Below are 57,671 nucleotides of genomic sequence, written 5' to 3' on the forward strand. Positions count from 1 at the left end.
CAAATCCTGCCCCCGCAACCAAACACAACAAGCCCGCAAGACAGAAATGTCCGCGGACTTTTTGGCGTTTTGGGGAAGAGAGGTTGGTGGCATCGAGAGCCCTGGTATCGCCGGCGCGGCTGTCGACGACGGCCGGGTGCTTGCGGGGCTGACCATTCGCGGCATTCATGTCGATCCCGGTATGATCAGGTCGCTCTGTTAGCAAAAGCTTCTCCTAGTCAGATATTCTTCGTCACCGACGCCATGCAGACGATTTGAACGTAGCTCGCCGGCTTCGAACTCACCGGCCGCACTATCCATCGACCCGGGCCGGATATCTGAGCCAGATTACGCGGCGGATTTCATTGTCCTGACGGACACTTTTAATCATGTCGAAACATGGATCGACGGTGTGCGGGGAGGGCGATCATAGATTTTGACCACCTCCTGAAATAACCCGCTGACTTTGCACTCGACATCGCGCAAAAATCCGCATAAAAATTGTCGTCACATGTCCTTTACTTTTGGCGATAATTTTCAAGGTGAGCTATGAACGTGCGCGAAGCTGTGGAGACTGACATCGACTTCATTGTGAAAGCCTACGCCTCCGCGTTCGCGTTCACCCGCAACCGAACTGTGCAATATATCGAAGACATAGGGATCTCGAGCTTCCATATAATCAAGCAAGGATTAGAACCGGCGGCAGTCTTCGCCCTGATCGAGACAGGGCACTGGTTTGGTGGCAAGGTGATCCCCGCGTGCAACATCGCCCATGTCGCGATCAGTCCAGAACATCGAGGGTCTGGCCTAGCCGCCTCAATCCTGGACTTTGCTGGCGAGGAAGCGCTGCGACGGGGTGCCGACGTCGTGAGTCTCTTTGCATCGACCCGGCCGGTCTACCGCAAGTCAGGCTTCGAGCTGGCAGGTTCGGAAATGATCTACGAGGCGGAGACGTCGGAGCTCTACAAGATAAAAGCGAGCTTCAAGTGCCGCAGTGTTTCCGGAGAAAGCCTGCGGCCGACGATAGGCAAGATCTACGAGGAACACTGCCGCGATCAGAACGGCGTTCTGAAGCGGCATCGGGGGCATTGGAACGTGCTCTTGCGGGCTGCGGATGAAGAGCTTTCCACATTTGTATTCGAGGCAGATGGACAGGATGTCGGGTACATCGTGCTCGATACGGGCGATCCGGAGTGTCTGTTGCTTCGCGATTGGGTCGCACTCACAGGTCAGGCTGCCCGCGAAATACTGAAGTTCTTGGGGACGTTTTCGACGGTCTATCCCCGCGTCCGTTGGCATGGTGGTCCGGCCGACCCGCTCGTCTTCGCTTTGCCAGACAAGGGATGGCGGCTCGTGCATCAGGAGGAGTTCCTGATGCGTGTTCTGTCTCCGGCGAAGGCGCTTGCCGCCAGAGGTTACGGGCACGCCTCCGGGAGCCTCAAAATCCGGATAGCTAGCAAAACCGAAAAGCAGACGCTGCTCCTGACCGTCATAGACGGCAATGCTGCTTGCGAGGAGGATTTTGCGGGAGACGCCGACATCACCGTCGGTCTGGCACAGCTGACCACACTAATCACAGCTTTCCGTTCGGCACACTTTCTTCATAAGGCGGGCTGGATTATAGGCGACGGGGAGGCAATAAAACGCTGTAATGATATCTTCAGCGGCCCAGCCCCCTGGGTCGGCGAGCATTTTTAAGGATACTGCCTTGGTTCCGGCACCCCAGATGGCGCTCATCGCGAGCATTCGATCACGCGCACCTAACATGACGCGCGCCTTGGAGCGCGTCGCGAACCACGCTCTCGAAGATCCCCAGGCAGTGCTTTACAAAAGCATCACCGAGCTTGCGGAAGACTCCCAGTCATCCGAGGCCAGCGTCATGCGGTTCTGTCGAGAGCTGGGATTCGCGGGCTTTCAGAACTTCAAGCTCGCACTTGCCCAGGAACTGGCAACGCAACAGCAGCCCAACGCCAGTAGCGGCCAGGGCGACACCGTCCTCGATCTGATCGAGACGGCGAGAATGGCCTTGAACGAGACGGAACGACTTTTAGATCGCCGGACGATCGAAGCGGTGGCGAATGAACTTTTGAAGGCCGCTCATATCGAGATATTCGGCGTCGCCGCTTCGGCAATCACTGCGCAGTATTTGGAATACAAGCTTGCCCGTCTTGGTCTTCATTCCCACATCGCCCGTGACGCTCATCTTGCGACCATGACCGCAGCCACTTCCGGCCCGGCAGACGTCTACTTCCTGGTGTCGAACTCGGGCTCGACGATCGACACCGTGAAGATTGCCGAGCGAGCGCATGCCCGCGGCGCAACGGTCGTCGGCATAACAAGTCGGGTGAAGAGTCCCCTTGCGGCGGTCTGCGACTACCTTCTCCTCGCCTCATGGCCTGAGACGCCTCTTACCGGGGGTGCCTATCCCTCAAAGATCAGCGAACTGCTCATCGTCGATGCGATCGCCTCATACATTACGAAGGCCGCGCCGGAACGGATCGACATCGTGCGCGAGACAGCACAGAGCGTTACCGACCGCAGTATCTAAAACTTTTTAAAACTCCCGTTGCACAGCCGGATAAAACAGTTTTTAGTTTTGACGGAAATTTTCATCAAAAAAAATATATTGACGGATAGCGTCATTGCGCTTAGCTTCCTGTTAACAAATAAAGCGGGAACCACCAATGATCGACATCCTCGAAGACTTGCGGGGCGGCCTTGCCGTGTCTTGTCAGGCGGCGGAAGACAGTCCTTTGCATCGGACACGTCACATCGTTGCGCTTGCACGGGCTGCGGTCATGGGTGGCGCGAAAGCTCTCCGTATCGAAAGCGCCGCCAATGTCGCTGCGGTCCGGGAAGCTGTGTCGGTTCCGATCATCGGCATCACGAAAATCGCCCAGCCTAATAGCGAAATCTACGTCACTTCGAGTCTGAGCGACGTCAGGGAGCTTTGCGACGCAGGCGCCGACATCCTCGCATTCGATGAGACAAAGCGCCCGAGGCCCTCTAGCGTTCCCAAGCGGATCGCCGTGATCGATCGTACCGGCAGGATCGCTATAGCGCATCAGCACGTTCCAGGAGGCTACCGAGGCGATGGATGCCGGTGCGGCCTACGTTGGAACAACCCTTTCCGGATACACGCCCAACTCGCCGCAAGGCGAGATACCCGACTTCGTTCTAATGCGCGGACTTTGATCGGCGCGGATCCCATTCGTGTCCGAAGGGCGGATCTGGGGCCTTCGGAAGCTCGCCTGGCAGTAGAATACGGCGCGATGTTTGTCGTCGTCGGTTCTGCCATAAACCACCATTCTGACGTGATCACACGTCGATTTGCAGATGCCGTGGCCGGCGTCGCAGCTTGAGCCACGCCAAAAGGGAGAAATGAAATGAGCAGCAAATTTCGCGTCGCAGTCATCGGAGCCGGTTTCATGGGCTCGATGCATGCGCAGATCTTCGCTAACGAGCCGCGTGCCGATCTTGTGGCTGTGGTCGACCAGAACATCGACAGGGCAAAGGAACTTGCCGGCCAGCTTGGCAAAGATATCAAGGCATACGCCTCCCACCAGGACCTACTCGCGTGGGAGCAGCTCGATCTCGTCAGCATCTGCACGCCGGACCATCTCCACCTTGAGCCCGCTCTGGCCATCGCCGCCAAGGGCGTCAACCTGTTCGTAGAGAAGCCGATCGCTTCTACCATCGAGGACGCCCAGAAGATCGTCGATGCCTGCAAGGCCGCGAACGTGAAGCTCGGCATTGGCTATCTGCTGCGCTTCGACCCCCGCTACTACAAGGCCCGCGAACTCATCACATCGGGCCAGATCGGTACGCCGATCCACATTTACGCACGCCGCAACAGCGCACGCACGGAAGGGCCGAAGCGCTATGCCGGCACCCTGCCGCTCGCTTTGCACGTGACCGTGCACGATGTCGATATGGTCCTTTGGATGCTTGAAGGACAGAAGCCAGTCAGCGTCTATGCCCAGCAGACAGATATCCTTCTCGGCTCAATTGGGACCCAGGACACGATCGCAGGGATTGTTCGGTTCTCCGGAGGCACGGTTGTCAACTTTGAGAGTGCGTGGTCGCTGCCCGGCGGCGCTCGCCACATGATCGACGCCCGCATGGAGATGATCGGCACCGAAGGCTCATTCGAGGTCCAGTGCGGAGACAGCGGCCTCTACTTTGCCGACAACCAGACTTCCCGCGAGATAGACACCCAGCATTGGCCGATCATCGAAGGCCGCGTCGGCGGCGACCTCAGGCTTCAGCTCGCCAGTGTTCTCGAGTGGCTCGACGGCGGCCCTTCGCAGGTCGCGAGCGGCGAAGAAGCCATCCAGTCGCTCGAACTGACACGCGCCCTCATTCGCTCGGCGGAGACCGGCGAAGTCGTCAAACTCTAACCTAGTCCGATCAACTCAAACGCAGCTCACGGTAACTGAAAAAGGGGAATGACATGAAAAGAAGACAGCTACTTGCCTTGACGATCGCACTCTCGGCCTCTGCGGCTCTGCCTGCCTTCGCGCAGGATGCGGCCAAGCCATACGCTGGAACGACGCTCGCAGTCCTGATGGAAGGTCACCCGACCACGGACGGGATCCAGGCGCTGCTTCCGGAATTCACCAAGGAAACCGGCATCGAGGTGAACCTCGAAGTGGTGCCGGAATCCGACATCACTGCCAAGGAACTTCTGGAGTTTTCGTCGGGCTCCGGCCGCTACGACGTCGTCCAGAACAATATCATATTCATTCCGGGTTTCGTGAAAGCGGGTTACATCGATCCACTCGACGACTTCGCAACGAAATTCCCAAAGGACTATGATAAAACCGACTTCGTTCCAGGCTACCTGGACACGAATATCATCGACGGCAAACTCTACGGTCTACCAGTTTATGGTGAGAGCACCTTCCTTATGTACCGGAAGGACTTGTTCGAGCAGTATGGGATCACCCCGCCGAAGACGTTCGACGAAGTCGCCGCCGCGGCAAAGACCGTCAAGGAAAAGTCTGACGGCAAGACCGTCGGGATCACGATGCGAGGCGCTCAGGGCATCCAGAACGTGTACGTATGGGCCGGCTGGCTGTGGGGCTACGGTGGCGAGTTCATCTCGAAGGACGGCAAGTCCGCTCTCGGTTCCGACGAAGCCGCCAAGTCGCTCGACGCATTCGGCGATGTCCTTCGCAACTACGGCCCGGTCGGCGTCGCGAACTTCGGTTGGGAAGAGAATCACACCCTGTTCCAGCAAGGCAAGGCTGGAATGACCATGGATGCTACGGTCAACGGAGCCTTCAACGAAGACCCGTCCGTTTCCTCCGTCGTCGGCAAGGTCGGCTATGTGCCAGTTCCGGCGCAAAGCGACAAACTCAAGGGCGGATCTTCTTCCCTGGCAGTTCACAGCTTGTATGTGACTTCGGCATCCAAGCAGAAGGAGGCCGCCTGGTTGTTCTCAGCTTGGGCAACCGCCAAGGAGCAACAGATCAAGTCCTTCGGTATCGCACCGAATTCCGGCGTCACCTCTCAGGGCGCTATGAACTCCGACGAGTTCAACAAGCGCTACGGTGCGTTCAAGGAAGCGATGCTCGCGTCGATCGCCAAGGGCAACCCGCAATACCTTCCCACCGTGCAGGCAGCCAACGAGATCATCAACAACGCCGGCATCGCCGTGTCGAAGGTGCTCGCCGGAACGGCAACTGCCAAGGACGCGCTTGCGGAAGCGAACATGGCTAACGACGAAGCCCTCGCACGCTAAGAGGCACGCGATACCACGTCCGGGGCAAACCCGGACGTGGTCAATATCGGGGATCATGATGGCCAGAGACGCGACAAAACTATTCTATCAACCGGTGATCGTGTTCTTCAGCGCGGTCTCGGTGGTGATCACGATCTACGTGTTGTGGCTCACCTTGCACAATATCAACCTGATGCGGCCCGGAGGTGAGAAATTCGTCGGGCTCTCGAACTATGCACGCCTGCTGTTCGACTCGCGCGGATTGAACGCGCTCTGGCGCACCGTGCTTTTCACGACCGTCGCGACCGGGATCGAGCTCGCGCTGGGCCTGGTGATCGCCCTCCTCCTAGATAAAGAATTCCACGGCAAGAAGATCGCACGAGCCATCATGCTGGTGCCGATCGTCATGACCCCGATCGTGGTAGGCCTGACCTGGCGTTTCATGTTCGATCCTTCGAGCGGCATGGCGAACTATCTCCTGTCCCTGCTCGGCCTCGGACCGGTGGACTGGCTCGGCAATCCGAGCGTCGCGATATTTTCGGTCATGATCGCCGACGTCTGGCAATGGACGCCCTTTGTCGTGCTCCTGACCATGGCCTCCCTTGAGTCCTTGCCCGGAGAACCTCAGAATGCCGCCCGCGTCGATGGGGCCCGCGAATGGCAGGTGCTCTGGCACATAACGCTCCCGGCGCTACAAAGGGCACTGCTCGTTGTCGCACTGATCCGGGCGATCGATAGCGTGAAGACGTTCGACATCTTCTACATCATGACCCGCGGCGGTCCAGCTCTCTCGACAGAGACGCTCAATCTCTACGGCTATATCTCTGCCTTCACGAATTTCGACATTTCCTACTCGCTGACCATCGCGATGGTCCTGACGATCTTCACGAACGTAGCCCTGCTTCTGCTTTACAATCTTGCCTTCAAGGCACAGGCGAGAGGAGCCGCATAATGCGCAAACTGTTCTTCTACCTCGCGGTCGCACTACTGCTCATCGTCGTCCTGTTCCCGCTCTACTGGGTCTTCGTGACGTCGATCAAATCGACCAAGGACGCGTTCGCCATCCCACCAGTGTGGTTCTTCGAGCTGACATGGGAGAACTATCAACGGGTCCTCAACAACGGCAGCTTCATCCGCGCCTTCGTTAACAGCATCGTAATCTCTTTCAGCGCCAGCCTCATCTCGGTTGCCGTGGGTGCATTGGCAGCATATGGCCTGGTCGCGCAGGAAGAGCCTGTCCGTCGCAAGAACGAGAAGTTCATTCTGAGCCTACGGATCGCACCACCTCTGATCTTCATCATCCCGACCTATTTCCTGGCCGCGCAGTTGAAGCTCTTGAACAACCATTGGGTCATCATCGGCGTCTATGCGTTCATCAACGTGCCGTTTGCCATCTCCCTTTTGATAACATTCTTCGAGGATATCCCGCGCGAGCTGCGCGACGCCGCGAAGGTCGATGGCGCTCGCGAATTGACCATCTTCTGGAACGTCTTCCTGCCCGTCGCCAAGGGCGGGATCGTAGCAACCCTTATCTTGTGCGTGCTCTTTACCTGGAATGAATTCTTCGTCGCCCTCGTTCTGACCGGGCGGGACACCCAGACCCTCCCGGTGAGCATAACGTCGTTCCTGACGTTCCAGGGCGTCCAATGGGGACCGCTCACGGCGGCCGCAACACTCGTCATGCTGCCGATGCTCGTGCTTGGCATGCTGGTTCAAGGACAGGTCGTGCGCGGCATGTCTCTCGGGAGTATCAAAGGATGATCGGCATGAACACAGCCATCAAGCAATCGCTTTCCCTGAGCAAGATCACCAAATCCTATGGCCCGGTATCGGTCCTGAAGGGCATCGACGTCGAGGTCTCCGAAGGCGAGTTCATCGTATTGCTCGGCCCTTCCGGCTGCGGCAAGTCCACGCTCCTCCATGCGATCGCCGGATTGCACCCGATTGACTCAGGCGACATTGTGATCCAGGGCAAGACGGTCACTGACACGCCAACGCGCGAGCGGGACGTCGCGATGGTGTTCCAGAGCTATGCGCTCTACCCCAACATGTCCGTGGCGCAGAATATCGGATTTCCTCTCCGGATGCGGAAGCTATCCAAGGAGGAAATTGCGATGAAAGTCGCAGAGGTTGCCCGCCTCCTGCAGATCGAGCCACTCCTCGAGCGCAAGCCCCGCGAGCTGTCGGGTGGGCAGCGCCAGCGCGTGGCCATCGGCCGTGCACTCGTCCGCGACCCGAAGGTCTTCCTCTTTGATGAACCGCTGTCCAACCTCGACGCGACGCTGCGTGTCGAGACGCGCGCCGAGATCAAGAGATTGCACGAGCGCATCGGCAAGACCATGGTCTATGTCACCCATGACCAGATCGAGGCCATGACGCTGGCGACCCGGATCGTCGTGATGAATAAGGGCGACATCCAGCAGATCGGAACGCCGTTCGAGATCTACCATAAGCCTGAGAACACGTTTGTCGCCCGGTTCGTCGGATCTCCCTCCATGCAGTTCATCAACGGACGCCTTCTGAAGGATGGTTCGGGTGTGCGCTTCACGGACGGGAAGGACTGGACGCTTCCGATGCCATTCCCAGAGCTCGGAGCCGATGGTTCAACAGAGGTCATCTTGGGCGTGAGGCCGGAGCACATCAAGCTCGTGCCTTCGGATCAGGAGGGCCATGAGGCATTGGTAGATCTGGTTGAGTCGACGGGGCCAGAGGACAACGTCACGCTGTCCGTGAACGGGCAGAAGGTCACGGCACGCCTCGAGACGGGCATCACAAAGAGCGGCCAGACGGTCAAGGTACAGATCGCCACGGACAAGGTTTCGCTCTTCGATGCCGCGAGCGGAAAACGCATAAACTGAACGGAACAGATATGAAGATCATCATCAAGGACACTGCTGCGGAGGCATCTGCGGCGGTCACGGAAATCCTGTTGCAGCAGATCGCTGAAAAGCCGGCAAGCGTCCTCGGGCTTCCGACAGGCGGCACTCCGCTCGCCGTCTATGCCAGGCTGCGTGAGGAGTTCGCAAAGGGACGCGGATCCTATGGCTCGATTACCACATTCAACGTTGACGAATACATTGGACTTTCCCTGCACGACCCGGCGTCCTACGCTCGCTACATGCGTGAAAACCTGTTCGAACACGTTAACGTAAAAGCCAGCCGGACAAACATTCCGGACGGCTCTGCTTCCGACCCCGATGCGGAGGCGAAGCGCTACGAGGGTCTGATTGCCGCCTGCGGAGGTATCGATCTGATGCTTCTCGGCTTAGGCCGAAACGCTCATATAGGGTTTAACGAGCCGGGATCCCTCCATCATTCTCGAACCCGCCGCGTCGCCCTGACAGAATCGACGCTAGAGGCCAATTCGGCCTACTTCGCGTCTGGCGCTGTCCAGCCAACGCACGCCATCACGATGGGCATCGGCACCATCCTGCAATGCCGCAGGATCGTCGTGCTGGCGACCGGTCCTGAAAAGGCGGAGGCCGTGGCCTCGAGCGTGGACGGTGTCGTGTCCGAGGCAGTGCCTGGGTCGGCCCTCAGCCATCACCCCGATACGACGATCGTTCTCGACAAGGCTGCAGCCCGAAATCTCGGCATCGCTCAGCCGATGGAGCTACGGGCATGAAATCCAAAGACGACGGTACCAATGTGCTCAAGGAAATTCTCAAGGGCGCCCTCATTGTCTCCTGCCAGCCTGTTCCAGGCGGCGCGATGGATGACAGCCAATATGTGGTCGGCTTCGGACTTGCGGCTCTTTCCGCTGGAGCTGCCGGACTGCGTATCGAGTCCGCCCGCTATGTGGCCGCCGTCCGTGCCGCCACGGACGCTCCCATCATCGGTTTGATCAAGCGTGACCTCGACGACAGTCCGGTCCGCATCACGCCATTTCTTTACGACGTCACAGCCCTGGCGGATGCCGGCGCGGATATAATTGCTTTCGACGCCACGGACCGTGTCCGTCCGGTGACGATCGAAGCGCTGGCCCAGGCTGTAAGGAATGCAGGTAAGCTCTCGATGGCCGACTGCAGTTGCGTCGAGGATGCGCGTCGGGCGTTGGCCGCTGGCGTCGATTTTGTCGGCACGACCATGTCTGGCTACACCGGCGGCCCGGAACCTGTCGATCCCGACATCAACCTCATCGGAGAGCTTCGGAAGCTCACCCCCTTCATCATCGCGGAAGGCCGTATCCGCACAACGGAACAGGCGCAGGCGGCCGCACGCGCCGGTGCGACCTGTGTCGTGGTCGGCTCCGCCATCACACGCACGGAGCATGTGACCACGTGGTTCCGCGATGCCCTAAACGAGGTCTATGCACCGGCTCCCGTCGTACTGGCAGTGGATCTGGGTGGAACCAAGACCATGGCGTCGCTCGTCCAGGCAGGTGAGGTGCTCGATACTTCTGTGTTCGCCACCGACCGTTCGGGATCTCCCGAAAGCTGGCTGGCATCCATCGTTGACGCGGTCGCCGCGTGGAAAGGCCGCTATACTGCCGTCGGCATTGCCGTTACCGGAGCTGTGCGCGGTGGCCATTGGCGCGCGATGAACACGGCCACCCTTGACATTAAAGCCGAGTTCCCACTCGAGCAGCGGGCGGCGGAGCTGCTCGGCGTGCCGGTCGTCGCAGCCAACGACGCTCAAGCTGCGGCATGGGGCGAGTTCAAGGCGTCCTCCGACCGATCTGACCTGGTTTTCATGACGGTATCTACGGGTCTCGGTGGCGGTATCGTCTCCGAAGGACGGCTGTTGCGTGGTGTCGCCGGTCATTTCGGCCAGATGTCTAACGCTACGGGCGAGAAGGTCGAAGGCCAGATCTGCGGGCCGTGGATCGCGGTCGAAGCCAAGCGCCTGGGACATGCCGTCGAGCCAAAGGAGGTCTTCGCCGCCGCAGTGTCGGGCGACGAGTGGGCTGTCGGAATCATCGACGGTGTGGCGAGGCGTTTTGCGCGACTGTGCTGCGACATCCAGTTGGCGATCGATCCATCACGGATCGTCATAGGCGGAGGCGTCGGTCTTGCCACTGGTTTCCTCGATAGAGTGAGGGCCGAGATCGCAGCCATTGGTCCTTCAGCAATACCGGAACTACATGCTGCAACTCTGGGACCAAGGGCAGGGATTGTCGGGGTCGCGGACTTGGCAATCACAAAACAAAATCGTAAATCCACAATGAAAACAATGTTTTAGCTGAATAGAGTGAGAGGGCCAATGGTTCGATTTCCTTCTAAGCGAACCATTGGAAATTAGCAAAAGACCATCCCGCTTTCCTCAGTCGTTGCTACGACGCTCGCATCTGAGGTTCTCTGGTGCGGCCCCCTCGCTGATGACATCATCGATTTGCCCCGGCCCGTCCATTTCGCTATGGGCGAATTGTTGAGGCGCCTCAAACGCCGGCAGCGACCATCGTGTAAATCTTGCGGGTCTGCTCGTGGATCGTCCATTCGCCGCGCCAGCCGAGGGGCAGCACGAACATTTCGCCAGCGCCGATCTCATTGGCCGTTCCGTCGGTGTTGTGCAGTGTCACGCGGCCGGCGAGGATGTGGCAGATCTCGGCGTTCTGGCTGCGGTCGGCAGTGAAACGGCCAGGTGTGCATTCCCAGACGCCGGTTTCCATCTTGCCGTCGGCGCTCGTCCAGAGCGCGACAGCCGCCTCCTCCTGATTGCCTTCCAGCGAGGTCTGTTTCGACGCGAAGGCGCCGAGATCGAGGGTGAGGAGGTCGCCGAAATTCTCAAAACTGATCATCATATGTCCTGTCTTAAAGTCCGTGTTTCAATGGCCGGTGATGCTGTCGGCAAGCGCCGCAAGCTTCGATGTGCGCGTTTGGCCGGCGAATTCGCGGTCGTCCGCCATGCGGTAGAGCTGGTACATGGAGTGTACGCCGAGCCAGCGGAACGGCTCCGGCTCCCACTTGCGGACCGTGCGGTTCACCCAGGGCAGGCCGGTCAGTTCCGTCTCGCGGTTGAGAACAAGATCGGCAAGCGTGCGGCCGGCAAGGTTGGAACTGGAGACGCCGAGGCCGACATAGCCGCCAGCCCAGCCGATACCCGTAGAGCGATCGAAACCGGCCGTCGTGCACCAGTCGCGCGGCACGCCGAGCACGCCACACCAGGCGTGGTCGATCTTCAGCGATTTCGTCTGCGGCAGCAACCGCGTTAGGATGCCGTGCAGCGCGTCGATGGTTGCCTGCTGCGTCTGGCCGTTGACATCAGTCTTCGAGCCGAAGCGATAGGGAACGCCACGCCCGCCCATGGTGATACGGCCCTCGCGCGTGCGCTGGGCGTAGCAATAGGCGTGCGCCGCATCCCCGAGCAACTCATGGCCTTCCCAGCCGATTTCCTTCCAGAGCGCATCCGGCACGGGTTCGGTGACGATCTGGGCGCTGTTCAGCGCAAGCCATGTCCGCTCATAGCCCGGCAGGCCTGCAGAAAAACCTTCAGTGGCACGGATGATAAATGGCGCGCGTACCATGCCTCGGTCTGTCTCGACCCGACCCTTCTCAAAAGACGTGACGCTCGTTCCCTCATAGATCGACACGCCAAGGCCTTCGACGACACGCGCGAGGCCGCGCACCAGCTTGGCCGGTTGCACGCGCGCCATGCCGCGGTAGATGATGGCGCCGCGGAGGTTGGCGATATTGATGTGCTTTGCGGCCTCGTCCGCCGACAAAAGCTGCACCCGTTCCGGCGGCATCTGCCAATCAAGGTCAAACTGATAGCCCGCGCGCACACGTTCAAGCTGGGCGGCGTTGGTCGCAGCGATGATCTTGTCGACGCGAATGAGATCGGCGTCGATTCCCTCTACCTTTGTTACGCGCTCGACCTCATCGACGGTCCCGGCCATGGCGTTCTGCATGTCGACGACGGCGCCGCGGCTGGAGGTTTTTGCATACTTTTCCCGCGACCAGCTGAAGCCACCGGAGAGCCAGCCGCCATTGCGCCCCGATGCGCCGAAGCCTGCAAATTCCCGCTCGAGCACGACGATATTGAGGGCCGGATTGGCCTTCTTCAGATAGTAGGCGGTCCATAGGCCGGTATAACCGGCGCCGATGATGCAGACATCAGCCTCGCGATCGCCGGGTAAGGGAGGGCGCTTCTGGGGAATGCCGCCGATATCGGCGTACCAGAAGGAAATGTTGCCGTTGGTCTTGACGTCCATGGGAATACTTTCGGGTTCAGGTCAGCGTCACGTCGGCGCTGGCATCGTCGGTCAGAAGAATGAGATCGGCCGGCGTGAAGGCGATGTCCACGTTGTCGCCGATGGCGAAATCCGTTGTGCCCAGCGGGCTGCGGACGACGGCGATCGTGCCGTCGTTCAGCCGGATCTCGTATTTCGAGCCGGAGCCGAGATAGATTGCCTCCGCGACCGTGCCGGACACACGGTTTTCGCCGGTGACGATATCTGTGCCGGCGCGTTTCAGCGCCACGCGCTCCGGCCGCAGCAGCATGACCGGCCGGGCATCGCCGGCAAGGCGGCCGTGCGCCACGATCCTGTCGTTGCCGATGGTCATGATCGTATCGTTGCCGGAGACTTCGCTTGCGCCCCGCAAGACGGTGGATTCGCCGATGAAGCGGCCAACGAACAGCGTCGCCGGGTTGTCGTAGAGTTCACGTCCCGTGCCGATCTGCTCGATGCGGCCGCCATTGAAGACGGCGATGCGGTCAGACAGCACCAGCGCCTCTTCCTGGTCGTGAGTGACGTAGACGAAGGTGGTTCCCAATTCGCGGTGGATGCGCTTGATCTCGAGCTGGAGCCATTCGCGCAGCTTCTTGTCGAGCGCGCCGAGCGGCTCGTCCATCAGCAGCAGCGGCGGATCGAAGACCAGCGCGCGGGCAAGCGCCACGCGCTGCTGCTGGCCGCCGGAAAGCTCGCTCGGATAACGGTGAGCGAAATCCGCCATCTTCACCATGTCGAGCGCGCGCTTGACCCGTCGCTCGCGGTCCTCGCCCTTGATGCCGCGCAGCGTCAGCGGATAGGCGACATTCTTGCCGACTGTCATGTGCGGGAAGAGCGCGTAGTGCTGGAAGACCACGCCGATGTTACGCTTGTGCGAGGGCAGGCCGGTCACGCTCTTGCCGCCGATCTCCAGCGTGCCGGAACTGATGTCGGTGAAGCCGGCGATCAGGTTCAGCGTCGTCGTCTTGCCGGAACCGGAAGGCCCGAGCAGCGTCATGAACTCGCCGGGGCGGATGTGGAGATCGATGTCGCTAAGGGCCACGAAGGCGCCGTAACGCTTCGAAGCCTTGCGGATTTCGATCGCAGCACCAGCGGATCGTTGGGGTGCTTTCATGGTCATGTCCTTCCACGGCGCATGCCGAAGAGCAGGCCTGCAATGATGATGAGCGACGTTGCGATGAAGAGCAGGGTGCCGACAGCGGCAACCGTCGGGTCGGCGTCACGGGTGATCGACGAATAGATCTGTACCGGCAGCGTTTTCAGATAGGGGCTGGTGATGAACAGCGCGACGATGATTTCGTCGAACGACGTGATGAAGGCGAAGAGCGCGCCGGAGAGGATGCCCGGCAGAATCAGCGGCAACGTCACCGTGCGAAACACCGTCAGCCGGCCGGCGCCCAAGCTTGATGCCGCTGTTTCAAGCCGCTGGTCGAAGACTTCAAGACTGGCCTGCACCGCGATCAGGACAAAAGGAATAGCGAGCATTGTATGCGCCAGCACGAAGCCTGTGACGGTACCGACCAGATGGGCGTCGAGATAGACGGCATAGATGCCGATCGCCAGCACTACGCCGGGCACGACCATCGGCGTGATCAGCAGCGCACGCAGCAATCCACCGGTGCGAGCCGCCGCGCGGGTGACCCCGAAGGCGGCGAGGGTGCCGACGATGGTTGCGACCACCGCGACGATGAGGGCGATGAACAGCGAGTTGGTGAAGCTCGTCGTCCAGTCGGGATTGGTGAAGAAGTTGCCGTACCATTGCCATGAGAAACCGACCGGCGGGAAAGCCAGCGACTTGTTGCCGTTGAACGACATCGGGATCACGACCAGCGTCGGCGCCAGCAACAGCACGGCGACGAGCAGGCAGAAGAGGCCGAGGAAAATGCGCGGGAAAGAGGGCATGGGCTTAAGCCTCCCTGCGCGAGCTGGTGTGTCTCTGGCGCATCAACGGGGCGGCGATGGCGAGCAGTACGAAGGTTGCGACCAGCAGAACGACGCCCATCGCTCCGCCACGGCCCCAGTTGAGCAGGCTCAGCACCTGGTTCTGCACCAGCGAGGACAACATGATGCTGCGCGGACCACCGAGGAGCGCCGGTGTGATGTAGAAGCCCAGCGACAGGATGAAGACGATGATGACGCCGGCATAAACGCCGGGCAGCGACAGCGGCATGTAGATCTGTACGAAGGCGCGCCAGGGCTTTGCGCCGAGGCTGCGGGCAGCCTGCAACAGCCGTGTATCTATGCCCTTCATCACGGAATAGATCGGCAGGATCATGAAGGGCAGCAGCACCTGCGTCATGCCGATGATAACGCCCGGCAGCGTGCGGATCAGCTTGACGGGTGACAGGCCGAGGCCGCGCAGGAAGGAATTGATGACGCCGGAATCCTGCAACAGGATGACCCAGGCCAGTGTGCGCACGACACCGCTCAGCCAGAAGGGCACGAGCACGCAAAGGATCAGCACCAGCCGGACATTCTTGCCGACAATGGTCATGGCGTAGGCATAAGGGTAGGCGCAGATTAGGGAAACCAGCGTCACCCAGGCCGCAACCACAAACGTCCGTTGCAGCACCGTCCTGTTGACCGCGGACTGGAAGAACCAGACGTAATTGCCAATGCCGGGTGCTGGATCGGTGAAACTGCGGACGACGACGATCGCCAATGGATAGGCCAGTGCGATCACCAGCACCAGTAAGGCGGGCGCCGCAAGCCAGACCGCGCCACGGGGGCGAAATCGTGAAAGGAAGCCCGGCTGTTTAGCACCAGTGGCCAGGTCGGGGGTGGCGGTGGTCATGGAGATCTCCCGTCATGGAAGCAAGCCCGGCCGGGGCCGGACTTGCGAGGGATCAGGGGTTCAGTTTCCAGAGAGAAGAGCGTTCCACTTCTCGGCGGCGAGATCAAAGTTCTTCACCCAGAACGGGATATTCTGCTGATAGCTTTGTCCGATACGCTCCGGCGTGCTGGTCAGGAAAGCGGCGGTGACGTCGTCCACCTTCGGCTTGGAGTCGAGATTGATCGGCGTGTAGGACGTCTTTTCGGCCAGGATCTCCTGCGAGCGGGCGCCGAGATAGGCGTTGAGCAGCGCATAGGCAGCATCGGTATCCTTGACGCCGACCGGAATGGTCATCTGGTCCATGACGACCAGCCAATCCTGCCAGACCGGCGTATACTGTGCGCCGTTCTTCACGGCGGTCATCGCGCGGCCGGTCCACATCATCACCATGTCGGCTTCGCCGGATTCGGCAAGCTGCTGCGATTCAGCGCCGGTCTTCCAGTAGATCGTGTCCGGGCCGAGATCGCGCAGCTTCTGGATGCCTTTCTCGATATCATCGGCCGTCATCGCCTTCGGGTCGCCGCCGGCTGCCTTGAACGCCTGCTCGATCAGGCCGCCGGTCGGATCGCCGCTGCCGTCGATGGCGCGGCTGCCGGGAAACTTTTCCGTGTCGAAGAAATCGACCCAGTTCTTTGGCGGATTGTCCTTGTAGGTCTCGTTCTTGTACATCAGCACGACGCCGTAGTTCATCGCCGGGACCGAGCACTCGCCGACCTGGTTCGGCGGGATCTTCGAAACGTCGAGCTTGGATAAGTCGAGCTTCTGGAACAGCGTGCCACAATGGACGTAGGGCGGCAGGTCGGCGGTATCGACGACATCCCAGGTGACATTGCCGGCATCGACCTGCGCCTTCAGCTTGGCGATTTCCGTCGGGCCGTCGTTGAGCAGCGTCACGCCGGATTTTGTGACGAAATCCTGGAGGGCGGCGACCTGGCCGTCCTGGTAGATGCCGCCATAGGAGACGAAGGTCAGCGTCTTGCCCTTGAGCGAACCTTCCTTCACCTCGCCGGCGACCGGCTTTTCCTGTGCAAACGCCGGCAACGCCAGGGCGCACGTCATCGTTAGGGCGAAAGCCCTCGCAAAATTCTTCATCGTCATTACTCCCAGTAGCGCTCGCCTGCGTTGTTCCTGCTGCGGTTACGAGCCAAGCCGTGGCAGGTATTTATCGAGGTCATCCGCGACGCTGGTGGGCGGCGCGATCATCCAAAGGACTTCAGCGGTTTCCGTGCCGATGTTTTCGGTCTTGTGCGGAACCGAGCTTGGATATTCGATGCTGTCGCCGGCCGACAGCATATGGCGCTCTTCGCCGAGGGTGAGTTCCACCTTGCCCCGCAGAACGAAGAAGAGTTCATGCGAATCCCCATGGCTGTAGGGCTTGTCGCCCGTCGAGCCACCGGGATCGAATTCACCGATATAGACTTCCATGTCGCGGATCGGGCGGCGCGACAGAAGCATCTTCCGATAGCCCTCGGCCGGTGGCAGGGCAGGGCGCTCATGTTTGCGCAGGACGCGACCGACGGGCGGGGACCCATCATCGAAAAGGTCGGTGAGGCTGATGCCGAGCGCGCCGGCAATGCGCATCAACGTGCTGATGTTGACGCCGCTTAGACCGCGCTCGAGTTGGCTGAGGAAGCTCGCGGTTGTGCCGGTAGTGTCTCCCAGCGTGCGCAGCGACATGCGCCGGGCATTGCGGAAAGCCTTGACCTTCGCACCGACAGCAGCCTGATTCTTCGCAGCAACAGCGATATCGTCCATGGCCTCACCTCTCACTTAACACTGTATTAAGTGGATTGGCGCTTGGCAACAGCGAATTTCAGCATCGGCTGTTTTTCATTGCTGGTGTTGGATTTCAGCAGAATTTGAACCCCTTCGCATTGTTACACAGAATCCGGCCTATAACGTTGATTGAAAACATTTTTCTGGCTTCAAGGGAACGCGCGAAATCAATAGATGGTTCGGATTCTGGCGATAATCAAAAGTCTTTTAAGCTGGGCAGGGGATGCCAGGTCGCCAGCGCGACTTGACAGTGGCAATGCCGTGGATATATGAGAGGTCATACCACGGTAAAGACAGAAATTGAAGCCATGAAAACAATTCGCCGCGAGCCACAGGAAATTGGATCCCATAACCGGGTGGCGGCCTTCCTGCGCGACCAGCTGCTGTCAGGCGAGCTGAAAGCGGGAGACTGTCTGTTGCCCGAGCGGGAACTTGCGGCACATTTAGGCGTCAGCCGACCGGTGCTGCGCGAGGCCCTGCGGGCGTTGTCGATGATAGGGGCTGTCGAAATTCGCCACGGCGTCGGGACCATCGTCAAACGGCCGGATGCCACAGCGCTCGGCGATGTGTTCAGCTTCATGTTGGCGCATGAGTCCAATGTGTCTGGCGACATCATGGAGGCTAGAAAGGCGATTGAGCATCACGCCGTGCGGCTCGCTTGCCAGCGTGCGACGGAACAAGATTTCGCTGATATCGCGACCGCGCTCCGGCATATCGTCGATACGATCGACACGCCGGACGCTGGCGGCATCGCCGATTTCCAGTTTCATGAGGCGATCGTCAATGCGTCGCATTCGCCGACGCTGGTGACGATCTACGCTTCGATCTCGCAACTGATGATGCGGTCGCATCTTGAGCGTCGTGAGAAAATCATTCGGGTCGATGGAATCCAGGAGTTTTTGATCGACCATCACCGGCTGATTCTGCAAGCACTTGCTGCGCGGGATCGGGTGCGGGCCGATGATTTGCTCCACCAGCATTTCGAAATCGGCGCCGATTTCCGGCGCCGCGCCAGCCTTCACGACATCGCTCTGGGCGCAGGCGCTTCGATCTAATCAAGTTCAACGAAATGGGAAGATAATTATGAATATTGTCATTGGCAGCGATCACGCAGGTTTTCCGTTGAAAGCGGATGTCATTGCCGTTCTGGAAGAGCTTGGCCACGCGGTTGAAGATATCGGAAGTTTTACACCCGAACCGGTGGATTTTCCGGATATCGCCAGCCTGCTGTGCAAGAAGGTCCGCGATGGTGAAGCCGAGCGCGGGATTCTGGTGTGCGGCACGGGCGTTGGTGCGGCTATTGCTGCAAACAAGGTCAACGGCATCCGCGCCGCTGTGTGCCACGATGTTCACTCCGCGCATCAGAGTGTGGAGCATGACGACGTCAACGTGATGTGCATCGGCGCCAAGATCGTCGGCCCATGGCTCGCTCGCGATCTCGTTGTCGCCTATCTCGAGGCGGAATTCGACCGGAATGAAGACTTTGTCCGCCGCGTCGAGAAATTGACCGCACTTGAACAGGCGAACTGACCGAATCCGGTTCGGGACGGAGGGAGAGAGCGACATGACCAATCAAAATCTGCCGAAATTGGCTTTTATCGGACTGGGAGTGATGGGGCGCGAAATGGCGCTTCATCTTGCGGCCGCTGGCTATCCGTTGAATGTGTTCGACATCTCTCTGACAGCGGTGGATGCGTTGGAGGAAAAGGGCGCAACCCGGTGCGACAGCGTTGCTGCGGCGGTGAGCAATGCCGAGATCGCCATCTCGATGTTGCCTAACACACCTGAGGTCGATGATGTCGTCAACCGCAACGGTGTACTCGCCAATATGAAAAGCGGTGGCATTTTCATCGACATGAGCACGATCTCGCCGGAAGCGACCCGGGCAATGGGTACTGCTCTTGCGGAGAAAGGCATCGCCATGCTTGATGCGCCGGTTTCCGGGGGCCCTATCGGCGCCAAGAATGCGGCACTTTCCATCATGGTCGGCGGTGAGCGAGCAGCATTCGATCGCGCATTGCCCGTGCTGCGGATTATGGGGACCACAGTCAGTCACGTCGGCACAGCAGGAGCGGGGCAGACGGTCAAGTTGTGCAATCAGCTTGTTTGCGCCATCAACATCCAGGCTGTCTGTGAGGCACTTGCCCTCGGCCGGGCAAGCGGCGTCGATCTGTCGCAAATGCGGGACGTCTTGCTCGGCGGCTCTGCCTCGTCCTGGATGCTCGAAAAGCTCGGCCCGGCCATGATCGCCGGTGATGCCGGCGCTGGCTTCCGCATTGACCTGATGCTCAAGGATCTTCGCCTCGTACTCGAAATGGCCGGGCAAAACGATGTTGCGTTGCCGGGCACCTCGCTCGTGACCGCACAATATGTCGAAGCCCGCGCTCATGGCGAAGGCTCCAATGGCAATCAGGCGCTGTTCAAAGTCTACGACCGGATGACGGGCCAGGACGGTGCGCGCCTTCCCGTCATGGAAAACCAGTCATGATCCTTGATTTCTCTGTCGTCCTGCTACGGTGGCAGATGCTGATCGACGGAATGGCGCTGACGGCCCAACTCGCATTCATCACGACGATCACCGGGTTCGTGATCGGCACTGCGTGCGCAATTGCGCGCCGGTCCGGCGGACCTATTCTCCGGTTGGTCGGAGCGACGTATGTGGAAAGCATTCGCAACACGCCATTTCTGGTCCAGATCTTCGTGATCTACTTCGGCCTGTCGAGCCTCGGGTTCTCTTTCAGCGCGCTCGTGGTCGCGGTGATCGCACTCACCGTGAATGTGGGTGCCTATACGGCTGAAATCATGAGGGCAGGTTTCGATTCGATCCAGAAAGGCCAATGGGAAGCGGGCGAATGCCTGGGGCTTTCTCCGGTACAGCTTTATTGGCATGTCGGACTGCGCCCTGCCATGGAGCGGGTCTATCCATCATTGACCAGTCAGTTCATTCTCCTGATGCTGGCGTCGTCGGTTACCTCACAGATATCTGCCGAAGAATTGACCGCTGCCGCGAATTTCATCCAATCGGAAACGTACCGGCCGTTCGAAGCCTATATCGTGGTGGCGGTTCTCTATCTTTTCCTGTCGCTGATCATGCGTGCCGTCTTCTGGGCGCTCGGAATGTTCATGTTCCCGCGCCGTCGCCGGCTCGGCACGCCGCTGTGAGGAGGCAACGATGACCACGGCACTCAATATCAACCATTTGCAGTTTCTGGTGACCGGTGCATTCTGGACGCTCGTGCTGAGCGTCATGGCGTTCATCGGTGGCGGACTGTTTGGCTTTCTTGTGGCCTTGGGCAGAATCACGCCATCACGCACGGTTCGCATCGTCACCGGCGCCTATGTCCAGTTGATCCAGGGCACGCCGCTGCTGGTCATCATGTTCATCATTTATTTCGGCTTGCCGACGCTTGGGTTGTCGATCACGCCGCTCTTCGCCGCCGGACTGTCTCTGACGATCTATGTCAGCGCCTATCTCGGCGAGATCTGGCGGGGTTGCCTGGAGTCCGTGCCCAAGGCGCAGTGGGAAGCGGCCGAATGTCTGGCGCTTTCCAAAATGCAGAGGATGTTCAAGGTCATCCTGCCGCAGGCGGTTCGGATCGCGACGCCACCAACGGTGGGGTTCAGTGTCCAGATCGTCAAGAATACATCGCTTGCTTCTGTCGTCGGATTTGTCGAGTTGACCCGGGCCGGGCAGCTGATCAACAATTCTATCTTCGAGCCCTTCCTTATCTATCTCATCGTTGCAGGCCTTTACTTCTGTCTATGCTTCCCGCTGTCGGCACTCAGTCAAAGGCTCGAGCGGCGGGGGTTGAGAATGCGGGCGACAGCGAAGCCGGCGACATGACGCTCAACAGTTTCAGGGAGGCAAATCATGCCCGTGCCAATGATCGCGCTTAACGACGTGAAGAAAAGTTTCGGTGCCGTCAACGTTCTAAAGGGCGTCACATTCTCGGTCCGCAAGGGGGAGGTTGCTGCACTGATCGGCGCCAGCGGTTCGGGCAAGAGCACCGCGCTTCGCTGCATCGATCGTCTGGAGGTGATCGACAGCGGCGAGATTTCGGTTGCGGATCACAAGGTTCACGATCCGGACCTTAACCTTCGGAAGCTCAGGCTGGACGTCGGCATCGTGTTTCAGAGCTATAACCTGTTTCCGCACCTGACCATCGAAGAAAACATCATGCTCGCGCCGTGTTCGGTCAAGAAGATACCGAAGGCGCAGGCGCACGATCTGGCGCAAAACGCCCTGGAGCGTGTCGGCCTGTCCGACAAAGCCGATAGCTACCCGGAACAGCTATCCGGCGGGCAGCAGCAGCGCGCCGCCATCGCGCGGTCGCTGGCAATGGAGCCGAAGGTTATGCTCTTCGATGAAGTGACCTCAGCGCTCGACCCGAAACTGACCGGCGAAGTGCTGCGCGTTATCGAAAAACTCGCCGAAAGCGGCATGACCATGATCATGGTCACGCATGAAATGAACTTTGCCCGCAAGGTCGCTGACCGGGTGATTTTCATGCACCAGGGTCTTGTTCACGAGGAGGGTGACGCCGGCATGCTTGCGGCACCTCAGACGCCCGAACTGCGGGAGTTTCTAAGTCACGATCTATGAATTCATCATCAAAACTGGAGGAGATAAGATGAAAATTCTCAGAACATTCGCCCTTGCGGGTATCGTTGGTGCTGCACTGGCGAGCCAGTCGATACCGGCATCCGCCGACACGTACGCCGATATCATCGCCGCGAAAAAGATCCGCATCGCGACCGATCTCGCCATCCCGCCATCCGGCATGCTTGACGCCAATCTCAAACCGGTCGGCTCCGACGTGGAGACTGCCCAGCAATTGGCCAAGGACTGGGGCGTCGAGGTCGAATTCATCCAGACGACTGGCGCCACCCGCATCCCGAACCTGCAGACCAACAAGGCTGATATCGTGGTCTCGACCTTGTCGGTCACACCGGAACGTGCCCAGGTGATCGATTTTTCGAAGCCCTATGCCGGGCTCCAGTCGGTGATCGCAGCACCGGCGACTTCGCCCATCAAGGACTGGGCCGACCTGAAAGGCCAGACGGTAACCGTTACCCGCGGCACGACGCAGGACACCGAGCTTACCAAGATGGCGAGCGAACATGGCTTTACGGTTACGCGCTACGATGACGATGCCACGATGGTAACTGCCGCGGTCTCCGGCCAGGCGAAGATGATCGCGACTTCGGCGACGCTGGTCAAGCAGGTGCACGACAAGAACCCAACGCTGGCATTTGAGCCGAAGATAACCATTCGCGTGCTCAACCTGGCTATCGGCGTTCGCAAACACGAACCGGAACTGCTGGCCAAACTCAATGAGTGGGTGGCGGCCAATCTGCAGAACGGCAAGCTGAATGAGATCTACCAGAAGTATCACGGCACGCCGATCCCGGCAGAAATCATCAACGCGAAATGATGGCTTGCGACTAGTCTACGATCGCAGTGGTTGGATCTGATTTGAGGTTTGGTCACCGTCCGTACAAAGAGACCCCTGGAAGCCTTGCCCGGGTGCAAGGCTTCCAGGATTAATCCCAAACGTCGATAGGAAAGAAGTCGCACCCTTGCCACGCAACACTGTGTCGGGGGTCTACTCAGTTTGACGACTGCGCCATGGCGCGAAATGTCGTCTCACGGGAAATAGAGCCTACGGGGGATCCATTTTCTGTCACCACCAGCGTCGAATGACTGCCGAGCAATGGGAAACAGGAGGCCAGCGAGGAATTGATGTCAACCGATGCGGGCATGTGGCCAAAATTCGTGGTTTGACTGGATGCCCCGGCCATCGCGGCGGGATTTTCCTTTGCCAAGACGCTGCGGACTGACAGGGCCTTTGCATAATCGACCTTTTGCACGAACCGACGCACGTAATCGTCGGCAGGCGAGAAAACGATGTCCTCGCCTGTTCCGATCTGCCGGATGTTTCCATCCTTGAGAATGGCGAGGCGGTCTCCCAGGTGCAGCCCTTCATCAAGATCGTGTGTGATGAAGACGATCGTCTTCCTCAGCCGCTTCTGGATGTCTTTCAGCTGTGCCTGCATATCGGCCTTGATCAGCGGATCAAGGGCGCTGAAGGCTTCGTCCATCAAGAGGATGTCGGCCTCGGTTGCAAGCGCACGCGCCAGCCCGACGCGCTGCTGCATCCCGCCGGACAATTGCCGGGGATATTTCATCTCGAAACCGGAGAGGCCGACAATCTCGATCTGCTCCATCCCGCGCCTGAGTGCGTCTCCTTCGGATACGCCATTCAACGAGAGGCCACAGATGACATTTTCCAAGACTGTCTGGTGCGGCAGCAGGCCAAAGCGCTGAAACACCATGGATATGCCGCCGCGCCTGAATTTGAGGAGTCTGTCGCTGCTCATCCCGAGCACATCCTCGCCATCGACGCGGATGCTGCCGGCCGTCGGTTCTACCAGACGGTTGAAATGGCGGATCAGTGTGGACTTGCCGGATCCGGACAGCCCCATGATAACGAATGTCTCGCCGGCATTGACCGAGAGGCTGATATTGTTGAGCGCCAGCACGCATCCGGTCTTGGCGAGGATTTCCGATTTGGCGACGCCTTCACGCGCCATGGCGAGCGCCGTCTTGGAGGCATTGCCGAATATCTTGTAGACCCCTTCGACGACGATTTTGGTGTTTGCGGCCGTCATTATGCGCCATCCTTCAGGTGCTGCTGTGAACGCCGTCCCAGTGATTGAGCGATGCGATCGAAGATGATAGCGAGAAACACGATGGCAAGCCCCGCAAAAAGCCCGGTGCTGACCTCAAGGCGCTGGATGCCCTGCAGAACCTGATAGCCGAGACCGCCCGCGCCGATCATGGAGGCGATGACGACCATCGACAATGCCATCATCGTCGTCTGGTTGATCCCGGCCATGATCGTCGGCATGGCAAGCGGCAACTGAGCGCGGAGAAGTTTCTGCCAGGATGTGGCGCCAAACGCGACGATCGCTTCGACGACTTCGCTATCCACCTGCCTGATGCCCAGATCGGTGAGGCGAATGACCGGCGGAATGGCGAAGAACACCGTTGCCAGCAAAGCGGGGATTTTGCCAGGGCCGAACAACATCACGAAGGGGATGAGATATACGAAGATCGGCATGGTCTGCATGATATCAAGCACCGGCAGACACGCCGCCCGCAACGTGTTCGACTGCGCCATGAGCACGCCTATCGGGATGCCAAGAACGATGGCAAGAATTGTTGAGGCCAGCATCAGCGCGATTGTCGCCATGGCTTCGTCCCAGACGCCGAGCAGCCCAACCGCAAAAAGCATTATTGCGGTAACGAGCGCGGTTTTCCAGTTGCGCGAGGCGGCGAGAGTGATGCCGGTGACCAGCACGATCGTCACATACCACGGCAGCCACTGCAGGATTTGCTCAAGCATCATCAGGCCGCGCAGCACGGGCAGGAAAAGGTGCTCGAGAAATTCACCATAATTTGCAACCACGGCCGTGAACCCGTCGTCTATGGCAAAGCGCAGAGAACGCAGATCGATGATTTCAGGAAAATTGCTGGCCAAAATGTCAATCCTTGAAACGAGCGGCCGTCAGGTCGATGAGTGATCCACGCCAAGCGGGATGCTGCCGGGCGTGGACCTGTCGTCATTCGTCAGAGGGACGCCTTGATCTTGTCCGCCACGTCAGCGGGGACCCACTTCGTCCAGATCGGCTCGTAATTCTTGAAGAAATAGGTAGCAACTTCCGCCGGCGATGCCTTGTTGTCGTCGCCCCATGCCAGGATCTCGCTCACCTGATCATTGGGCAACTGCATCTTGGACAGATAGTCTGCAACCGCAGGGGCCTTCTCCTTCAGCGAGGTCACCACGGCAACCGCCACTTCGCCGACAGCCCAGCCGGTCAGCTGCGGCGCTTCGCATTTGGTATCGGTAAGGCAGGTGAATTTCGCGGCGTCGTAGGCCGGCATGTCGAGACGCTTCAGCTTGTACTTGCCGATCACTTCCGTCGGCCCCCAGTAGTAGCCGACGAAGGGCGCCTTGCGCGCCGCCTGACGTGCGATCGTTGCCTTCAGGTTGGCCCCGGAACCGGTCGGGTAGATCTCGAATGTTTCTTCAATCCCCAAGGCCTTGATGAGATTGTTGGTGATGACCTCGCAACCCCAGCCCGGGGGGCAGGCGTAGAAGCGGCCCTTGTCGGGGTTGGAAGCATCTTCGAAGACCTTCCAGTTGGCTTTCAGATCCTCGACCGATTTGATCTGCGGGTTCTTCTCGGCCAGATAGTCCGGGATCCACCAGCCTTCTTCACCTCCCTTTTCGAAAATGTCGCCCGCCTTGTAGACATTGCCTTTGGCGATCATCTGATCCCAGGTTGCTTTGGCGGTGGAAACCCAGAGTTCCGGCGCGATATCAGGCTGGCTCTTGGTCAGCATGGAGGTTGCTGTTGGCACGGTGTCGCCCGGCACGATTTCCGCGTTGCAGCCGAAGCCGTCGGCGAGAACGGTTTTGGTCACGTTCGCCAGCATGCCGGCCGAAAGCCAGGTCATCTCGGCGATGGTGATCTTGTCCGTTGTCCCGCACTCTGTCGCCTGGGCTTGCTGCGCGGCAAGGCCGGCGGTCGCCGCGACAAAAGCGGCGAACAAACTCGTTGAGATCGAAATTTTCATTGTTGTTCCCTCGTTCTGGCTTGGCCCGGACTACGTGACGGGCATATGAACGATGGCCAACAAATCCTCTTTAATCAAATCGAAACAACTTATCCAAATTTCAATTTTTCTTAAGTCATTGCGGCAATACGAGACAAGAGGCTGGCGTCAACGGAAACACCGTCGCGCTGTGCCATTCGCCGCGCTTCTGCCCGCCTTGATCCTGGCAGGCGAGCTCCCTCCTGAACATTGATCGCCGCCATCAAAGCCTCCACCTGACTTTGAAAATGTCCGGAAAATGCAACGGGATCGAAGGCGATGAAGCATTGGCCGGTGCGCGGCGGCCCCCCGGCATCGCCGGAAAAGGCACTTGCGTCCTTGCTGAGAACGGCGCCGGAGAGACAGGAGGCAAGGAGTTCCACCATGAGCCCAGCCCCAAATCCCTTATAGCCACCCGCTGGCAGCATGGCGCCGTCGAGAGCCTCTTTCGCATCCGTGGTTGGCCGGCCTTTGCTGTCGATCGCCCAGCCAGGTTCGATCGCGCGGCCTTCGCGGGCGCGAAGCAAGATTTCGGATTTGGCGATCGCACTGGCCGACTGGTCGATGACGAAGGCGGCGGCGCCTTTTCCGTCGGGTACGGCAACAGCGAAAGGATTGGTGCCGATGACGGATCTGCGCCCGCCGGGCGGTGCGATCGATGCCGGTGCGTGGGTGGTGCACAGGCCGAGAAACCCATGCATGGCGATACGCTCCGCGTGATGGCCAAGCACGCCACAATTGTAGGAGTTGCTGACCGTGAGGGCGGCAACGCCGTTGTCGCGCACCGCCTGCATGAAGGCATCCCAGCCGGCATCGATTGCCGGATGGGCAAACCCCGTTGCGGCATCGACTGTAACGGCGCCCGGGCGCGGCTGCGACACGGTTGGAACGGCCGCGCCATCAACCTTGCCGGAGCGCAGGTGGCTTGCATATATCGGCACGTAGAGCAGGCCGTGACTGCGGATACCGTCCTGTTCCGCCAGCCGCGTCGATCGCGCGACGGAGGCGGCGTTGGCCGCAGTCGCTCCGGCCGCCGTCAAGGCGTAGTGGCATGCCGCCTCGATCGCGTCGAGGCTCATCCGAAAGGTCAAAATCAAACTCCTCAGTCGTTGTCCGTTTTTGCGGCGCCTGCCCCGCGTACCCGTGATTGTTGCGAGGCGGGAACGTAGGTGCGCGCACAGAGCGCTGCGGCAGCGGCCAGCACCGCTTCCGTCGTCGGCTGCGGGCGGCGCTCACCGGCGCGCGCCGCCGTTGCCTTCGGCCGCATCTGAATGCGGATGTTGCCGAGAAAACCGGGCAGGAGCCGTACTTCTGCCGTGGAAAAGATTTCATCTCCCGCTTCGATAACGATATCCGCATGGACCGTGTCTGCCATGGCACCGCAAAGACCGTAGAAAAGTGGCATCGAGGACAGGCCATCGGTGCAAACCGCCTGCCTTGCCGGGCTCGATAACAGCCTGTCCAGATCAAACAGCACGGCGACAACCGAAGCCGCGTCATCCGGGGAAGTCTGTTCACCCGCGGTCAGAAATCGCACGGCCTCGGCAAGGCCGTCATAACCTCTCGCCGAAAGCCAGCGCGCCGCACGGCCGATCTCTTCCGCAACACCAAGCGTCAGCCCGGCTCCAAGCGCTGCCTTGCGCGTGGTCATCTCAACCTCGTTGAGCGACAGTTCGACCGTACTCATGTCAGCACCGGCAGCCAGCAATTGTCGGTCTCGCCCGCACCGATATCGTCGAAATCCGGCGCGCCCTGAAACAAGGTTATTCGCGTCCAGCGGTCAGAGCGGGGATCGAACTTCGCCGCTCCGAAGAAGGACAGCTTGCAGCGCAGCATGTCGATGGGAAGGCAGGTACCGGCGATGAGATTGTCGCGGATCTCAGAATAGGGGGCGGCATCGGCCATCTGCACCCGGCGCACGACATGGCGATGCTGCGGATAGCGCGCCACGAAGGAGGCGACATCCAAGAGCCCGGATTCGGCACTCAAATCCTCCCGCAACGCCCCGATCTGTCGCGCGATATCGAGTGGCAGTTCACGGTCGGCCCCCGGCTCCTCATAGCGTTGCCCCAGTCGCGGCTCCAGTTTTTCCTCCGAGACGTACCAAAACTGCGAGGTTTCGCTCTTTTCCCGAAAATCGATACCGGATGCCCAGCCGAAGTGGCGATCCAGCAATGCGCGCAGTGCTGACAGCGGCATTGCAGGCATGAGATGGCCTTCGCTCGCCACGGCCATACCGTCGCAAAAAGCGTCCACGACAGGACCCGCCGCCTCGATTAATAGCGCTGCAGCCAGTTCCTGGAAATCCACCGAGCGCAGCCTCGACCTCGCGGCAATGTCGGCTGCGGAGGATGGAGCGTGCTCAAGTTCGACCAGTTCGTCCGCCCATTCCTTACGCAGAATGGCGATCCGTTCGGAAAGACCGGCATCATCGACGTTCCATTGCCGAAGGTGCTCCACCGTGTTGCGCCAAAGGTCAAGAATGCGTTCGGGCTTCACCAGCGCTTCCCCGCCAAGCACCATGGCCAGCGCCTTTTCACGTGCCGTAATCCAGGCATTCAACAAAGCGGGGTGATGGACCAGAAACGGTGCCATGCCGAGGCCGGTGGAGTTCCCCATGCCAAGATGCTGCTTCAGGGATCGCTGCAGAGAAACGAAGGTTTCAGGAGACCGGCAGCGCGCCATATGCTCGACAAGATCATGGGAAAAGCCGCGGATCAACCAGACTGCCAGCATTTCTGCTTGAAACGGTCCCGCCATCTCCGGCCGGTGCGAAATCACGAAGCGGTCTGCAATGCCGAATTTTCCGTTTCCGTAAACGGCGGTCGTGCGCATCAGGTATCCGACGTCCAGTACCAGATCGCGGTCCGGCTGGCGGCCGCTTGCCAGTCTCGCGACGACATGCTCGAAAAAGCGCACCGACTTGTTGGCCCTGCTGAGCACCAGATCGCTCTCGCGGAAACGTCCGGCTTCCTGCAAGGGTGCATTCCGCGACAGGCGGTCAAGTTCGGGCGCATCCGGGGTTCCATCATAGAGCACGAAACTCGTATCCCAGGCTTCAGCAATGACCCTGTCGGTGCGGTCTTCGTCCGCAAGCTGGGTCGAAAACGCAACAAGGCTGTATGTGTTGCCTGCGAGGACGACGCTGTAGACCGCGCGCCCATATCCGTCCCCGTCGATATCCCAAAGCGGACGCGAGACCTTCGCCTTTTCCGCAGCAAGCCGGCGCAGCAGGCTGCGCGTGAAGCTGAGCCGCGTCGGGAACGATGCGCCGAGCCTCTTCAGCCGCATCACCTCGTCCGGGCTGCGCAGCCGGCTTGCGCTGCCCGCGTTCATTGCGCCGCAACCCGTTCTCCCCAGGCCGCAGGGCCGAAAGAATGGCCATAGAAGCGCAACCAATTCCCGCCCATGATCCCGGACACTTCGGAGGGCGAGAAGCCCGCGTCGCTCAGGCCCCGGGTGATATTGGTCAGCGACAGATTGTTGCTGAACCAGGAGGGCTGTTGAGGCCAACCGGCTTCGCTCGCTGTTCCCTCGCCGTAATCCGTCGTCTTCGACCAGCGGCCATTGCGCATCCAGGTCACGATGGAGTCGGGCTGGTCCTGGCAGAGATCGCTGCCGATTCCCAAATTCTCCGCCCCATACCGCGACGCGGATTCCGCGATCATCTCGCAAAAGGACTGCAACGTGCAGGAGGCACCGCCTTTCAGGTGATGGGCATACATGGAAAAGCCGAGCATGCCGCCGGAACCGGTGAGGGCGCGCAGAACCGTATCAGACTTGCTCCTCAGTCCGTTATGCCACCAGGACGGATTGGCATGGGTGATGGCAATCGGGCGGGCCGAAATCTCGATTGTCTCCAGCGTGGAACGCTCTGACGAATGGCTCATGTCGATGACCATGCCGACGCGGTTCATTTCCGCAATCACCTGCCTGCCGAAGCGCGTCACGCCCGTATCGACGGCTTCGTAACAGCCCGTGGCCAGCAGCGACTGGTTGTTGTAGGTCAATTGCATGAAGCGGATGCCGAGCGCGTGGCAAACCTCGACCAGCCCGATATCATCCTCGATGGGCGACGGGTTCTGCAGGCCGAAAAAGATTGCGGTCCGCTCTTGCTCTATCGCCTTCTTGACGTCGCCCGCGTCGCGGCCGAGAAAGATAAGGTCGGAGTGATTTTCGAAATGCCGGTTCCAGGCCGCGATGTTGGAAACGGTCTCACGAAAGTTCTCGTGATAGGCAATCGTTGCATGAACGGCGTGAACGCCGCCCGCCCGCATTTGGCGGAACACGGTCTCGCTCCATTTGGCATATTGCAGGCAGTCGATCAGCGGGCTGGCGATGGTTTGGGTCATGGCGTCACTCCGGATTTCCGGCGCGGATATAGGCCGTCTTGATCTGCGTGTAGAATTCTGCGGCGTTGCGTCCTTGCTCGCGCGGTCCGGAGCTTGAATTCTTCCGGCCACCGAACGGCACATGATAGTCGGTTCCGGCGGTCGGCAGGTTGATCGTCACGCAGCCGGTTTCGACATGTCGACGGAAATGCGTGGCGCGCGCAAGCGAAGACGTGAAAATGCCCGCAACCAGCCCGAAATCCGTATCGTTGACTTTCTCCAGCCCCTCTTCATAACTCGAAACCGCCTGGACGGCGCTGATCGGCGCGAACATTTCCTCGCGGTTGAGCGGCATGTCGTTTGTGGTACCGGTCAGAAGTGCCGGGGACATGTAGTAGCCCTGATGAGCAAGTTCGATCCTCTCGCCGCCATAGGCGACGGTGGCGCCCGATTTCCGGGCCGCGTCGATCCAGCCAAGGTTCGATTCCAGCTGACGCGCGCTGACGACCGGACCAATGCGCGTGGAAGCGTCGAGCGCGTGACCGACCGTCATCTGTGACAAAGCCCCTGTAAGCTTTTCCACAAAGGCGTCGTGGATCTGTTCATGCACGATGAGCCGGGAGCTTGCAGTGCATTTCTGGCCGGTGCCGGAATAGCCGCCGGATACGGCCGCAGAGACCGCAAGTTCGAGATCTGCGTCCTCCATCACCAGAAGTGCATTCTTCGAGCCGAGCTCGAGTTGGTATTTGGTGAGATTGGGCGCCGCAGCGATGGCCACCTGCCGGCCGACCTCATAGGAGCCGGTGAAGGTCACCGCATCGATGCCGCGATGTCCGGCGAGCCCGTGGCCGATATCCTTGCCGGTGCCCATCAGAAGCTGGAACGTGCCTTCCGGCAGCCCGGCTCGATGGATGATCTCGGCGAGAGCCCAGGCCGAAGCTGGTGTTTCGTTGGCAGGCTTCCAGATGACGGCATTGCCGTAAGCCAGAGCCGGCGCGATTTTCCAGCTGGCGGTCGCCATCGGGAAATTCCACGGGGAGATGACCGCCACCACGCCCATCGGCTCGCGCCGCATATCGATCTCGATGCCGGGCCGGACGGAGTCGGCATTCTCGCCCAGCTGCCGCAGCGTCTCGGCCGCATAATATGTGAAGAACTGCCCGGCCCGGTAAACCTCGCCCTTGCCTTCCGCGAGCGGCTTTCCTTCTTCGCGCGACAGAAGCTCTCCCAGTTCGGCCGAGCGCTTCATCAGTTCCTCGCCGATGCTTTGCAATATGTTCTGCCGCTGCTCCAGCCCGACGCCGCGCCAGGCGCGCGCGGCTATCTTTGCGGCGTCCACGGCGCGGTCCAGATCGTTGCGATCCGCCTGCGCGAACAAACCGACCAGATCGGCAATGTCCGAAGGATTCCGGTTCTCGATCGAAACATCGTTCTTTGTCCAGGCGCCGGCGATGAGATTCTGATGGATATTTGTCATATGCCTTCTCCTTGGCCTGCAGATTGCCAATCGGATCACTTCAAGCAAGCAGAAATTTCTGTTACAAACTTCAGAATTATTGAAACAGGTGCGCTATGATCAAGTTGGAGGCCCTGCGGGTCTTTGTTGTCGTTGCCGAGGCAGGCAACATCAAGGACGCTGCGGAAATTGTCGGGCGGACACCGTCGGCAGTATCAATGACATTGAAGCAGTTGGAAGACGAACTGGGCGGCCCGCTTTTTCAAACGGATCGCAAGAACAGCCTGACCGCGCTCGGCAGTATTCTCTTTGACACGGCTCATCTGCAGTTGAAAAGTTTCGATCGTGGCATCCGGACCGTCAGGGCGTTCGCAAAGAGCCGCATCGGCAGCCTCACCATCGCCTCCGTGCCGTCTGTGGCGGCACACTTGCTTCCTATCCTCCTTCAGAAATTCCTGGAGGATCGGCCGCAGGTGCAGGTTGAACTGTTCGATATGGACAGTGCACAGGTGCGGCAAATGGTTGAAACCGGAGCGGCGGATATCGGCTTTAGCGGAGAACCGCGCATCTCGGGATCGATCGGGTTCACACCCCTATTCAAGGACCGATACAAACTTTTGTGTTCGGAAAAATCAGGGCTTACATCATTGCCGCGTTCCATTCTCTGGGACGATCTCGCCCATGAAAATCTCATCCTCAATGGATCGTCCGAACAGATTCGAGCGGAGGCCTACATCGACATCGCATCCAGGTCGTTGATGACGGTTCACAACACGACGTCGCTTTTTGCTCTGGTCAAGGCATCCCTGGGCGTGACCATACTGCCGGCGTTGTCAGCATTTCACACGCCCGATGGCATCTCGGTGCTCGACATTGCGGAGACGCGAAATGAGAGGGTGGTTGGTATGCTGGAACGCAAGGACGGCATAAAAAGCCCTGTTGCGGAGGCTTTTAAAGTGCTCTGCCTTGAATTGTTTCCGGCCCACCTCAAAAGCTTTGGGCTTCAACATGTTGAAAATGCCGAGACCTACCCGCTGCATCGTTCGACGTGATACAGAAAACGGTTCAATCGCGCCTGCGATGTTTGCCTGCGCCTATCTCACGCCCCCACTTGAGCTTCGTAAACTGTGTACATTTCTGGAACGCTATCACCTCTTCGCGAAACGTATTTTTTGATATGAAGACTTATTTAGTATTTCCTAATTGACATACTTCTGTTTTAGATATTGCATTACTCTTGTTGCGACGAAACGCTTCAAGTCTAATCACCTAAACAGGTTGGTACGACGAACGCACTATTCCGAATTCGAAGGCGCTTGTTCCATCCAGAATTTATCTGGGACGAAATAAGGCATCGGGGGACCTGCGGGTGCGCGGGGTCGATGTGGCAAAGACATCACTTCATGAGGCCGAACCAATCCAAGTCATTGTATTGACTGCATCTGTTTGGCGAAAAATTTCAAAATAAGGTCTTGGGAACGTGGCGTTCCTTGGGCCTGAATAAGAATTTTTCGGAGGGCGATATGCTTTCGCGCAGGCGTGGAAACACATTTTCACAATTGATTTTCTGGATCATCGGGATAGCGGCTTTTCTTGTCCTTGTGCCGGTCTCGCAGGATGCCCGGGCGGCTTCAAGCAGCCCGTTATCGTCATGCACCCGCACCGTGAAAGCCGATATCGTTGCGTTTGAACAAGCTTATCTGCTCAACAGATTTTCGGCCTTCGTTCCTGCTGGCATGCTTTTCGCCCTTCGGCGCGATGTCGTGCCGCTCGATCCGGCACTCGGTTCCGCACCAACGCCCGGAAATGCAATGCTGCGGCCGGACAAGCGCCCGCGCCCGATTGTGTTGCGGGTGAATGAAGGTGATTGCCTCGAAGTGACGTTCACAAATCTGCTGTCTGAAACGACGCAGGAAGAGGGTGGAATTCCGCCTCAGAACGGTGGACGCCTGCCCCATCATGTTCAATCGCTTCCGGGATCTGAGGCCAAAAGCGGGATTGGCCCAGGAGAGCCCATCAGCGTGGACATGCCGCGCACGCGTGCGGCGTCCTTTCATATCGCCGGCCTTGAGATCGATCCGATGGAAGATATGGAGTGCCCGCTCAACGCTGCCTGCGGCGGGGACGGTTCCAATGTCGGATTGCCATCCCAACAGGGCATCGTTTTCAATCCTGCAACGCCGGCTAAGACGCGCGTCCAATTCTCGCATGGCTCCCTTGCCATGCCGGGACAGACGATCGTAACACGCTGGAGGGCCGGCAAGGACGGCGCATTTTTTGCCTATTCGATGGGTGCGCCGGTCGGCGGCGAAGGGGATGGGGGCCAGATCGGGCTTGGCCTGTTTGGCGCTGTCAACGTCGAGCCGGCCGGCTCGCGCTGGTACCGCTCGCAGGTGAGCAATGCCGATATGCAGGCGATCAAGGGTACTGTTGCAAGCAAGAAGCATCCCTACTCGAACATTGCCTACGAGAAGAAACGTGCAGCCGATGGTGTGCCGATCCTCAACCTTCTCGATAAGGACGGCAACATCGTTCACAGCGACCTCAACGCCATCATCGTTCCGCCAACTGCCAAGACCACCCAAAATTGCGATGGCCGCGCCTATGGTTCGCGATGTGGCAAGCCGTTCCGTGAGTTCACAGTCATCTTCCACGACGAGGTTCACGCGCAGCAGGCGTTTCCCGAGCTTGAAGATGAAAACAACCCGCTCAGTCTGATCAAGGACGGCATGGGCATCAATTACGGCGTCAGCAGCATGGGCTCGCTGGTGATGTCCACCAAGCAATTCGGCAAGCAGGTCGGCCCCGTCAAGGATTGTGCTGAATGCAGGGGCGAGGAATTTTTCCTCAGTTCCTGGGCAAACGGGGATCCGGCGCTGATATTAAGATATGACGCTGCCGGGAAGCCTGCCGGCGCCCTTTACAGTGACGATCCGTCGAACGTTCATCATTCCTATCTCGGCGATAATGTCCGGTTCCGCAATCTTCACGCCGGACCGAAGGAAACGCATGTCTTTCATCTGCATGCGCATCAATGGGTTCCCGACGCCACGGATCCGAACGCTTCCTATCTCGACTCGCAGACCATCTCGCCGGGTGCGACGTTCAGCTATGACATAGAGTTCGGCGGTTCCGGCAACCGCAATTACACACCTGGCGATTCCATCTTCCATTGCCATCTCTACCCACATTTTGCGCAAGGGATGTGGGAGTTGTGGCGCAGCCATGATGCGTTCACGGATGGCCATATCGGTTACTTCGATCGCACAAAGCCCGTCAGCGCCAGCAATGATCCGGCGGCGATGAACCTTCCGGACATGGAAATCGCAACGGGTACGGAAACGCCCGGGCTCGTCCCGATCCCTGGTGCCGCACTCGCACTCATGCCGACCGAGAAGTTTCGGGGTTATCCCTTCTATATTCCCGGACATCCCGGCCATCGCCCGCCGCAACCGGTGCTGGATTTCGACGTCGATGCACCCTGGGCCGATCTGAGCACCGCGCCTCCGGAAGACAAGATTGTCGATGGCGGCTTGCCGCGCCACGTCGTGGTCGAAGGAGACGTCAGCAAGGGACCGGATGCCATCCGCAGCGCGCTGGAAACCGGCGGAGAGGCAGCCCAGCTGATCGCCGCGCGCGTCGCCACACAGGATCCCGCAGCACTGAGCGCCTTGGCGGGGGAGTGGGAAACGCTCGATATCGCACCCTTGAAACTGGAGGGCGAACCGTCTGAGCAGGTTGCCATGCAGTTTCACGAGGGCACCCTGGCATCGCCAGGTATCGTCCCCGGTGCGATTACCAGCTTCCCCAATCCCGAATGGTGGCAGCCCAAAGCCTATCTGACTGACCGGTCCGTTGGATTGCCCGGACAGCAGATTGGCGCGGGCCAGGCCTATTTCTACGTCAATGGCCGCAAACGGGCGCAAGGCGCACCCTATGCTGAACCTTGTCCTCAGGATGCGCCGCAACGCGACTATCGCACGGCCTTTATCCAGACTGAACTCACCTACAACAAACACGGCTGGTTCGATCCCCAGGGACGCATCATTGTTCTTGAAAACGATATCAAGGACATGATCGATCCCAATACGCGCACCAGCCTTCCATCCCCTTTGTTCTTCAGAGCCAATTCCGGGGAATGCATCAACTTCAAATCGTCGAATTTTGTGCCGGCGGCGCTCAATGTCGATGATTTCCAGATCTACACGCCAACCGACACGATCGGTCAGCATATCCATCTGGTCAAATTCGATGTGACGTCCTCCGACGGCTCCGCCAACGGCTTCAATTATGAAGATGCTACGTTTTCGCCGCAGGAAGTCCGCGACCGGATTTTCGCCTATAACCGGCATCTGGATGCAACAGGCTCCCCCGCAAAGCGCCTTGTACCGAAAGCCCATCCGCTGTTCCTGCCTGGCGGCGATATCTTTACCGCAGCGCAAGCCGATCTGGCCCGCTATGGCGCTTTGTTGAAGCGTGGACAATGCCCGCCGCAGGGCACTCTCAGCAGCCACGACTATGAACAGCTGCTGCGAAAAGAACACCCACTTTGCGGCGCCCAGCGCACGACCCAGCGCTGGTGGGCAGATCCGATCCTCAACACCGTGAACGGCAAGGACAATACGCTTCGCACCGTGTTCACGCACGATCACATGGGTCCAAGCTCCCATCAACAGCATGGGCTCTATGCCGGCCTCGTGATCGAACCCGCCAATTCCCTATGGACGCGGATAGGTGCCACGATCGACAGTGCCGACATCAAGGCGGCGAGCACGCTGAAATGCAATGGATTGCCCGGCGATCCAAACCTCGACCCTCTCTGCGGAAAACTGATCGGTGGTTCGGACATCGCCACGCAAACAGCTCCCTCGCTTTTGAAGGGTGCGGGTTCGCTTCTGCAGGTCATCGAGCCGCGCAAACCGCTGAAGTTGCGGGACGATGGCGGACCGACGGGGACGATGGCCAATATCCTTGCCCCCAAATGCATCGGCAACAGCGATTCCTTCCATGCCCTCCAGCCTGACGAAGGCCGCAATGTGCCCGCCTGTTCGCCGGAAAAACAGACGCACGACACCCGGCGCGAGTTCGATCTTGCCATTGCCGATTTTGGCATCGCCTACAATATGGCGCTGGAGCCGATCAACCCGGAGCCCTTCGCCGATAATGGCTTCCGGGACAAATCCGCAGTCCGTTTTGGCAGGCGGCACGTCAATACGACATTGGCGCGCCCGCTTGCGATATCGTCGGAAGATCCCGGCAGCCAGTATTTCAATTATCGCCACGAACCTTTGGCGTTGCGGATCAGCGAGGCAACGGCCGATCCGGCCAAGGGCGGATGGAACTATAGCCAGCACACGCGGCGCGCTATTCTCAACCAGCCATGTTCAATCGGCGACCAGGATTGTATCGGCGATACCGCCAATGGTTTCAGTACGTCGGTCCATGCGAAACGCGACGAGCTCCTGGCAAAGCAGCCTCTGACAACAATCGTTGCGCCGGCCACGCGGGACCTGATGCGCCAGAAGGGCATGGAAGAGAGGCTTGATGGCGTGGTGGCCAGCGTCGAGAAATGGCGCCGGAACTTCAATTGCGCCCTGTACTCGAAAGATCTTCTACCGGATTCCTACGGCTGCGATCCCCGCATTCTCCGGTTGGAGCCGTGGCGTGAGTTTGGCGATCCTGCGACGCCGATCCTGCCGACATTCGAAGGCGACCGCGTGCAGATCCGGCTCATCCAGGGCGCGCAGGAAGCCCAGCATGTCTTCACGATGAATGGTGTGAAGTGGCACCGCCTGCCAGGTCTTGGCGGAGCGACTGACGTTAACAATTCCGGCTTCGTCAATTCGCAGCCGGTGGGCATCTCGGAACATTTCGAATTTGATGTGACGACCAACCCGGTCAAATCTCCGGTGACCGACTATCTCTATTTCGGGTCGTCCGTCGATCAATTGTGGGACGGGCTCTGGGGCGTGATGCGGACCTATCGCGATACGCCAAAGACCGAAACATCCTTGCCGATGAAGACGAGCAGCACCGCCGATCTCGTCATCAGTCCACGGGATTTTCTGGCGCCGCTTCCCGATCCCGTCGTGACCGAGATCGGCGGGGATACGAAGGATCCTTGCGCGACGCATGATCCGGCCGACTTCGAAACCAAATTGCACAGATATTTCCCGGTGAGCGCCGTTCGTGCCTGCGATCTCTATGGTTCCTGCGGCTCGCAGCATCAGCGTGGCATTCAGTATAGCGCGCGGCTGGGGATCGAAGATCAGAGCGCCATCGTCTACGTTCTGGAAGACCCGGCACGGACCTGCACGATCGGCGGTAGCAATACGCCACAAGGGTCGAGCATGCCTGCCTGCGAAGAACTGCAGGATCCGCAGGGCGGTGTGATGAGCAACGCTGCCGTTCTGCAGAAACTTCGCGGACAATTCGGTGCGGGCCGCAAGCTGGAACCTTTGGTCATGCATGCGGCCGCTGGCCAGTGCATCGATGTTCATTTGCGCAACCTTTTGCCGCCGGTGCTCGACGACGGCCCGGCAGTGGTGATCAACGGCAAACCGCAAGAGGTGACCGAAGCGAAGGCATCCTTCAATTTCCTGCCGATGATCACCGACGGCTTCAACGTCAACCAGTTCCGGATGTCCTCAAGCGTCGGCATCTCGCCAACGCTTGTGTTTCAAAGTCCAACTTTCGGAGATGGCTCGAATGTCGGTTTGAACAGTGCGGTCGTCCTGCGGGCACGCGACACCCAGCCCGGCGAGGATGCCTTCACCAGCGCACCGGATCGCCTGAAGCGGCAGGGCACGCTTGTGCCGCCATGCATTGGCAACATGCTGGTCGATGGCGAGGAAGAGCAGCGCTGCCGGAGCCTGTTCACCTGGAGCGCAACCGACTTCATGGGCACCGGCACGCAGTTCAACAGGCCTGTGGAGTTCAATGCCATTCCGCTTCGCAGCTTCGGCGACCCATTGAAACATGCCGGGCATGGGATGGCAGGCGCGCTGATCATCGGTCCGGAGGGCTCGCAGGTCTGCGATGACGACCGTTTTGCCTATGATCTGAAGCGCCAGGACGGCTCACCGCTTGTTGACCCCGACGGCAAGCCCGTGCGGATGACGGAGGGGCCGAGCACCGAAATCTGCACGACGGCGGGCAAGCGCTATGTCGATCATACGATCGTCATGCAGGACGCGGTTTTCGCGACCCATGGCGGTCTTCCTGTCGAAAACCTATCGGGTGCCGAAGAGCCGGACGATTACGGCGTCAAGGGCATGAACTACAGGACGGAGCCGCTCTGGGCACGCACCGGCAATGACCCAAGCGTCGGGTTTCCCGAGCGCAACGAGCACGACCAGGTCGATATGATGAGTTCGGCCCAGGCCGGATCTCCGCCTGCCGTCACCTGCGCGGCAGGCATCGCCCCAAACTACGCACTTTCGCATCCCTGCGATCCCGAAACGCCTGTGCTTACGGCGCGGGCCGGGGAATCCGTCCGCCTGCATTTCGTTCATCCCGGTGGTCATACACGCCAGCAGGGCTTGGCGGTCAGCGGACATCCTTGGAACCCCTATCCCTGGAAAGACGGGTCGCGTGTAATGGATTCCAGCGCGGGCTCCAGCATTCGTCAGGGCGTCTATAACGGCTTTGGTCCGATGATGGGAATAACGCTTGAACTGGTGGCTGGCGGGCAAAGCAGGGCGGCACTGGACTATCTGTTCCGCAGCCAGGCAAGCTTTCTCTTCGATGGCGGTCTCTGGGGAATCCTGCGGGTCGAGGCGCCCGCGAAAACGGCCCAGTAGCAACTCAATATAGGGAGACAGGCTGATGGCTGGCATCAACATGGTCAAAAGGGCAGACCAGTTCTCATCGCCGTCGCGGCAACTGATGTGGGATCGCGTTGGCGGTACGGCCGCAGGAGCGCAGATTGCCGAAGACGATCCGGTCCGCAACCGTCCCCATCTTTATGCGGCGAATGGCGCGCCGGTGACGATCAACCGGGTCGGCCCGGTCACCCGGTTGCGGATCAACGGCGTCATGATCGACGTGAATTTTGCCAGCGGCGAATGTGCGCTCATGGCGAAATACCCGCCCGGCGCAAGCCAGCCGAACAATACGCCGATCACCTTGACCTTCGATGCGCCGGTTCTCGGGATCGGCGGCTATCTGTCCATCCTCGGCGATCAGCAACTTTATGACGGGCGTGGCCTACATGGGGTCATGTGGGTTCTCCTGACCGGAGATCCCGAATGGAAGCTTGCCTATGGTGACGGGATCACCGGCACGGCGATGGTGGCGGGCAGCGTGCCGACGGCTCCGTTCGTCGGGGCAGAAGCAACGGGCGGCGCGCGTATCCAGGCCGCTTGTTTCGACGCCTCGCTGGCCGGCAATTTCGACCGGCTCGTGTTGTCACGCCTGTATTGGATCGCCTGACATGAGGTTCGCGGTCAATATCATCCCGATCTGCTTGGCGGCAATTGCCTTTTTCATCAGCCCGGCTACCGGCGCGATGGCGGATGCCGCCACCGGAGTGCAAGGGGAAACGATTGATGGTGGCATCTCGGTCCGCTGGTCGTTCTCGCCAGCCAGCGATGCGGGGCTCGGCATTTTGGACGTGTTCGTATCCGAAAAGGCGTCGGGCACACCGATCCGTTATGGAAAGGGCGCCGTGCTCGGCTGGATGCAACGCGATCGCGGCGGTCTTATTGAGCAGGAAAAAAGCTGCGCGGAGAAGATCAAGACATTGGCGACGCAAGGCATCGGCCGGCGCAGCGATGTCGATTTGAATCAGTACCGGATCGTCTCGCTGAATGCCGATGGCAGCATGGCGTTCATCAATCCATTTGTCGGTTTCAACAATGCGAAACTGGAGAGCATCGTCGATCTGAAGTCCCGGCCGCTGGATTGGGTGCAGGTGAAGGACAGGATGGAGATGTGGGTCCTGCTTGCCGATCCCGCCACGCTTGCCGCTGTGGATCTGCATTCCTCAAAAGTGACGCGCACCATTGCCCTGCCCGAGACAGGTGCCGCCCGCCACATAAATTTTGATCCATCGTCGAACACGTTGTGGCTCNAGATTGCGTCGCTTGCCCTCGATGACCCAAAGGCACAACTGCAGCTTTTAGAAGCGCCAGGCCTTGCAGATGTTTTTTCGACACCGGATGGAAAAGCCGTGGCTTGGCTGGACGGTAAAAATACCCTGCGGTTCCTCGGCCGTTTGGCCGGCAAGCCTCAACTCGCACTTTCCGATGCTGCCAAAGCTCTCGTTTACAGCGCCAATGCCAAACAGACCATTATCGGAATGGCGAGTGGAATGCTGCGTTTCTTGCCGGATGACGAAGGCGTTCGATCGTCCGGGTTAACCCTGCCGCATCCGCTAAAAGCCATGCAATTACTCGATGGCGGACGCCTCATTCTAGCGATTGGCGACGGACACGCCAGCGTTGTCGATCTCGCGACCCGTCACATCGTTCTGCGGCTTACGACCCAGCCAGGCGCCGATCGCATTGTCCTTACCCATCAGTTTGCCTATGCGATCGGGGGTCCTTCGGGCTATGCGACAATCTATGCACTTGAAGACCTCCGGCGCGGCAGGAACCAGGCGCTCGATGTGATGGTGAGTTCTCCGGGTACTTCGGCCGAGGAAAGCACAACGTCCAGGGTGGCGGCTTCGCCAGAGGGCAACGGTATTCTCGTGGCAAGCCCGACCGATGGAATGATCTACCAGTATAGCGAGGGCATGATGGCCCCCGTCGGCAGCTATTCGAATTATCGCCGGGCAGCGGTCGGTCTGGATATCGTCGATTATGCGTTCCGGGAGGTCGAGGCAGGGCATTACAGGGCGACCGTAAAAGCCGGGACTGGAGGACGATATGAGCTGATCATCGGCGCGGCCGGCCCAAGAATGTCCAGTTGTTCGACAGTTGTGATCAATGGCGGCGATGCGCAGCAGGCAGGCGTTGCCGCGCGGTGGCATGCGGCTCTTCTCGGAGGCGGTAACAGTGGGACCGCCGCGCAAAATACCGCAAGCGAGAAAATTCGCGTCCGTCTGACCGAGACATTGCCTGGAAGTAATCCCACCACACTCGCCGGGCTCAGGGATCTCACGCTGCTGGTGTTTGAAAAACATACCGGCTGGCAGCGCCGCGTTCTGCTTCGCGATGTGGGAGACGGCCAATACGAGGCAACGGTGAAGCTGCCGCGCAAAAGCAAGTATGATCTGCTCGTGTCAAGCCGATCCGCCAATTTGTCGTTCGTCGAAGGCCAGCTCGGCGAGACACTCCTGGGGCAGGCACAATGACCGGGCCATCTGCAAAAAAACTGATGGCTTTCGCGTTTTGCTGGCTCACTTTAGGAGCCGCTGCGCAAGCGGACGAATGGATACATCCAGGCCCGGCACTCCCCCATGCGCAACTGGTCGATCAGGACGACAAGGACCGGTCCCTGGACACTCTTTTGCGGGACCGCCCGGTCCTAGTAAATTTTTTCTTCACGGGGTGTCAGGCTGTTTGCCCAACGCAGACGGCGCAACTGGCGCTGCTCCAGGCTGAAATAGCAAAGCGCCAGCCTCTCACCGGGCCGCAGCCGCTCCTCCTTTCCGTTTCCCTCGATCCGTATGGCGATACACCCGCATCGATCCGGGCCTATGCCGAGCGTTTCGGCCTGGTCCTGGGCGACAAAGGCAACTGGTTAATGCTGAGTGGTAGACAGGAAGAGTTGAGCGCCGTCTGGAAAGCATTTGATCAGGATAACGGCGATCCCTCTCAGCATGCATCCCTGTTCTGGATCGGTCATCCCACCTCCAAACGCTGGACGCGCGCCGATGTCACGACGCCGCCCTCCGTCCTGTTGAAGCTATTGACGGAGGCGACACAGTGAAAGGCCGGGCGCAGGCGCAGATCTGGATGATCCTGTTGATCTGGGCGGGCGGTTCAGTCGCTTTTGCCCGCGCCGGCGATATCGTCGATGGACGCGCACTCTTTCAAGGCACCCGGCCTTTTTCCGCCGGCATCGCAGCAACGGACAGGCATCTGCCTGCGGCATTTGCCGGCTGTGCCAATTGTCACGGAACGAATGGCGCCGGAAAGACGGAAGGCGGCATGTCTGCGCCGGCGATCGGCAAGGTGTCGCTGGAATCTCTTCGTGGTCCCTTAGCCCCTTATCGATCAAAAGATGCGGTTCTGGCAGCGATTGAAGCCGGCATAGGCCGTGGCGGCGATCCGCTCGGGTCTATCATGCCCCGCTACACGCTTTCGGCCGACGAGCGGGAGGCGCTCTTTTCTTATCTCGCCCGCGTTGGCACGCCAGCGGATTTGCCACCCGGTGTCTCTGCCGATGCTCTAAGGCTCGGCTTGCTGCTGCCCCTTTCCGGCCCGCATGCCAAGCAGGGCCAGGCGGTTGCAGACGGAATAACCCGCGTCATCACGGCAACCAATCATGCAGGCGGCATTCATGGGCGCCGTATCGAGCTCATTGCGCGCGACACCGCCATGGGGGAGCGTGCTGCATTAAATAGCCTCGTCCGGCAGGACATCTACGCCATCGTCGGCGGCATGTGGGACGCAACGGACGATGCGCTTGAGCAGCGTCTGGCGGAGGCGCGTATACCAGTCGTTGCAAGCCTCGTCGTGCGTCAGGATGCGCGGCCAACCAACCGCTGGATATCCGATCTTATGGCGTCGCGAACCGCTCAAAAGAAGCTCTTGGAGGCGACCCTTTTGTCCTGCCAGACAAACGGGCCGCGCTGGATGCTGCAAATGGGCAAAGACGCTATCAGAGGTGATGCAGGTGTCGTTGAGGTGACGGACGATAGGGTGAGGCAACTGCCTGCGCCCGAGGCTGATGGTTGCTTAGGTTATGATCTCAGCAACCTGGGCGTGGTGAAGAGCGAGGTCACTGAGCACTGGAGAAGACGGATCGTGCTGCCATTTCCAGCTGCGGTACTCAGTGATGCCAGTGGGGATATCTGGACCCTTCTGGGAGCCGCGTCTTCACGCATAGCCATGGAGGCGCTTTCGGCAGCCGGCGCGTCCCTGCACGAGACATCGCTGATCGAGGTTTTGCCACAGATTGCCGGCTTTGAGCCGATACCCGGAGCGCCCGTCGAATTTTCTGTTGGGCGGGCGAACGCATGGGATGCCGGCATTCTCGCGCTGGACCCCGAAGACAACAGTGAAAGTAGAAACATGGGCCCATGGGCTGCAGCGAAGAAGGAGGACTGATATGTGCACCCTGGCGGTACGCAGATATATTCTCGGAGGTTTTGCTCTTTGCGCAGCCTCCATTCCAGGTCACGTGTCGGGCCAGACAATGGAGCCGTCTTTCGCCATCAGCGGTGAAATCGAGGCCTTCACGTTGGACACGCCGGGGAACCCGGTATCAGCTGCGAAGATGACGGTCAGCAATATCCCGGTGACGCTTCCCACCAATCTTCTGGTGACAATGCCCGGCAAATACATGACGCCACACGATCTCTTTCTCGATGCGGCTGGTGCCATGCAGGCTGCGAGCGGCCTTGCGCTCAGCGATCCGGTGCCACCGAAGACCGCATTTGAGGCGGAGATCATCGGCAATATCGTTGCCGGAGATTATATAGCCGGTGTCGTCCATATCTCTCAGGGCGCCCTGCACAGCGGCGCAGGGTTTATCCAGCAGATCGATTATGCCACCGGGGAAATGCGCATTGGCGCAAAGAGCGGCGCTGCCGGCGCCCGGGTGCGGTTAAACGACGTGACGGGTGTCTATGGATTGCGAAACGACGAAGGCGCCAAGGCCGCCTTGGCGATGGATGCACGTTTCGAACTGGATCCGGAAAACTCTCCAATCCACGCCAAGACCGGCTTTCCCGTCTGTGTGCCAAGGAGCGATCCGGCAATTGCGGACGATCCGAAATGCCCGTCTGCCAATCGTCCGGTTGGAACGGATGCTTACCGGTTCACCTGCGTGCGCACTGCGGGCGAGGCTGCGGCGTCCGGCAATGCTCCGGCTCATCTGTGCAATCCCGATTTGCCTATCCTTCTCAGGGTTGACGATTACGTCACCTATGCTGGGATTCTGCAGCCCGACCCTGCAGGCGGTTTTCTGATCTCTGCCTATGGCCTGGACGCAGAACTTGGCGTCTATACCTCCCCTGGCGCGGAGCCGGTATATGTATTTATTGAAGAAGCCTTGCAGGGTACAAAAGGCGAGCGGTTCCCGGATATTCCTCAGGAAGAAACCACGCGATTTAGGATCGTCGGGTTCAGTACGGATCCGACCCGCAGCGTCGATGTGAGAATTGCCGATTCCGATCGTGGAAATATCGGCTTCTCATTTTCCGGACCTGCGGGACTTTCTCCATCGAACGGGCCTCAACTCGGACGATTCCGCAACACCTGGCCTTCAAAGGATAATGCCCGTGCCGTCAGGCGCGATGTGGAAGTCGCCGTCATCGGCAGCCCTCACGCGGTTTTGCCCACCGGCCTTACATCCGGATCCTACACGGCGCCGATATCGGAATATATCTATCCAGAAATCACGACTTTTGGCGTGCCAGGGTATCCAAGTCCCGTCTCGTTCGAGAATTTCTGCTTCCTGACGAATGCGGGCGGAACATTTATCGCGGCATCCGGCCCCGTTGCCCTGTCGAGCCCGTCGCCGTTCCCTGCATCGGGTCATCCGTTGTCACAGGAGATCGGAGCCGGGCCGGGCAGGGTGTGTGATGGGCAGTAGTTCGTCGAGGAGGTCTTGAACACCAAAGGTCACGAGGGAGATCGGCCGTTGCGGATCTGCACAACGGTATCCTGACGCGCGCCTGTTTCGCTGGCGACCGGCGACATGGTGGCCTCGACCTGCGCCATTGGCGCGCTCAATCGCAGGTTGAGGCCAGTTGGGCGATAGGCCACATCAACCGTTCCAAATGCGCTGAGGCTGGAGGCAATCAATCGCGAACCAAAGCCCTTGCGCTCGGGAGCGACGACCGTGGGGCCATTCATCTCCACCCAGCTGAACTGGAATGTCTTTTCGTCATCTACGTAAACAACCGACCAATCGATCTCGACGCGCCCTTCGTCGTTCGAAAGCGCGCCGTATTTGACAGCGTTTGTCATCAACTCGTGCAATACAAGGCCGAACGACATGGCTACCTGTGGTCCTAGAACCACTTTGGAACCTCGAACCTGAACGCGGCCGCTGTCCTGCATGCCCATATTGCGAACGGTATTATCGACGACGTCTCTCATTGCTGCGCCGCGCCAATCATCCTGGGTCAACACATCGTGCGCTTTGGACAGTGCCGTCAGACGCGATTGAAGCTTTTCGCCGGCTTCTTTGACCGAAGAGGCATTCCGCAACGACTGCGCCGCGATCGCTTGCACGACGGCAAGCGTATTTTTGACGCGATGAGCCAGCTCATGCATCAACATTTGCTGGGTTTCTTCCGCTTTCTTCTGCTCGGTGATTTCCACCGCCGCACCTGAAAACCTCACAGGTTCGCCGGTGGCGTCGCGAATCAGGCGACCTCTTGCATGCACCCAACGAACCCCTCCGTCCGGCTGGACGATGCGATACTCGGCGGAGAAGGTTGGCTGACCCGCGAACACGCGAGAGAGTTCTGCCTCAAAAGCAGGCATGTCGTCGGGATGGAAATTGCGGATATACTCTTCCAGCGGCGCTCCGGCGGCTGCTCTGTCTGGTGCAACGGTGTAGATTTCCGCAAAGTTTGGGTCGGCGTAAATCAGGTCGGTTTTCAAGTCCCAGTCCCAGATGCCGACCATGGTTGATGCGCCAAGAGCCGATTGCAGACGCTCCTCGCTTCTGGTCAACTTCTCCTGCATCGCCTTGAGGTCGGTGATATCCAGTGAAACACCACTCATAAAGGCAGCCTGGCCACGATTGTCGTTCACCAACTGACCGCGCACAAGGACCCAAGACACCCTGCCGTCCGAGCGAACGATCCGGTACTGGATATCGTAGCCTATGCCAGTTGCGAGCGTTTCGCGAACAGCCGCCTGCATGCGGGACAGATCGTCCGGGTGGATGACACTGATGAGTTCGTCGTAGGTAAAAGCTTCGTTTTCGTCGCGCCCAAAGTTCTTTTTGCACACATCGGATGCCTCCAGAACCATCGTCTTGAGATCAAGCTCCCAATATCCAAGGCTACCCGCCTTCAACGTGTCCTTCATTCGACGCTCGGAACGCAAGGCGGCCTCTTCAGCCTTTCTGGTCCCCGTAATATCGCGTGATATGGACAAAATGCGGTCTGGCCTGCCGTCAGGCCCGAAGATCGGAGAGACTTTCACCTCCCACCATCGCGGATTGCCTTTCGCGGTGTCCGCCGTTCCGATGAAGGTGTGGCTCTTGCCTGCTCTCGCAAAATCCAGGGCCTCTTTGGCAGCGTCGTTGCCTTCGTCTTTCCAGAAATCTGGCCAAGGGCATCCGCGGATGGTGTCGAAGTCATCGACCTCCATCACCCGCATTCCACCTACGCTCATAAAGCTCAGGCTTCCGTCGAGACCGATCACCTTGATGCAATCGTCGGACGCCGACAGAATTTCGGCCATCAGCGTCGCGTCAACAGCAGTCTGTTGGAATGGCGCAGCGGGAAGGCGGGGGGCCGCGCCGCTCATATTGTTGCCGGAAGGCAAAGTATCGGGAAGGGTGTCGCGAAATTCATCATTGGCCGTTTCATTTCATGGTTAGCCAGAGCCAGCAACTGTAGCTCCTTCCAGGTAGGAGCGACCGCATTCGAAGTCAATTAAAGCATAACATAGCTTAGTCATTTTCGGGATGCGCGCGTCTACTCCTTCAAGCCGATCCGCGGGGTCCGACGATGATACTTGGAGGCACCGTGAGATTGACGTCTCCACGGAGAAGACGCGCAATATAGCTGAGGGCGTTTTGAAGCCCGTTCATTGTATAGGGCTTCTCAATCACACCGATTGCACCAACAAAATCATCCGGCACCCGTTTGAGGTTTCCGGTTACGAACACATACGGGATACCCCGCTCCGCAAGGTGTCTGCCGACGTCGATCCCGGTCGGGCCATCCGTTAAGTGAACGTCCACGAACGCAAACTCGGGCACCTGCCGCTCGAGAATTGCCATTGCCTGTTTCTCACTCATGGCCTGGCCGATGACGGAGTGCCCGGCTGCCTCGACTTCTTCCTCAAGTTCGAGTGCGAGCAGGGCCTCGTCTTCGACGATCATGATTTTCAAACTGCGTTCCATGTCAATGATCCACCATCAGCGTGACGCGGACGATTGTCTCCCGCCCTCGGATTTCGCGATGGATTTCCGCCTCGACCTGACGGCAGCAGGTCTCCAGCATAAGCCGTCCGAAGTCGTCGTCTTCTGGATTGACGGCAACCGGATCGGCAGTGTCTCTGACCTCGATCAGGAAATGTCCATTCGGCTGATTAACCGTCAGGTGAATTTGACCGCCGCCATCCCGTAATCCCCGGCGTACGGCATCGCCGATCAGTTCGTTGACAATGAGTGCGAGCGGGGAAGCTTTTGCAGCCGGAACGAGGACGGGAGCAAGCTCCATCGTAATTTGGATATCGTTGCGTCTGAGTGACCCGACAAGGTCTACGACGAGATCGCGGGCGAAGTCAGCAACGTCGAAACGGGCTACGTCGTGTGACGTAAAGAGCTTCCGTTGAACAGTGCTGAGGGCCTCGACCCTGTTCAGGACCGAGAGAAGTGTATGGCGCACCGTCTCATCTTTGGTTTTGCGGGCCTGCAGTTTCACAATCGACGCGATGGTCAGCAGGTTGTTTTTTACCCGGTGGTCGACCTCGTGGACGAGTGTGATCTTGGCGTCGAGTGCCTGGCTCAATTCGCTGGCTCGAGCGGCAACTTCGGCTTCGGCTTTCCTGCGGGCGGACGCCGTTTTCATCAGCTTGATCTTGTCGTCGGTGAAATCGAGTTGAGAGGCGAAAAAGTAGATCGCCTCGCCGCTGTCGTTGAAAACGGGACTAATGAAGAGAGCGTTCCAGAATATCGATCCATCCTTGCGATGGTTGACAATGTCGATCGCGATGGAGCGAAACTCGCTGATCGCTTCGGCAATTTTCTGGACAGATGCGCGATCGGTCTCCGGTCCTTGTAGAAAACGGCAATTGCGTCCGATCAGTTCGTCTGCGGCGTAGCCTGTCAGATCGCTAAACGCCTTATTGGAAAAAATGATCGGGTTGTCATGCTGCCGGGGATCAGTGATGATCATTGGCATGCGGGTAGCCTTGAACGCCGCCGCGAATGGGTCTTCCGATGGGTGTTCCGCAAGAAGTCTGTTTCCGGCGTTTTGCGCACCTCTTTTTGCCGAAACTTCGTCGTCCATTAACAAGCCTTTTGTGAATCCGTCGGTAACGCGCAGGAATGTGAAATGTTCCACGCCCTGAAAAAGCATTTTGGCAGGTAGAAGAAAAACCCGATTCGATGCAACCAAGTGCGATCAGCGCAGTAATTCTCGAAAAAAGTTCAGAAAATATATATATACTTATAATAGTAATTTTCAGAAAATCGTAGTTGCCCGCGATGACCGTTGGCACCGCTAAGATGGCCGCCCACGCAGCGAGCTGCGGGGAATCGTGATTTATGGGAAAGTTTCTCCCTGTCGCGTGCAATCAGCCAAGGGCGGATACTCAGGGAGTGCCCGTCTCGACACTCCCTCAACGCTAGAGGCCAGTGAGTTCCTCTATTCGGCGGCTGCGGCTAGTCGTGTGCGACCTGCAAAGCCGATCAGCGTGGCGCCGAGTAGGGCGGACAAACCGGCGAAGGCGAAGACACCGGCGGGGCCATGGGTTCCGACGATCAAACCGCCGAAGACGGCACCACTCGAAATGGCGATCTGGAAAGTCGTGAGCGTTAGCGCACCGGCACTTTCCGGTTCGTCAGACGCCGCCTGAGTGACGAAACTCTGGACGCTGACCGGCAGAGCGCCAAAGGCGAAGCCCCACAGGGTCGTGGCGACTGTGGCGACGATGGGCGAGGCGCCGGCAAAGCTGAGCACGAACGCGGTGATGGCAATACCGGCTGCCGCAAGTGTCATTGACAGGGCTGTGTTGCGCTCGGCAAGAAATCCGCCGGCAAAATTCCCGAAAAACCCACCGATACCGAATGCCAGCAGAATTCCCGAGACGCCTTCGACGCCAAAATGTGGTACATCTTCCAGAAACGGGCGGATGAACGTAAACCCTGCGAAGTGTCCTGCGACGACCAGTAGGATGGTCAGAAGCCCGATGCGGATCGCTGGGCGGCGCAGGACGGTTGCCATCGTGCCTAGATTGGCCGGACCGGTGGAAGGCATGGCCGGCAAGGTGAGTGCCTGCGCCAAAAGCGCCACCACCCCGAGCACGCCCGTGATGACAAATGCGGACCGCCAGCCCATCATTTCGCCGACCCAGGCCCCGACCGGTGCTGCGCAGACGGTTGCGGCGGAGACGCCGCCCATGATGATGGCCATGGCCCGTGGCATTAGCCGTTCCGGCACGAGCCGCATCGCCAAGGCAAGTGACATGGCCCAGAATCCACCAAGGCCGATCCCAAGAAGGGCGCGTGACAAGAGCAGCATCGTCATGCCGCTGGATAAGGCTGCGATCAGGCTGGACACGATCAGTAGCGCGGTGAGACCCAAGAGCGTATAACGCCGATCGAAACGGCTGGTGCCGACGACGATGGCGGGTCCTGCGATCGCACCGACAACGGCTGTCATCGTCACCGATTGCCCGGCCGCGCCGATGCTGACGCCCAGGTCATGCGACATCGGTGTCAGCAGGCTCGCCGGCAAAAATTCTGCGGTCACCAAACCGAACACGCCGAGGGAGAGGGAAACCACGCCCGCCCAGGCGGGCTTCGTGGTGCCGTCGTCGGCGCGAAAACCGTTTGTCTCATGTCTGGTATTCATCTGCTGTCTCCATAAATGTTGACAGAAGGCTAGACGGTATGTTCTGGTGTTTCTATGCTGTAAAAGCCAAAAGGCATGACTATTCGTCCAACTTTGGTGCTGAGATGACTGATCCGTTGACCGAGATGCTGCGGGGACTGCGCTTGGACGGTGTGGAATATGGCCGTTGCCAGCCCTCCGCCCCTTGGGCGACGGCATATCCGAGGCAGGCGGAAGCGCAGTTCCATTTCTTGGCTGCCGGTCATGCTTTTCTGCAGTCACCTTCGGGCGAATGGACCGAAATGCATGCCGGCGATGCGGTCCTCTTGCCACGCGGCGACGCGCATGTGCTGGCAAGCGCGCCGGGGCTGCCATCAACGCCGGTGGAATGCATGGCCCGAAAGCGTCTTTGCGATGGTATCGTCGATCTGCAATGCGCCTGCCCTGACACCAGCAATCTTCTTTTCTTTGCGGTAATGCGGTTCAACGTCGATAAGCGGCATCCGCTCCTGGAACTGATGCCTGATGTCATGCGCACAAGCGACCTGGCTGTCAGCGAGCCGACGATCCCATTGCTGCTGGACGCAATGATGCGGGAGGTGGACATGAACCGGGTCGGGGCAGGGGGAATTCTCTCGCGCCTGGCTGACGTTCTCACCGCCACACTTATCCGTACCTGGGTTGAGCATGGTTGCGGCGACTCGACTGGCTGGCTTGCGGCCGTGCGCAATCCGGAAGTCGGCCGTGTGCTGGCGGCTATTCACCTGGATCCGTCGCATGATTGGAGCGTCAACGAACTGGCTCGCCACATGGGTGCCTCCCGCTCCGGTTTTGCGCAACTGTTTGCCACCGTCGTCGGTGAAACGCCGGCCCGGTACGTGGCCAAGATGCGTATGCATCAAGCCCATCAGTGGCTGAGGGATGGGCAACGTGTCGCGGTCATCGCCGAACGCCTCGGTTATGAATCAGAAGCGTCCTTCAGCCGCGCCTTCAAACGCATCATCGGCGCGTCGCCGAGCCAGTTCCGCGAACATGGGAAGAGCAATGGCGCAGTGCGCGTTTGATCTGAGTTGGAAATTGTATCGTTGAATTTTGCTGCCATGCGAAGGCGAATGTTGCACGTCCTTCATATCGATAGCGACCTGCGCCTTGCCGCCGGGCGCGGATCAAGAGTGAGCGCGGGCGACATGCTGGCGTAAACAATTGATGACGTATTCGCGCACGAGCTAAATAAGAGACGTTCGCGCTCTTTCGAGATAGTTGCCTGATCCTTTGGTCGCGACGAGCACCTCACCGTTCGTCACTGTCTTTCCGCGTAGCAGCACCCGCACCGGCCAGCCCGTGACCTCCAGCCCCTCATAGGGTGTATAGTCAGCGCCGTGATGCAGGATGCCGTTCGTGATGACGACGGATTTCTTTGGGTCCCAGAGCGCAATATCTGCATCCGAACCGATGGCGATCGTTCCCTTTTTGGGATAGAGGCCATAGAGTTTGGCATGGTTGGTGGATGAAAGCGCGACGAACTGGTTGAGATCGATCCGCCCCTTGACGACGCCTTCGGAAAACAGGATGGGCAGCCGGGTCTCGACACCCGGAATTCCATTCGGGATCCAGCGAAAATTCCGTTTCCCTTTTTCATTCAGCTTGCCTTGATCATCCTCGAAGCGAAACGGGCAGTGGTCTGAGGAGAAGAGGTCGAAGGTTCCGTTTTGCAGGCCTTCCCAGCATGCCGCCTGGCTTTCCTTGTCGCGCGGCGGCGGGGAGCAGACGAATTTTGCGCCCTCCAGCTCCGTGGCGTCGAGGTCGTCCGCCGTCAACATCAGATATTGCGGGCAGGTTTCCCCCGCGACCTTGCTGCTGCGGGCGCGTGCCCGCTGGATTTCTTCCATGGCCTCGCGGTTCGAAACATGGACGATGACGATCGGCGTATCGACGATTTCGGCCAGCGATAATGCCCGGTGGGTTGCCTCGCGCTCAGCAGCGACGGGGCGGCTGCTGGCATGATATTTTGGCGCCAGTTCGCCGTTCTTCTCATGGCGGCCGATCAGGAAACGGATGGCATCCTCATTTTCGCAATGGACCATCACCAGAGCGCCGGACGAGCGTGCGCTATCGAGCGTCGCCAGAATCTCGTCATCGCGAAGGCGCAGATTGTCATAGGTCATGAAGACCTTGATCGAGGTATAGCCGTCTTCGACCAGAGCTGGCAGTTCCTGCCCCAGCACATATCCGGTCGGATCGGTGACGACGAGATGGAAGCTGACGTCAACATAGCATTCACCGTCAGCCTTGCCGTGATAGACCTTGAGAGATTCCCTGAGCGTCGTGCCCTTTTCCTGCATGCAGAACGGCATCACCGTGGTGTTGCCGCCGAAAGCTGCCGACAATGTGCCGCTGGCGAAATCATCGGCCATGACGATGCCGTCGCCGGACGGCTGCGCAAGATGCACGTGGCTATCGATACCGCCGGGCATGACGTAGAGGCCGCTGGCATCGATGATCTCCGCCGCGTCATCAAGACTGCCGGCGAGGGCTGTGATGCGGCCATCCTGGATGCCGACATCGCACCGGAAGGTATCGCTGGCGGTAACGACGGTTCCGTTGCGGATAATCGTGTCGAACTTCATGCGGGATCCTCCGGGTTCAAGCGGACGTGGCGACGGTAGCGCCGGCGGAGGTGAGGATCTGATCCAACGCCGACGTCATCCGGTCAATCTCTTCGATCGTGTTGTAGTGAACCATCGAGACACGGACCATGCCATTGTTTTCGGTGAGGCCGAGATATTCAGCGAGCCTGCGCGAGTGGAAGTCGCCAAAGCGGATCGCGATGCGATGGGCATCCATCGCCTTGCAGATTTCAGCCGAGTCACGGCCGTCGAAGACGAAGCTGATGGTGGGGATGCGGTGGCCGTCGCGGTTGGTACTCTGACCGATGATCCGGCAGTCGTTGCGGCCCCGAAGATAGCCGAGAAGCCGGTCGACGAGCGCATTTTCCTGCAGCGTGATCGCGTCATAGGCCGCGACGATCTTTTCACGGGTGGAGCCCGTTTCTCCGGCCTTTTCGCCGAGTTCGCTGAGGTAGTCGACGATACCGCAGGTCGAATAGGCGAGCTCATAGTTCGGGTTGCCGGGCTCCAGTTTGCCCGGCACTTTGTCCTTGCCGTAGAAGTAGTGGTAGAGCGTGTCGAGTTCGAGCAGGTGCTCGTACTTGCCATACATCAGTGCGTAATGCGGACCATAGGTCTTGTAGAGGCTGAAGACGTAGTAATCGACATTCCAGTCCTGAACATCGATCGCACGGTGCGGCGCATAGGCGACGGCATCGATGCAGATGCGCGCCCCCTTGGAGTGAACGAAATCGGCGATCTCCCGCACCGGATTGATCGAGCCGAGGATGTTCGACACATGGGTGATGCAGACCAGCTTCGTGCGATCTGACATCAGCGGTTCGAGATCGGCAACATCGAGCGTGAAAGTGTCCTTGTTCAGCGGCCAGAACTTGACGGCCATGCCGGCATCACGCAGCCGGTCCCAGGGGCCAATATTGGATTCGTGGTCGGCAATGGTGACGACGATCTCGTCGCCTGGCGTCAACTGGCTGGTCATGGCGCGGGCGAGGTTCTGTAAGAGCGCGGTGGTTGAATTGCCGAAGACAATTTCCTCCGGCCGCCTCGCGTTGACGAGATGCATCGCCGCCGTGCGGGCTTCATAAAGGGCCTTTGCGGCCGCCTGCGACACCTCGTAACTGCCGCCAATCTGGACGTTCTTGTCATAGAGGAAGGTATTGATCCGCTCGACGGCGCGCTTGAGGATCTGCGATCCGCCGGCATTGTCGAAAAACGTCCAGCCATGGGAAAGACCGGGAAACTGGCTACGGACGAAGTCGATATCCAGTCGATCCTGGGTCGGGTTGTCTTGGTTCGGCATGTGGTCCTCCAGACCGTCTTTTGTTTTTCTCAGTGATTGAGAACGGCGCGCAGGAACCCGCGCGTCCGCTCTTCCTTAGGGTTGTCGAAGATTTCGCCCGGTGTGCCCTGTTCGATGATCCGGCCGCCGTCCATGAAGATGACACGGTCGGCCACCTGCCGGGCAAATCCCATCTCGTGGGTGACGACGATCATCGTCACACCGGTGCCAGCGAGCCTCTTCATGACATCCAGCACCTCGCCGACCATTTCCGGGTCGAGCGACGAGGTCGGCTCGTCGAACAGCATCACCTTCGGCTCCATCGCCAGGGCGCGGGCAATCGCGACGCGTTGCTGCTGTCCCCCCGAAAGTTTCCCGGGATATTTCTCCGCCTGCTCCGCAATGCCGACACGAGAAAGAAGCTCGCGTGCCTTGCGCTCTGCCTCTTCAGGTTTCTTGCCCCGCACGCGCATGGGGGCAAGCATGACGTTTTTCAAAACCGTCAGATGCGGGAAGAGGTTGAAGGATTGGAACACCATGCCCACTTCGGCCCGAACCTTGGCCAGCGCCTTGCCCGGCCCGACGGTGACGCCATCGACGACAATGCTGCTATCGCTGGAAAAAGCCTCAAGCCGGTTGATGCAGCGGATAAGGGTCGACTTTCCGGAACCGGATGGCCCGATGACGCAGACGACTTCCCCCTCGGCAATGGTAAGATCGATGCCGTGCAGCACGGTGAAGATGCCATAGGCCTTTTTCAGATTGGTGATCTGGATGAGCTGGCTCATGAGCGCTTCTCCCCGCCGAAGCGTTTTTCAAGGCGCGCCACGATGCTGACCAGCGGCCAGAGCAGGGCAACATAGATGAGGGCCGCGCCGATCAGCGGCGTCGGATTGGCTGAGAGGGCCTGCGCCTGGGTGGCCTGTTTGAGGAGGTCGGGCATGGCGACGACAGAGGCGAGGGCGGTGTCCTTGAGGACGTTGATGCAATTGTTGGTCAGTGGCGGAATAACGATCTTGATGGCCTGCGGCAGGATCACGTCGATCATCATGTGGCGGCTGGAAAGCCCCAGCGCCTGCGATGCCTCAAACTGGCCATGCGGAATGGCCTCGATGCCAGCACGGAAAATTTCCGCCGTATAGGCCGATGACACGAGGGTCAGTGCCACGACGGCCGAGACGAAAGGCGAAAACCGGATGCCGACAAAGGGCAGGGCGTAATAGACCACGATCAGCAGCACCAGAAGAGGGATCGAGCGGAAAATGTCGATGTAGATCTTGGCAAGGAACGGAAATGGACCGGCTCCGTAAAGCCTGACGAGCGCCAGAAACAGGCCGCCGGCCAGACCGGCGACGATGCTTGTAATGCCGATTTCCAGCGTCACCAGAAGCCCTGATAAAAGCAGCGGAAAGGTTTCGATCAGGATTGGTATATTGAAGAAGGTATTGAGCAGATTCATGAGGCCACCGGCTTTGAATGTGATGGCGGCGCGCCAACGCCGTCATCACATGGGGTCACGGTTACTTGGCTGACGGCATGTCCATGACCATCACGGTCGATGTCGTATCTTCGGCCTTGGCACCGAACCAGGTCTCGTGCAGCTTGGCGACGAACCCTTCCTTCTTTAGCGTCGAAATGACCTCATTGACCTCGGTCGCCAAAGGATCGCCCTTGTTGAACATGACGGAATATTTCTCGCCCGTCGTGATGCGCTCCACCACCTTCAGTTCCGGCTTGTCCTTCACGTAGTACTGAAGGGCCGGAATATCGCTGATATAGCCGTCGATGCGGCCGGCAGCCAGGTCGAGCATGGCTGGCGACAGGCCCTCGAACTTGCGGATCTCGCCAAGCTTGTATTTTGCCGTATTGGTGGTCGCCCACATGTCGCCGGTCGAGCCGGTATCGACGCCGACGACTTTGCCTTCCATGGTGGAAACGCCGGAAATGCCACTGGAGGCCAGCACCGTCAACGACTGGTCACTGTCATAGTATGGCTGCGCGAAAGTCACGGATTCCAGCCGTTTTTCAGTGATCGTGATGGACGAGACGGCCATATTGATGCGGCCGGACTGAACGGCGGAAAACAGCCCGCTGAAAGGGATGTTGACAAATTCGACGGACTTGCCGAGCCGCTTGCCGATTTCGGTCACAAGGTCGATTTCAAAGCCGACGGTCTTGCCGGACGCATCCTGAAATTCCCACGGGACGTTGCCGATGTTTGCGCCGACTGTCAGATCGGCTGCGATGGAAGAGGATGCAAAGCCTGCCGTGGCAAGCAGAGCGGACAGGATGGTGGACTTGATACGGGTGAGCGTTTTCATGATGTTCCCCTTGATTTTTTGGCTTAAACACGTTTACGCTGGATTGACTGGTCTAACTGGTCAGACCGGTTCAACCAAGGAAGCATGACTGTCTGGCAATTGCAAGACAGCGTGCCGATAAAATAGACTGGCTCAGATAATAGGCGGCAGCGTTGTAGCGCACAGCGCGATGGTACGAATGGATCACACGAGAATGTTGAACAGAACTTTGGTTCCCCAATCGGTCGCCCGCGAGATCCAGACCATGATCCAGAATGGCAGCTTGAAGATTGGCGAAAAGATTCCCTCGCAACGGGACTTCTCGCAGAAATTCGGCATCAGCCGGGCATCGTTGCGGGAAGCCTTGTTGACACTCGAGACACTTGGCTTGCTGAAAACGGAGGCGGGACGGGGGACATTCGTTTCAGGCGGCCCGTCCTCGGAATCCAACCATATGGCGCCCTGGCGCTATTCCGGCAGCTATTCGGTATTCGACGTGTTCCAAACGCGCATCATGCTGGAGGGGCAAATCGCGAGCCTGTCAGCCGGAAGGCTCATGGCCAATCAGTTGGAGCAAATGGAGCATGCAACCCGCCAGATGGAAGAGTGCTGGGCGAAACAGGATCTATTGGCCAATGTCGAGGCCGACCTGGAGTTTCACGCAATCATCGCA

Annotated in this window: 52 protein-coding genes and 1 pseudogene (1 of these 53 running past the window's edge); 28 read left to right on the forward strand and 25 right to left on the reverse strand. The window is 59.2% G+C overall.

Features of this window, described 5'->3' with window-relative positions; genetic code table 11:
• The 12 genes and pseudogenes from ASD32_RS30460 to ASD32_RS16320 all read left to right on the forward strand — a co-directional run.
• The coding region (locus tag ASD32_RS30460) for a hypothetical protein (protein ID WP_210171108.1) at positions 1 to 202 on the forward strand (202 nt) is incomplete at its 5' end.
• A 326-nt stretch (positions 203 to 528) separates the two neighbouring features.
• Positions 529 to 1,677 (forward strand): GNAT family N-acetyltransferase, encoded by a 1,149-nt coding sequence (locus ASD32_RS16275; RefSeq protein ID WP_060639105.1) that lies wholly within the window; start codon positions 529 to 531, stop codon positions 1,675 to 1,677.
• Between the two features lie 28 nt (positions 1,678 to 1,705).
• Complete coding sequence (locus ASD32_RS16280; RefSeq protein ID WP_082546796.1) at positions 1,706 to 2,527, forward strand: MurR/RpiR family transcriptional regulator; 822 nt, start codon at positions 1,706 to 1,708, stop codon at positions 2,525 to 2,527.
• Positions 2,528 to 2,663: 136 nt separating this feature from the next.
• Positions 2,664 to 3,029, forward strand: a pseudogene (locus ASD32_RS30955) (N-acetylmannosamine-6-phosphate 2-epimerase); the annotation flags it as partial.
• A gap of 43 nt (positions 3,030 to 3,072) precedes the next feature.
• A complete protein-coding gene (locus tag ASD32_RS30960; RefSeq protein ID WP_280139461.1) occupies positions 3,073 to 3,174 on the forward strand; it encodes a hypothetical protein in 102 nt (33 codons plus the stop codon).
• Between the two features lie 191 nt (positions 3,175 to 3,365).
• The gene (locus ASD32_RS16290; protein ID WP_060639106.1) at positions 3,366 to 4,379 is read left to right on the forward strand and encodes a Gfo/Idh/MocA family oxidoreductase; all 1,014 of its coding nucleotides are present in this window, start codon (positions 3,366 to 3,368) and stop codon (positions 4,377 to 4,379) included.
• Between the two features lie 53 nt (positions 4,380 to 4,432).
• Entirely contained in the window at positions 4,433 to 5,725 is a 1,293-nt protein-coding gene (locus tag ASD32_RS16295) for a sugar ABC transporter substrate-binding protein (RefSeq protein ID WP_060639107.1), read from the forward strand.
• A 58-nt stretch (positions 5,726 to 5,783) separates the two neighbouring features.
• A complete protein-coding gene (locus ASD32_RS16300; protein WP_060639540.1) occupies positions 5,784 to 6,656 on the forward strand; it encodes a sugar ABC transporter permease in 873 nt (290 codons plus the stop codon).
• Complete coding sequence (locus tag ASD32_RS16305; protein ID WP_060639108.1) at positions 6,656 to 7,465, forward strand: carbohydrate ABC transporter permease; 810 nt, start codon at positions 6,656 to 6,658, stop codon at positions 7,463 to 7,465. The genes ASD32_RS16300 and ASD32_RS16305 overlap by 1 nt, the downstream gene beginning before the upstream one ends.
• The gene (ugpC, locus tag ASD32_RS16310; RefSeq protein WP_082546797.1) at positions 7,462 to 8,562 is read left to right on the forward strand and encodes a sn-glycerol-3-phosphate ABC transporter ATP-binding protein UgpC; all 1,101 of its coding nucleotides are present in this window, start codon (positions 7,462 to 7,464) and stop codon (positions 8,560 to 8,562) included. The genes ASD32_RS16305 and ugpC overlap by 4 nt, the downstream gene beginning before the upstream one ends.
• A gap of 11 nt (positions 8,563 to 8,573) precedes the next feature.
• Positions 8,574 to 9,329: a glucosamine-6-phosphate deaminase gene (gene nagB / locus ASD32_RS16315; protein ID WP_060639109.1), complete on the forward strand. Its 756-nt coding sequence runs from the start codon at positions 8,574 to 8,576 to the stop codon at positions 9,327 to 9,329.
• Positions 9,326 to 10,885 (forward strand): putative N-acetylmannosamine-6-phosphate 2-epimerase, encoded by a 1,560-nt coding sequence (locus ASD32_RS16320; protein ID WP_082546798.1) that lies wholly within the window; start codon positions 9,326 to 9,328, stop codon positions 10,883 to 10,885. The genes nagB and ASD32_RS16320 overlap by 4 nt, the downstream gene beginning before the upstream one ends.
• 196 nt (positions 10,886 to 11,081) lie before the next feature.
• Here the strand turns inward: ASD32_RS16320 and ASD32_RS16325 are convergent, their stop codons facing one another.
• From ASD32_RS16325 to ASD32_RS16355, 7 genes are all read right to left on the reverse strand, one after another.
• Positions 11,082 to 11,444 carry a cupin domain-containing protein gene (locus ASD32_RS16325; protein WP_348270741.1) on the reverse strand — a complete coding sequence of 121 codons (363 nt, stop codon included), beginning with the start codon at positions 11,442 to 11,444 and terminating at the stop codon, positions 11,082 to 11,084.
• 24 nt (positions 11,445 to 11,468) lie between these two features.
• Positions 11,469 to 12,854, reverse strand: a complete 1,386-nt coding sequence (locus ASD32_RS16330) for an FAD-binding oxidoreductase (protein ID WP_060639110.1) — start codon at positions 12,852 to 12,854, stop codon at positions 11,469 to 11,471.
• Positions 12,855 to 12,870: 16 nt separating this feature from the next.
• On the reverse strand, positions 12,871 to 13,986 hold the full coding sequence (locus ASD32_RS16335; protein ID WP_060639111.1) for an ABC transporter ATP-binding protein: 1,116 nt from the start codon (positions 13,984 to 13,986) through the stop codon (positions 12,871 to 12,873).
• A gap of 2 nt (positions 13,987 to 13,988) precedes the next feature.
• Entirely contained in the window at positions 13,989 to 14,774 is a 786-nt protein-coding gene (locus ASD32_RS16340) for an ABC transporter permease (protein ID WP_060639112.1), read from the reverse strand.
• 4 nt (positions 14,775 to 14,778) lie between these two features.
• The gene (locus tag ASD32_RS16345; RefSeq protein WP_060639113.1) at positions 14,779 to 15,666 is read right to left on the reverse strand and encodes an ABC transporter permease; all 888 of its coding nucleotides are present in this window, start codon (positions 15,664 to 15,666) and stop codon (positions 14,779 to 14,781) included.
• 60 nt (positions 15,667 to 15,726) lie between these two features.
• Positions 15,727 to 16,764 (reverse strand): extracellular solute-binding protein, encoded by a 1,038-nt coding sequence (locus ASD32_RS16350; RefSeq protein WP_244490196.1) that lies wholly within the window; start codon positions 16,762 to 16,764, stop codon positions 15,727 to 15,729.
• A gap of 78 nt (positions 16,765 to 16,842) precedes the next feature.
• Positions 16,843 to 17,460: an XRE family transcriptional regulator gene (locus ASD32_RS16355; protein ID WP_060639115.1), complete on the reverse strand. Its 618-nt coding sequence runs from the start codon at positions 17,458 to 17,460 to the stop codon at positions 16,843 to 16,845.
• A gap of 320 nt (positions 17,461 to 17,780) precedes the next feature.
• Between ASD32_RS16355 and ASD32_RS16360 the strand changes: the two genes are divergently transcribed.
• From ASD32_RS16360 to ASD32_RS16390, 7 genes are read left to right on the forward strand one after another with little or no spacing between them, the layout of a single operon-like run.
• On the forward strand, positions 17,781 to 18,536 hold the full coding sequence (locus ASD32_RS16360; protein WP_200953612.1) for a FadR/GntR family transcriptional regulator: 756 nt from the start codon (positions 17,781 to 17,783) through the stop codon (positions 18,534 to 18,536).
• A 28-nt stretch (positions 18,537 to 18,564) separates the two neighbouring features.
• Positions 18,565 to 19,011: a ribose 5-phosphate isomerase B gene (gene rpiB, locus ASD32_RS16365; protein WP_060639117.1), complete on the forward strand. Its 447-nt coding sequence runs from the start codon at positions 18,565 to 18,567 to the stop codon at positions 19,009 to 19,011.
• Between the two features lie 34 nt (positions 19,012 to 19,045).
• Positions 19,046 to 19,969, forward strand: a complete 924-nt coding sequence (locus ASD32_RS16370; protein WP_060639118.1) for an NAD(P)-dependent oxidoreductase — start codon at positions 19,046 to 19,048, stop codon at positions 19,967 to 19,969.
• Positions 19,966 to 20,643: an amino acid ABC transporter permease gene (locus ASD32_RS16375; protein ID WP_060639119.1), complete on the forward strand. Its 678-nt coding sequence runs from the start codon at positions 19,966 to 19,968 to the stop codon at positions 20,641 to 20,643. Before ASD32_RS16370 ends, ASD32_RS16375 begins: the two co-directional genes overlap by 4 nt.
• A gap of 10 nt (positions 20,644 to 20,653) precedes the next feature.
• Positions 20,654 to 21,325 carry an amino acid ABC transporter permease gene (locus tag ASD32_RS16380; RefSeq protein WP_060639120.1) on the forward strand — a complete coding sequence of 224 codons (672 nt, stop codon included), beginning with the start codon at positions 20,654 to 20,656 and terminating at the stop codon, positions 21,323 to 21,325.
• Positions 21,326 to 21,352: 27 nt separating this feature from the next.
• Entirely contained in the window at positions 21,353 to 22,084 is a 732-nt protein-coding gene (locus ASD32_RS16385; protein WP_060639121.1) for an amino acid ABC transporter ATP-binding protein, read from the forward strand.
• A gap of 28 nt (positions 22,085 to 22,112) precedes the next feature.
• Positions 22,113 to 22,916 (forward strand): transporter substrate-binding domain-containing protein, encoded by an 804-nt coding sequence (locus ASD32_RS16390; protein WP_060639122.1) that lies wholly within the window; start codon positions 22,113 to 22,115, stop codon positions 22,914 to 22,916.
• Positions 22,917 to 23,091: 175 nt separating this feature from the next.
• Here the strand turns inward: ASD32_RS16390 and ASD32_RS16395 are convergent, their stop codons facing one another.
• From ASD32_RS16395 to ASD32_RS16430, 8 genes are all read right to left on the reverse strand, one after another.
• Positions 23,092 to 24,153 (reverse strand): betaine/proline/choline family ABC transporter ATP-binding protein, encoded by a 1,062-nt coding sequence (locus ASD32_RS16395; protein ID WP_060639123.1) that lies wholly within the window; start codon positions 24,151 to 24,153, stop codon positions 23,092 to 23,094.
• The gene (locus ASD32_RS16400) at positions 24,153 to 25,034 is read right to left on the reverse strand and encodes an ABC transporter permease subunit (protein ID WP_200953614.1); all 882 of its coding nucleotides are present in this window, start codon (positions 25,032 to 25,034) and stop codon (positions 24,153 to 24,155) included. Before ASD32_RS16400 ends, ASD32_RS16395 begins: the two co-directional genes overlap by 1 nt.
• 80 nt (positions 25,035 to 25,114) lie before the next feature.
• Positions 25,115 to 26,125: a glycine betaine ABC transporter substrate-binding protein gene (locus tag ASD32_RS16405; RefSeq protein ID WP_060639125.1), complete on the reverse strand. Its 1,011-nt coding sequence runs from the start codon at positions 26,123 to 26,125 to the stop codon at positions 25,115 to 25,117.
• A gap of 110 nt (positions 26,126 to 26,235) precedes the next feature.
• A complete protein-coding gene (locus ASD32_RS16410) occupies positions 26,236 to 27,234 on the reverse strand; it encodes an Ldh family oxidoreductase (RefSeq protein ID WP_244490182.1) in 999 nt (332 codons plus the stop codon).
• A gap of 11 nt (positions 27,235 to 27,245) precedes the next feature.
• Positions 27,246 to 27,830: a DUF3726 domain-containing protein gene (locus ASD32_RS16415; protein WP_082546818.1), complete on the reverse strand. Its 585-nt coding sequence runs from the start codon at positions 27,828 to 27,830 to the stop codon at positions 27,246 to 27,248.
• On the reverse strand, positions 27,827 to 29,479 hold the full coding sequence (locus ASD32_RS16420; protein WP_060639128.1) for a hypothetical protein: 1,653 nt from the start codon (positions 29,477 to 29,479) through the stop codon (positions 27,827 to 27,829). The genes ASD32_RS16415 and ASD32_RS16420 overlap by 4 nt, the downstream gene beginning before the upstream one ends.
• On the reverse strand, positions 29,476 to 30,495 hold the full coding sequence (locus ASD32_RS16425; protein ID WP_060639129.1) for a membrane dipeptidase: 1,020 nt from the start codon (positions 30,493 to 30,495) through the stop codon (positions 29,476 to 29,478). The genes ASD32_RS16420 and ASD32_RS16425 overlap by 4 nt, the downstream gene beginning before the upstream one ends.
• A gap of 4 nt (positions 30,496 to 30,499) precedes the next feature.
• Positions 30,500 to 31,951, reverse strand: a complete 1,452-nt coding sequence (locus tag ASD32_RS16430) for an aldehyde dehydrogenase family protein (protein ID WP_060639130.1) — start codon at positions 31,949 to 31,951, stop codon at positions 30,500 to 30,502.
• Between the two features lie 95 nt (positions 31,952 to 32,046).
• Between ASD32_RS16430 and ASD32_RS16435 the strand changes: the two genes are divergently transcribed.
• Complete coding sequence (locus tag ASD32_RS16435) at positions 32,047 to 32,982, forward strand: LysR family transcriptional regulator (RefSeq protein ID WP_060639131.1); 936 nt, start codon at positions 32,047 to 32,049, stop codon at positions 32,980 to 32,982.
• 597 nt (positions 32,983 to 33,579) lie between these two features.
• Here ASD32_RS16435 and ASD32_RS29615 read toward each other — a convergent pair.
• A complete protein-coding gene (locus tag ASD32_RS29615; protein ID WP_156383206.1) occupies positions 33,580 to 33,891 on the reverse strand; it encodes a hypothetical protein in 312 nt (103 codons plus the stop codon).
• 60 nt (positions 33,892 to 33,951) lie between these two features.
• On the opposite strand from ASD32_RS29615, the gene ASD32_RS16440 reads away from it, so the two are divergent.
• The 6 genes from ASD32_RS16440 (at position 33,952) to ASD32_RS16465 (ending at position 45,640) form a co-directional block, all read left to right on the forward strand.
• Positions 33,952 to 39,732 carry a hypothetical protein gene (locus tag ASD32_RS16440; protein WP_156383207.1) on the forward strand — a complete coding sequence of 1,927 codons (5,781 nt, stop codon included), beginning with the start codon at positions 33,952 to 33,954 and terminating at the stop codon, positions 39,730 to 39,732.
• Positions 39,733 to 39,757: 25 nt separating this feature from the next.
• Positions 39,758 to 40,363, forward strand: a complete 606-nt coding sequence (locus tag ASD32_RS16445; RefSeq protein ID WP_060639133.1) for a hypothetical protein — start codon at positions 39,758 to 39,760, stop codon at positions 40,361 to 40,363.
• A gap of 34 nt (positions 40,364 to 40,397) precedes the next feature.
• Positions 40,398 to 41,003, forward strand: a 606-nt coding sequence (locus tag ASD32_RS30465) for a hypothetical protein (RefSeq protein ID WP_210171109.1), incomplete at its 3' end; no start/stop codon positions are given.
• A 1,223-nt stretch (positions 41,004 to 42,226) separates the two neighbouring features.
• A complete protein-coding gene (locus ASD32_RS16455) occupies positions 42,227 to 42,808 on the forward strand; it encodes an SCO family protein (protein ID WP_082546799.1) in 582 nt (193 codons plus the stop codon).
• 26 nt (positions 42,809 to 42,834) lie between these two features.
• The gene (locus ASD32_RS16460) at positions 42,835 to 44,151 is read left to right on the forward strand and encodes an ABC transporter substrate-binding protein (protein ID WP_280139462.1); all 1,317 of its coding nucleotides are present in this window, start codon (positions 42,835 to 42,837) and stop codon (positions 44,149 to 44,151) included.
• 88 nt (positions 44,152 to 44,239) lie between these two features.
• On the forward strand, positions 44,240 to 45,640 hold the full coding sequence (locus ASD32_RS16465; protein WP_210171110.1) for a hypothetical protein: 1,401 nt from the start codon (positions 44,240 to 44,242) through the stop codon (positions 45,638 to 45,640).
• Positions 45,641 to 45,669: 29 nt separating this feature from the next.
• On the opposite strand, the gene ASD32_RS16470 is transcribed toward ASD32_RS16465, so the two are convergent.
• The 4 genes from ASD32_RS16470 to ASD32_RS16485 form a co-directional block, all read right to left on the reverse strand.
• Positions 45,670 to 47,469 carry a PAS domain-containing protein gene (locus ASD32_RS16470; protein WP_162252673.1) on the reverse strand — a complete coding sequence of 600 codons (1,800 nt, stop codon included), beginning with the start codon at positions 47,467 to 47,469 and terminating at the stop codon, positions 45,670 to 45,672.
• A 244-nt stretch (positions 47,470 to 47,713) separates the two neighbouring features.
• A complete protein-coding gene (locus tag ASD32_RS16475; protein WP_060639544.1) occupies positions 47,714 to 48,124 on the reverse strand; it encodes a response regulator in 411 nt (136 codons plus the stop codon).
• 13 nt (positions 48,125 to 48,137) lie between these two features.
• Entirely contained in the window at positions 48,138 to 49,247 is a 1,110-nt protein-coding gene (locus ASD32_RS16480; RefSeq protein ID WP_060639545.1) for a histidine kinase dimerization/phosphoacceptor domain -containing protein, read from the reverse strand.
• Between the two features lie 357 nt (positions 49,248 to 49,604).
• Positions 49,605 to 50,813, reverse strand: a complete 1,209-nt coding sequence (locus tag ASD32_RS16485; RefSeq protein WP_060639139.1) for an MFS transporter — start codon at positions 50,811 to 50,813, stop codon at positions 49,605 to 49,607.
• 104 nt (positions 50,814 to 50,917) lie between these two features.
• Here ASD32_RS16485 and ASD32_RS16490 point away from each other — a divergent pair, with 104 nt between their 5' ends.
• Positions 50,918 to 51,856, forward strand: a complete 939-nt coding sequence (locus tag ASD32_RS16490) for an AraC family transcriptional regulator (RefSeq protein WP_060639546.1) — start codon at positions 50,918 to 50,920, stop codon at positions 51,854 to 51,856.
• A gap of 162 nt (positions 51,857 to 52,018) precedes the next feature.
• Here the strand turns inward: ASD32_RS16490 and hydA are convergent, their stop codons facing one another.
• From hydA to ASD32_RS16515, 5 genes are all read right to left on the reverse strand, one after another.
• Positions 52,019 to 53,419 carry a dihydropyrimidinase gene (gene hydA, locus ASD32_RS16495; protein WP_060639140.1) on the reverse strand — a complete coding sequence of 467 codons (1,401 nt, stop codon included), beginning with the start codon at positions 53,417 to 53,419 and terminating at the stop codon, positions 52,019 to 52,021.
• Between the two features lie 16 nt (positions 53,420 to 53,435).
• Entirely contained in the window at positions 53,436 to 54,719 is a 1,284-nt protein-coding gene (locus ASD32_RS16500) for a cysteine desulfurase-like protein (RefSeq protein ID WP_060639141.1), read from the reverse strand.
• 29 nt (positions 54,720 to 54,748) lie between these two features.
• The gene (locus ASD32_RS16505; RefSeq protein WP_060639142.1) at positions 54,749 to 55,486 is read right to left on the reverse strand and encodes an amino acid ABC transporter ATP-binding protein; all 738 of its coding nucleotides are present in this window, start codon (positions 55,484 to 55,486) and stop codon (positions 54,749 to 54,751) included.
• On the reverse strand, positions 55,483 to 56,157 hold the full coding sequence (locus tag ASD32_RS16510) for an amino acid ABC transporter permease (RefSeq protein ID WP_060639143.1): 675 nt from the start codon (positions 56,155 to 56,157) through the stop codon (positions 55,483 to 55,485). Before ASD32_RS16510 ends, ASD32_RS16505 begins: the two co-directional genes overlap by 4 nt.
• Before the next feature lie 61 nt (positions 56,158 to 56,218).
• Positions 56,219 to 57,019: an ABC transporter substrate-binding protein gene (locus ASD32_RS16515; protein ID WP_060639144.1), complete on the reverse strand. Its 801-nt coding sequence runs from the start codon at positions 57,017 to 57,019 to the stop codon at positions 56,219 to 56,221.
• A 193-nt stretch (positions 57,020 to 57,212) separates the two neighbouring features.
• On the opposite strand from ASD32_RS16515, the gene ASD32_RS16520 reads away from it, so the two are divergent.
• Positions 57,213 to 57,671, forward strand: partial view of an FCD domain-containing protein gene (locus tag ASD32_RS16520; protein ID WP_060639145.1) — the 5' portion only. Its footprint extends 231 nt past the window's final position; only the first 459 of its 690 coding nucleotides appear in the window; the start codon lies at positions 57,213 to 57,215; its stop codon lies beyond the right edge, outside the window.

The sequence above is a fragment of the Rhizobium sp. Root483D2 genome (assembly GCF_001426685.1).
In the GTDB taxonomy this organism is placed as follows: domain Bacteria; phylum Pseudomonadota; class Alphaproteobacteria; order Rhizobiales; family Rhizobiaceae; genus Pararhizobium; species Pararhizobium qamdonense.

Coding starts and splice junctions, on each gene's coding strand:
- ASD32_RS16275 (WP_060639105.1), top strand. CDS start 529: ATGAACGTGCGCGAAGCTGTGGAGACTGACATCGACTTCATTGTGAAA.
- ASD32_RS16280 (WP_082546796.1), top strand. CDS start 1,706: ATGGCGCTCATCGCGAGCATTCGATCACGCGCACCTAACATGACGCGC.
- ASD32_RS30960 (WP_280139461.1), top strand. CDS start 3,073: ATGGATGCCGGTGCGGCCTACGTTGGAACAACCCTTTCCGGATACACG.
- ASD32_RS16290 (WP_060639106.1), top strand. CDS start 3,366: ATGAGCAGCAAATTTCGCGTCGCAGTCATCGGAGCCGGTTTCATGGGC.
- ASD32_RS16295 (WP_060639107.1), top strand. CDS start 4,433: ATGAAAAGAAGACAGCTACTTGCCTTGACGATCGCACTCTCGGCCTCT.
- ASD32_RS16300 (WP_060639540.1), top strand. CDS start 5,784: ATGGCCAGAGACGCGACAAAACTATTCTATCAACCGGTGATCGTGTTC.
- ASD32_RS16305 (WP_060639108.1), top strand. CDS start 6,656: ATGCGCAAACTGTTCTTCTACCTCGCGGTCGCACTACTGCTCATCGTC.
- ugpC (WP_082546797.1), top strand. CDS start 7,462: ATGATCGGCATGAACACAGCCATCAAGCAATCGCTTTCCCTGAGCAAG.
- nagB (WP_060639109.1), top strand. CDS start 8,574: ATGAAGATCATCATCAAGGACACTGCTGCGGAGGCATCTGCGGCGGTC.
- ASD32_RS16320 (WP_082546798.1), top strand. CDS start 9,326: ATGAAATCCAAAGACGACGGTACCAATGTGCTCAAGGAAATTCTCAAG.
- ASD32_RS16325 (WP_348270741.1), bottom strand. CDS start 11,444: ATGATGATCAGTTTTGAGAATTTCGGCGACCTCCTCACCCTCGATCTC.
- ASD32_RS16330 (WP_060639110.1), bottom strand. CDS start 12,854: ATGGACGTCAAGACCAACGGCAACATTTCCTTCTGGTACGCCGATATC.
- ASD32_RS16335 (WP_060639111.1), bottom strand. CDS start 13,986: ATGAAAGCACCCCAACGATCCGCTGGTGCTGCGATCGAAATCCGCAAG.
- ASD32_RS16340 (WP_060639112.1), bottom strand. CDS start 14,774: ATGCCCTCTTTCCCGCGCATTTTCCTCGGCCTCTTCTGCCTGCTCGTC.
- ASD32_RS16345 (WP_060639113.1), bottom strand. CDS start 15,666: ATGACCACCGCCACCCCCGACCTGGCCACTGGTGCTAAACAGCCGGGC.
- ASD32_RS16350 (WP_244490196.1), bottom strand. CDS start 16,764: ATGACGTGCGCCCTGGCGTTGCCGGCGTTTGCACAGGAAAAGCCGGTC.
- ASD32_RS16355 (WP_060639115.1), bottom strand. CDS start 17,460: ATGGACGATATCGCTGTTGCTGCGAAGAATCAGGCTGCTGTCGGTGCG.
- rpiB (WP_060639117.1), top strand. CDS start 18,565: ATGAATATTGTCATTGGCAGCGATCACGCAGGTTTTCCGTTGAAAGCG.
- ASD32_RS16370 (WP_060639118.1), top strand. CDS start 19,046: ATGACCAATCAAAATCTGCCGAAATTGGCTTTTATCGGACTGGGAGTG.
- ASD32_RS16375 (WP_060639119.1), top strand. CDS start 19,966: ATGATCCTTGATTTCTCTGTCGTCCTGCTACGGTGGCAGATGCTGATC.
- ASD32_RS16380 (WP_060639120.1), top strand. CDS start 20,654: ATGACCACGGCACTCAATATCAACCATTTGCAGTTTCTGGTGACCGGT.
- ASD32_RS16385 (WP_060639121.1), top strand. CDS start 21,353: ATGCCCGTGCCAATGATCGCGCTTAACGACGTGAAGAAAAGTTTCGGT.
- ASD32_RS16390 (WP_060639122.1), top strand. CDS start 22,113: ATGAAAATTCTCAGAACATTCGCCCTTGCGGGTATCGTTGGTGCTGCA.
- ASD32_RS16395 (WP_060639123.1), bottom strand. CDS start 24,153: ATGACGGCCGCAAACACCAAAATCGTCGTCGAAGGGGTCTACAAGATA.
- ASD32_RS16405 (WP_060639125.1), bottom strand. CDS start 26,125: ATGAAAATTTCGATCTCAACGAGTTTGTTCGCCGCTTTTGTCGCGGCG.
- ASD32_RS16415 (WP_082546818.1), bottom strand. CDS start 27,830: ATGAGTACGGTCGAACTGTCGCTCAACGAGGTTGAGATGACCACGCGC.
- ASD32_RS16420 (WP_060639128.1), bottom strand. CDS start 29,479: ATGAACGCGGGCAGCGCAAGCCGGCTGCGCAGCCCGGACGAGGTGATG.
- ASD32_RS16425 (WP_060639129.1), bottom strand. CDS start 30,495: ATGACCCAAACCATCGCCAGCCCGCTGATCGACTGCCTGCAATATGCC.
- ASD32_RS16430 (WP_060639130.1), bottom strand. CDS start 31,951: ATGACAAATATCCATCAGAATCTCATCGCCGGCGCCTGGACAAAGAAC.
- ASD32_RS16435 (WP_060639131.1), top strand. CDS start 32,047: ATGATCAAGTTGGAGGCCCTGCGGGTCTTTGTTGTCGTTGCCGAGGCA.
- ASD32_RS29615 (WP_156383206.1), bottom strand. CDS start 33,891: ATGATGGGGCAGGCGTCCACCGTTCTGAGGCGGAATTCCACCCTCTTC.
- ASD32_RS16445 (WP_060639133.1), top strand. CDS start 39,758: ATGGCTGGCATCAACATGGTCAAAAGGGCAGACCAGTTCTCATCGCCG.
- ASD32_RS16455 (WP_082546799.1), top strand. CDS start 42,227: ATGACCGGGCCATCTGCAAAAAAACTGATGGCTTTCGCGTTTTGCTGG.
- ASD32_RS16460 (WP_280139462.1), top strand. CDS start 42,835: ATGATCCTGTTGATCTGGGCGGGCGGTTCAGTCGCTTTTGCCCGCGCC.
- ASD32_RS16465 (WP_210171110.1), top strand. CDS start 44,240: ATGGAGCCGTCTTTCGCCATCAGCGGTGAAATCGAGGCCTTCACGTTG.
- ASD32_RS16470 (WP_162252673.1), bottom strand. CDS start 47,469: ATGGCCGAAATTCTGTCGGCGTCCGACGATTGCATCAAGGTGATCGGT.
- ASD32_RS16480 (WP_060639545.1), bottom strand. CDS start 49,247: ATGGACGACGAAGTTTCGGCAAAAAGAGGTGCGCAAAACGCCGGAAAC.
- ASD32_RS16485 (WP_060639139.1), bottom strand. CDS start 50,813: ATGAATACCAGACATGAGACAAACGGTTTTCGCGCCGACGACGGCACC.
- ASD32_RS16490 (WP_060639546.1), top strand. CDS start 50,918: ATGACTGATCCGTTGACCGAGATGCTGCGGGGACTGCGCTTGGACGGT.
- hydA (WP_060639140.1), bottom strand. CDS start 53,419: ATGAAGTTCGACACGATTATCCGCAACGGAACCGTCGTTACCGCCAGC.
- ASD32_RS16500 (WP_060639141.1), bottom strand. CDS start 54,719: ATGCCGAACCAAGACAACCCGACCCAGGATCGACTGGATATCGACTTC.
- ASD32_RS16505 (WP_060639142.1), bottom strand. CDS start 55,486: ATGAGCCAGCTCATCCAGATCACCAATCTGAAAAAGGCCTATGGCATC.
- ASD32_RS16510 (WP_060639143.1), bottom strand. CDS start 56,157: ATGAATCTGCTCAATACCTTCTTCAATATACCAATCCTGATCGAAACC.
- ASD32_RS16515 (WP_060639144.1), bottom strand. CDS start 57,019: ATGAAAACGCTCACCCGTATCAAGTCCACCATCCTGTCCGCTCTGCTT.